At 68.4% G+C, this 47255-nt stretch carries 38 protein-coding genes, 1 tRNA gene and 2 pseudogenes; 14 read left to right on the forward strand and 27 right to left on the reverse strand.

All coding sequences use genetic code 11. The annotated features are described in order from the left end of the window. Window positions 1-618: 618 nt before the first annotated feature. Window positions 619-1479: an MmyB family transcriptional regulator gene (locus JFB92_RS19075; RefSeq protein ID WP_199042517.1), complete on the reverse strand. Its 861-nt coding sequence runs from the start codon at window positions 1477-1479 to the stop codon at window positions 619-621. A gap of 144 nt (window positions 1480-1623) precedes the next feature. On the opposite strand from JFB92_RS19075, the gene JFB92_RS19080 reads away from it, so the two are divergent. Beyond that, window positions 1624-2367 (forward strand): SDR family oxidoreductase, encoded by a 744-nt coding sequence (locus tag JFB92_RS19080; protein ID WP_199042518.1) that lies wholly within the window; start codon window positions 1624-1626, stop codon window positions 2365-2367. Window positions 2368-2438: 71 nt separating this feature from the next. Here the strand turns inward: JFB92_RS19080 and JFB92_RS19085 are convergent, their stop codons facing one another. Both JFB92_RS19085 and JFB92_RS19090 read right to left on the reverse strand, forming a co-directional pair. Further along, window positions 2439-3185 carry an SAM-dependent methyltransferase gene (locus JFB92_RS19085; protein ID WP_199042519.1) on the reverse strand — a complete coding sequence of 249 codons (747 nt, stop codon included), beginning with the start codon at window positions 3183-3185 and terminating at the stop codon, window positions 2439-2441. A gap of 152 nt (window positions 3186-3337) precedes the next feature. Beyond that, on the reverse strand, window positions 3338-3838 hold the full coding sequence (locus tag JFB92_RS19090; RefSeq protein WP_199042520.1) for a TetR/AcrR family transcriptional regulator: 501 nt from the start codon (window positions 3836-3838) through the stop codon (window positions 3338-3340). 105 nt (window positions 3839-3943) lie between these two features. Here JFB92_RS19090 and JFB92_RS19095 point away from each other — a divergent pair, with 105 nt between their 5' ends. After that, a complete protein-coding gene (locus JFB92_RS19095) occupies window positions 3944-4522 on the forward strand; it encodes a hypothetical protein (protein WP_199042522.1) in 579 nt (192 codons plus the stop codon). A gap of 60 nt (window positions 4523-4582) precedes the next feature. Here the strand turns inward: JFB92_RS19095 and JFB92_RS19100 are convergent. The 7 genes from JFB92_RS19100 to JFB92_RS19130 form a co-directional block, all read right to left on the reverse strand. Continuing rightward, window positions 4583-4659 (reverse strand) — tRNA-Thr (locus JFB92_RS19100). A gap of 93 nt (window positions 4660-4752) precedes the next feature. Next, on the reverse strand, window positions 4753-5436 hold the full coding sequence (locus JFB92_RS19105) for a hypothetical protein (protein ID WP_199042525.1): 684 nt from the start codon (window positions 5434-5436) through the stop codon (window positions 4753-4755). After that, window positions 5433-6002, reverse strand: a complete 570-nt coding sequence (locus JFB92_RS19110) for a hypothetical protein (protein WP_199042527.1) — start codon at window positions 6000-6002, stop codon at window positions 5433-5435. Before JFB92_RS19110 ends, JFB92_RS19105 begins: the two co-directional genes overlap by 4 nt. A gap of 338 nt (window positions 6003-6340) precedes the next feature. Beyond that, complete coding sequence (locus JFB92_RS19115) at window positions 6341-7447, reverse strand: FtsX-like permease family protein (RefSeq protein ID WP_199042528.1); 1107 nt, start codon at window positions 7445-7447, stop codon at window positions 6341-6343. Beyond that, window positions 7444-8091 (reverse strand): ABC transporter ATP-binding protein, encoded by a 648-nt coding sequence (locus tag JFB92_RS19120; protein ID WP_199042532.1) that lies wholly within the window; start codon window positions 8089-8091, stop codon window positions 7444-7446. The genes JFB92_RS19115 and JFB92_RS19120 overlap by 4 nt, the downstream gene beginning before the upstream one ends. Continuing rightward, the gene (locus tag JFB92_RS19125; protein WP_199042534.1) at window positions 8088-9152 is read right to left on the reverse strand and encodes a peptidoglycan-binding protein; all 1065 of its coding nucleotides are present in this window, start codon (window positions 9150-9152) and stop codon (window positions 8088-8090) included. The genes JFB92_RS19120 and JFB92_RS19125 overlap by 4 nt, the downstream gene beginning before the upstream one ends. Before the next feature lie 197 nt (window positions 9153-9349). After that, a complete protein-coding gene (locus JFB92_RS19130; protein ID WP_199042536.1) occupies window positions 9350-9859 on the reverse strand; it encodes a hypothetical protein in 510 nt (169 codons plus the stop codon). Window positions 9860-10990: 1131 nt separating this feature from the next. Between JFB92_RS19130 and JFB92_RS25755 the strand changes: the two genes are divergently transcribed. Next, window positions 10991-11389, forward strand: a complete 399-nt coding sequence (locus JFB92_RS25755; protein WP_233163522.1) for a transposase — start codon at window positions 10991-10993, stop codon at window positions 11387-11389. Between the two features lie 122 nt (window positions 11390-11511). Here JFB92_RS25755 and JFB92_RS19140 read toward each other — a convergent pair whose 3' ends face one another. From JFB92_RS19140 to JFB92_RS19155, 4 genes are all read right to left on the reverse strand, one after another. Further along, window positions 11512-14094 carry an Hsp70 family protein gene (locus tag JFB92_RS19140; protein ID WP_199042539.1) on the reverse strand — a complete coding sequence of 861 codons (2583 nt, stop codon included), beginning with the start codon at window positions 14092-14094 and terminating at the stop codon, window positions 11512-11514. Between the two features lie 60 nt (window positions 14095-14154). Then, window positions 14155-15162: a 23S rRNA (guanosine(2251)-2'-O)-methyltransferase RlmB gene (gene rlmB, locus JFB92_RS19145; protein ID WP_199042540.1), complete on the reverse strand. Its 1008-nt coding sequence runs from the start codon at window positions 15160-15162 to the stop codon at window positions 14155-14157. A gap of 27 nt (window positions 15163-15189) precedes the next feature. Continuing rightward, on the reverse strand, window positions 15190-16587 hold the full coding sequence (gene cysS, locus JFB92_RS19150; RefSeq protein ID WP_199042541.1) for a cysteine--tRNA ligase: 1398 nt from the start codon (window positions 16585-16587) through the stop codon (window positions 15190-15192). Between the two features lie 63 nt (window positions 16588-16650). Further along, window positions 16651-18360, reverse strand: a complete 1710-nt coding sequence (locus JFB92_RS19155) for a choice-of-anchor I family protein (RefSeq protein WP_233163529.1) — start codon at window positions 18358-18360, stop codon at window positions 16651-16653. Between the two features lie 348 nt (window positions 18361-18708). Between JFB92_RS19155 and JFB92_RS19160 the strand changes: the two genes are divergently transcribed. Then, window positions 18709-19599, forward strand: a complete 891-nt coding sequence (locus JFB92_RS19160) for an ATP-binding cassette domain-containing protein (protein WP_307789218.1) — start codon at window positions 18709-18711, stop codon at window positions 19597-19599. Further along, on the forward strand, window positions 19592-20377 hold the full coding sequence (locus JFB92_RS19165) for a DUF2705 family protein (protein ID WP_199042551.1): 786 nt from the start codon (window positions 19592-19594) through the stop codon (window positions 20375-20377). The genes JFB92_RS19160 and JFB92_RS19165 overlap by 8 nt, the downstream gene beginning before the upstream one ends. Before the next feature lie 62 nt (window positions 20378-20439). Here the strand turns inward: JFB92_RS19165 and JFB92_RS19170 are convergent, their stop codons facing one another. Further along, the gene (locus tag JFB92_RS19170; protein WP_199042553.1) at window positions 20440-21507 is read right to left on the reverse strand and encodes an aspartate-semialdehyde dehydrogenase; all 1068 of its coding nucleotides are present in this window, start codon (window positions 21505-21507) and stop codon (window positions 20440-20442) included. A gap of 2 nt (window positions 21508-21509) precedes the next feature. Beyond that, complete coding sequence (locus JFB92_RS19175; protein ID WP_199042555.1) at window positions 21510-22775, reverse strand: aspartate kinase; 1266 nt, start codon at window positions 22773-22775, stop codon at window positions 21510-21512. Between the two features lie 196 nt (window positions 22776-22971). Between JFB92_RS19175 and JFB92_RS19180 the strand changes: the two genes are divergently transcribed. The 4 genes from JFB92_RS19180 (at window position 22972) to JFB92_RS19195 (ending at window position 27170) form a co-directional block, all read left to right on the forward strand. Further along, a complete protein-coding gene (locus tag JFB92_RS19180; protein WP_199042557.1) occupies window positions 22972-23721 on the forward strand; it encodes a hypothetical protein in 750 nt (249 codons plus the stop codon). Between the two features lie 113 nt (window positions 23722-23834). After that, entirely contained in the window at window positions 23835-24425 is a 591-nt protein-coding gene (locus JFB92_RS19185) for a nitroreductase family protein (RefSeq protein ID WP_199042559.1), read from the forward strand. 168 nt (window positions 24426-24593) lie between these two features. Continuing rightward, a complete protein-coding gene (leuA, locus tag JFB92_RS19190) occupies window positions 24594-26300 on the forward strand; it encodes a 2-isopropylmalate synthase (RefSeq protein ID WP_233163524.1) in 1707 nt (568 codons plus the stop codon). Between the two features lie 240 nt (window positions 26301-26540). Further along, a complete protein-coding gene (locus JFB92_RS19195) occupies window positions 26541-27170 on the forward strand; it encodes a M23 family metallopeptidase (RefSeq protein ID WP_199042561.1) in 630 nt (209 codons plus the stop codon). A gap of 20 nt (window positions 27171-27190) precedes the next feature. Here JFB92_RS19195 and JFB92_RS19200 read toward each other — a convergent pair whose 3' ends face one another. Together JFB92_RS19200 and JFB92_RS19205 are read right to left on the reverse strand one after the other, a co-directional pair. After that, a complete protein-coding gene (locus tag JFB92_RS19200; protein ID WP_199042563.1) occupies window positions 27191-27883 on the reverse strand; it encodes a hypothetical protein in 693 nt (230 codons plus the stop codon). Window positions 27884-28498: 615 nt separating this feature from the next. After that, the gene (locus JFB92_RS19205; protein WP_199042564.1) at window positions 28499-28924 is read right to left on the reverse strand and encodes a hypothetical protein; all 426 of its coding nucleotides are present in this window, start codon (window positions 28922-28924) and stop codon (window positions 28499-28501) included. Window positions 28925-28998: 74 nt separating this feature from the next. On the opposite strand from JFB92_RS19205, the gene JFB92_RS19210 reads away from it, so the two are divergent. Further along, the gene (locus tag JFB92_RS19210) at window positions 28999-30777 is read left to right on the forward strand and encodes an ABC-F family ATP-binding cassette domain-containing protein (RefSeq protein WP_199042565.1); all 1779 of its coding nucleotides are present in this window, start codon (window positions 28999-29001) and stop codon (window positions 30775-30777) included. Here the strand turns inward: JFB92_RS19210 and JFB92_RS19215 are convergent, their stop codons facing one another. Continuing rightward, complete coding sequence (locus tag JFB92_RS19215; RefSeq protein WP_199042566.1) at window positions 30778-33849, reverse strand: NACHT domain-containing protein; 3072 nt, start codon at window positions 33847-33849, stop codon at window positions 30778-30780. 317 nt (window positions 33850-34166) lie between these two features. On the opposite strand from JFB92_RS19215, the gene JFB92_RS19220 reads away from it, so the two are divergent. Together JFB92_RS19220 and JFB92_RS19225 are read left to right on the forward strand one after the other, a co-directional pair. Next, window positions 34167-35711 (forward strand): S8 family peptidase, encoded by a 1545-nt coding sequence (locus JFB92_RS19220; protein ID WP_199042567.1) that lies wholly within the window; start codon window positions 34167-34169, stop codon window positions 35709-35711. A 183-nt stretch (window positions 35712-35894) separates the two neighbouring features. Next, the gene (locus JFB92_RS19225; protein ID WP_199042568.1) at window positions 35895-37133 is read left to right on the forward strand and encodes a S8 family peptidase; all 1239 of its coding nucleotides are present in this window, start codon (window positions 35895-35897) and stop codon (window positions 37131-37133) included. 52 nt (window positions 37134-37185) lie between these two features. Here the strand turns inward: JFB92_RS19225 and JFB92_RS19230 are convergent, their stop codons facing one another. Next, the gene (locus JFB92_RS19230) at window positions 37186-37761 is read right to left on the reverse strand and encodes a TetR/AcrR family transcriptional regulator (RefSeq protein WP_199042569.1); all 576 of its coding nucleotides are present in this window, start codon (window positions 37759-37761) and stop codon (window positions 37186-37188) included. An 86-nt stretch (window positions 37762-37847) separates the two neighbouring features. Between JFB92_RS19230 and JFB92_RS19235 the strand changes: the two are divergent. Further along, window positions 37848-38684, forward strand: a pseudogene (locus tag JFB92_RS19235) (DMT family transporter); the annotation flags it as partial. Between the two features lie 10 nt (window positions 38685-38694). Here JFB92_RS19235 and JFB92_RS25760 read toward each other — a convergent pair. The 7 genes and pseudogenes from JFB92_RS25760 to JFB92_RS19265 all read right to left on the reverse strand — a co-directional run bounded on the left by JFB92_RS25760 (window position 38695) and on the right by JFB92_RS19265 (window position 46093). Then, on the reverse strand, window positions 38695-39966 hold the full coding sequence (locus JFB92_RS25760; protein WP_372451667.1) for a thymidine phosphorylase: 1272 nt from the start codon (window positions 39964-39966) through the stop codon (window positions 38695-38697). Window positions 39967-39990: 24 nt separating this feature from the next. Further along, window positions 39991-40377, reverse strand: a pseudogene (locus tag JFB92_RS19240) (cytidine deaminase); the annotation flags it as partial. Beyond that, entirely contained in the window at window positions 40374-41645 is a 1272-nt protein-coding gene (locus JFB92_RS19245; protein ID WP_199042573.1) for an ABC transporter permease, read from the reverse strand. The gene JFB92_RS19245 and the pseudogene JFB92_RS19240, both read right to left, overlap by 4 nt. Window positions 41646-41650: 5 nt before the next feature. Continuing rightward, window positions 41651-42934: an ABC transporter permease gene (locus JFB92_RS19250; RefSeq protein ID WP_199042575.1), complete on the reverse strand. Its 1284-nt coding sequence runs from the start codon at window positions 42932-42934 to the stop codon at window positions 41651-41653. Continuing rightward, window positions 42931-44481 (reverse strand): ABC transporter ATP-binding protein, encoded by a 1551-nt coding sequence (locus JFB92_RS19255; protein WP_199042577.1) that lies wholly within the window; start codon window positions 44479-44481, stop codon window positions 42931-42933. The genes JFB92_RS19250 and JFB92_RS19255 overlap by 4 nt, the downstream gene beginning before the upstream one ends. A 24-nt stretch (window positions 44482-44505) precedes the next feature. Beyond that, window positions 44506-45609, reverse strand: coding sequence for a BMP family lipoprotein (locus JFB92_RS19260; RefSeq protein WP_199042579.1), 1104 nt, complete (start codon window positions 45607-45609; stop codon window positions 44506-44508). Window positions 45610-45754: 145 nt separating this feature from the next. After that, window positions 45755-46093 (reverse strand): hypothetical protein, encoded by a 339-nt coding sequence (locus JFB92_RS19265; protein WP_199042581.1) that lies wholly within the window; start codon window positions 46091-46093, stop codon window positions 45755-45757. Between the two features lie 537 nt (window positions 46094-46630). On the opposite strand from JFB92_RS19265, the gene JFB92_RS19270 reads away from it, so the two are divergent. Beyond that, window positions 46631-46843, forward strand: a complete 213-nt coding sequence (locus JFB92_RS19270) for a hypothetical protein (protein WP_199042582.1) — start codon at window positions 46631-46633, stop codon at window positions 46841-46843. Window positions 46844-47255 lie beyond the last annotated feature (412 nt).

Raw genomic sequence — 47255 nt, forward strand, 5'->3', positions numbered from 1 at the left:
TCGCCGGTAGGTGATGATCCGGCCCGAGCGGGAGCGAACCCACGCGAACGGTGTAATGCGACAGTGTGCGACCCGTAAATACCCCTCAGCCACTTCCGTGGATTGGATCACACCCCACCAATTCAGCAGACGAACTCACCCCCACACCGAACGCGAGCAAGCAGGCCGCCGAAGCACTCCGATCCCAGATCGAGGCCGACACCCTTGCGACCAAGGAAAGCGTGGCCACCTCGGCGCGCGGGGAAACTTCGCCACGACGGGAGTGAACAACGGCGATCGGCTGGAGTGGGTAACCAGATCTGCCTAGGACAATATGGATAGCCACTCCCGAGTGATGGTGAAATCGAGATAAGCGCTGTAAACTCACAGCTCAAGAGTCCGCCCCGCGCCAGCGGGGATGAGCCCAGGTCATGGGAGCCGATCTGCCGCAGCTCCTCGTCCGCCCCGCGCCAACGGGGATGAAATCCGGGCAACGACTTCGGCGGCGTATTCGAGTTCAGGGCACCCCGCACCAGCGGGGATCAGGAGTTGCGGCGATGTGCCTCGGCACTGCATCGCCTCTACACGCGGACGTTCGTGGACATTCGAATGACAAGCCCGGACCTTCAAACCGGCAGGTCAGCTCCCCACCGAGGCCACCGGCTCCGTCTGGCGGGCCAAGTCGTCCAGCTTTTCGGCCGCCTCACCGCCTTCCGGGGCCGCCATCCACAGCAGGCGCTGCCTTCCGTCCTCTGTAAACAGATGGTGGCATTCGAGCTCGATCTCCCCGATCGCCGGGTGCACCAGCCGCTTCCGGTCGTAGCGCCGCAGCCCCACGTCCCTCGACTCCCAGAGCCCGGCGAACTCCTCGCTGATCGCCGACAATTCGGCGATCATCTTCTCCACTTCCTCGTCGTCTCCCGCCATCGCGCGCTTCGCCCGCATGGCCCGCAAGTCGGCTACGAACGACCTCGAATGCCGAGGATGGTCGACCGCCGGGTAGATCGCCCTCGCCACAGGGACGGCGAACCACCGGTACAGGACGCTGTCGGTATAGCTAGGTTCTCCGCCGGTCGCCATCTCCCCCAGCAGCAGGTCCGCCATCCGGTTCTGCGCCAGCGGCCGGTGCAGGTCGGTCATGATCCTCGCCGGAGTCCCGTCGAGGCGCCTCAACAGCGCCAGCAGCGACGGATCGGTCTGGCGCAGCGGCGCCTGCGGCGGCGGGGACGTATGGCCCGCCAGATGGAACATATGGTCGCGCTCGTCGCGGTTCAGCCGCAGCGCCCGCGACAGAGCCAGCAGCATCTGCGCGGACGGCTGCGCGCCGCGGCCCCGCTCCAGCTCGATGTAGTAGTCGATCGACACGCTGGCCAGGAAGGCGACCTCCTCGCGTCTGAGTCCGGGGACCCTTCGGCGCGGGTTCTCGGTCAGGCCGACGTCGGAGGGCCGGATCCGGTCGCGCCTCGAGCGCAGGAATGCGGCGAGTTCGGCGGCGTTCATCCGTCAATCATCCCCCGCCGTGGCACGAAGGCACGGCGCTAGAGGGGGGCCGGCAACCCCTGGGTCAACATGACCGCCTCTGACCTCGGTATTCGGGATCAAGATTGTTCCCACATCCGGCATTCGACGAAGGGAATCAATGTAATGAGCTCCGAAACCGGCACTCGCGTCGCGGTCGTCACCGGCGGTTCTCGCGGCATCGGCCGCGGGATCGTGCGGCGTCTCGCCGAGCAAGGACACTCGGTCGTGGTCGGCTATGCCGGGAACGCCGAAGAGGCCGCCGCTGCGGTCAAGGAAGCCGAGGCGGCGGGGTCCGGGGCCCTCGCGTTCCAGGCCGACGTCGCCGATGAGCACGCTGTGGCCGACATGTTCGCCGCCGCCGAGTCGCGCTTCGGCGGGGTCGACGTGGTCGTCAACTCGGCCGCGCGCCTGTCCCTCGCTCCGATCGCCGAGATCGACCTGGACGAACTGGACGCGCTGCACCGCACCAACATCCGCGGCTCATTCGTAGTCGCCCAGCAGGCAGCTCGCCGAGTCAGAGGCGGCGGGTCGATCCTGCTGTTCTCGACCTCGGTGATCGGCGCCTACTTCCCGACCTACGCCGCCTACGCGGCCAGCAAGGGCGCCGTGGAGGCGATGACGATGATCCTGGCCCGCGAGCTGCGCGGCCGCGACATCACCGTCAACGCCGTCTCGCCCGGCCCGACCGCCACCGCGATGATCCTCGACGGCAGGAGCGAGGAGCAGCTCGCCGAACTGGCCGCGGCGAGCCCGCTGGAGCGCTTGGGCCGGCCGACCGACATCGCCGAGGTCGCCGAGTTCCTGACCTCGGAACGCGGGCACTGGGTCAACGGCCAGGTCCTGCGCGCCAACGGCGGCATGGTCTGACACGGTCGAGCGACGGAGGCACCGGCCGCCCTCGGTCCCGCCGGTGGGCCGGGCCCGAGGGCGGCCCCTATTCATCGGGCCATGAGGGCGAACACGCCCCAACCCAGGTATTCGCGCTGGTATCGCACGTGCCTCGACGGGGCGGTGTCGAGTTCGGCGCGCATCTCGGCGGCCAGCTCGTCGTCGGGGTTGGCGTCGAGCCAGCGGCGGATGCTGAGCCACTGGGCCGCCGCGTAGCGGTCCCAGCTGCCCTGGTCGGCCAGGACCATCTCGACCACGTCGTAGCCGAGCTCGCCGAAGCGCTCGACCAGGTCCGGCAGCGGCAGGAAGTCGTCGCGGCTGCTCGCGTGGCAGTGCGCGACGGTCTCCTGGTCGGGCGGGTCGAGGCGCCAGTACGGCTCGCCGATGAGCATCATGCCGCCCGGCCGCAGGCTGCGCGAGAGCAGTTCGGCCGTTCCCGCCAGGCCTTCGCCGATCCAGGTGGCGCCGATGCAGGCCGCCACGTCGACCGGTTCGGCGGCGATGTAGCCGCTCGCGTCGGCGTGGATGAACTCGACCCGCTCGGACACGCCGAGCTCGGCCGCGCGGGCGCGGGCCCCGGCGGTGAAGTCGGAGCTGATGTCGACGCCCGTGCCGGTGTTGCGGTGGTCGCGGGCCCAGGTGCAGAGCATCTCGCCCGAGCCGCTGGCCAGGTCGAGGATGCGGTCTCCCGCCTCGAGCCCGATCGCTTCGCCGAGATCGGCGAGCTTGCGGTGGTCGAACGGGTTATGGATGCGGTGGCCGCTCTCGCGGATGACGAATTTGCGTGGAAGATCCACTCGTGGAAGTCCTTTGCTCGAATGAGGTGATGACGGTGTCGGTGTGGGGCCGGACGTGTCCGGCCGCCGTCGCATTGACCCTCATCAGATGCACCTCGCTCGAGTGGATCGCGTTCGCTTGCGGCTGACGCTACGGCCGCCGGCTGCTCAGGTCAATCGGTTTGCGGCGCGGTCGCGAACCGGCCCTCCTGCCCTGCGAGCCGCTGAATGCTGTCGAGCCAGGCGACCCCATGCATCCGCAGCCACGCGTCGACCGCCTCGGCCCGCGAGGCGCCGTCCATTCGCTCGGCCACGAGGCCGACGGCGGCGTCGATCAGGTCGAGACGGAGCGCCGGGTCCAGCCCGAGGTGCTGGAGGTCGGAGGCGAAGAGGTACTGCAAGTGCCGCGGCCGCTCGGCGGCGTAGGCGGCGTAGCCGCGGGCGAGTTCGGGAACGGTGGCGCCGGACCGCAGCCCGGCCAGCAGCTCGTCGGCGCAGGAGCGGTAGATCTCGGCCAGCAGGCGCTTCCGGTTGCCGAAGTGGCTGTAGACGCACATCGTCGATCGGCCCGCGGCCTCGACCAGCCGGCGCACCGAGAGGTCCCCGGCTCCCTCCCGGTCGATCAGGTCGCGTCCCCCCGCGATCAGCTGTTCGGCGACGGTCGGTGTCGGCACGGTCAACTCCTGGTCTCGTTTCGGGACGGCACTTGACGGCCCCTCGCCTCCAGCATAACAATCGTTATAGATAACAGTTGTTATTCCAACTCCTCGGAGGTTTCCATGTCCGTATCCGCAATCCGCGGCGAACTGCGCACGGCCGCCGTGGCCGGGTGGCTCAGCGCCGCGGTGATCCTGGTCAACGCCGCCGACCATGCCGGCCTGCTGCCGTCCTCGGCGCTCACCCAGCTCGTCGCCCCGCTGGCGCAGATCTTCGCGATCGGCCTGGTGCTGGGCCTGTACGCCGCCGCCCGCCGCGACGGCGGACCGCTCCTCCTGGTCGGCCTGATCGCCAACCTCGCCGCGCTCGCCGCCCTGTCCGGCGTCGAGATCGTGACCAACCTGGTGTTCGCCTACCTGGACTCCGCGCAGATCGACGAACTCCTCGCCGGTCCGCTCAACATCGCACTCGTGTCGATATCGATGCTGTTCATCATTGCGACCCTGGTGTTCGCCGCCGCCCTGTGGCGCAACGCGGGAGCCCCGCGGGTGCCGCTCGTGCTCTACTCGGTCGCGGTCCTGCCCATCGACCTGCGCCCCTTCGTCCCCGAACTGGCGCTGCAACTCTCGCTGGCCCTGCTCGCGACTGCGGTGGCCTGGCTCGCGGTCGCGCTCTGGAAGCGCGCGGCCGAAGCCGCCTGAGGAACCGAGAACAGAAAGCGGCCCGGACCCAGGGGGTCCGGGCCGCTTTCAATGTCCTGCTGGAGCCGGCGACAGGATTCGAACCCGCAACCTACGCATTACAAGTGCGCCGCTCTGCCAATTAAAGCTACGCCGGCGTGACCCCACGATTGTACTGGTCCGACCGAGCGCCCCTGAAATGGCCGAGCTCACGGCTCACAGCACTCTTCGCAGGGCAGAGGGCGCCCGGCTCATTCCTCGGCCGAAGCGAAGCCGAGGTCGTCGAACAGGACCGTGGCGGCGCCGACGCCGTCGAAGGCCAGCGATACCGTCTCGATCTCGGTGGGGTCGAAGGCGGGTTCGGACTGGGCGAAGGCGGTCAGCGGCAGCGAGTAGGTCTGGAGGACCGGTTCGGTCAGGGCGGCCGGATGCATCCAGGCGGCCTTCAAATACTGGCCGTTCACCAGCGTTTGCAGCGGCATGAAGTCGGACAGCGGCACGGCCGCGGTGTCGCCGCCGGAGTCCGTGAGCCTGACGGTCGCCTCGGGGACTGCGTCGGTGTCCTCGGTCGCCGCCAGCGCGTCGAACACCAGCAGGTCGGCTCTGGTCGCCGGGGCTGTTTCGGCGGTGACGGCCGGGTTCTCGGCGCCGGCCTCCCAGGACAGCTCAAAGACCTCGTCCTCACCTGGGCCGCTCCGCAGCGCCAAGGGACGCGGCCCGCCCTCGACCGCTCCGGCGGCGGTGATCGCTGATTCGTCCACGTAGGCCGTCTCGGAGTCGGCGTACTGGTTGACGTACTCGGCCTCGGGAAGGTACGGAGCGGCGGCGCGGTGGTCGCGCAGGATCGCGAGCCGTTCAGTCTCGCCGCTCAGCGTGCCGCGCAGGTACGCCGAGGCGTAGACCTCGGCGATGCGCCGCTGGTCCTCGGCGGTCATGAGCGTTCCGGTGTCCAGGAAGTGTTTGGGAAGGCCGTTGCCCACCTCCCCCACCGGGAGTTGAAGTGGCTGTGATCGGCATGTCCGATGTATAGAGCGGACTTGACGTTCGGTTCGGCTCCGGTGAAATCGATCCGCTCGTACTGGTTCAGTCCACCGAAGGTGTTCACGTCGACGTCGTGGGAGCCCTGGATTACCAGGTAGTTGACATCCTGAAGCCGGACCGGGTCGTCGTCGGGCAGATACTGCCCGTCCGAGGGGGCCAGCGCCAGCAGCGATCGGATGGCGATGCCGTCGTATGCGGCGACCTCGGTGGCAGTCTCGCCGGGGAGGCCGCCTCGCTGGGACAGGTAGGTCGCCACGGCTATGGCCTCGCCGCCGCGCGAGTGTCCGATGAGGCCGATGTTCTCGGTGTCGACCTTGCCCGCGAAGGGGTTCGAGGGGTCGCGGTTCCATTCGTCCCAGACGCGGAGGTGTTCGAGGAGGAGCCAGCCGCGGGCGGTCTCGACCCCTCTCAGACCGCCCGAGCGGTCGAGCGGACACGTGTTGAGGAAGTTCGCGTCCACAGCGGCGACGATGAGGCCCTGCTCAGCCAGTGACTCGCCCAGGTACGCGAATCCGTCAGGTGAGGGAGGCCGTCTAGAACGGGCCTGGGGCGGCCGGGTCGGCGGCGAGCCGGCACGACGGGGCCCGCCTCCGCTGCGGCGCCAGGTGGGCCTTTGGTGGTGGTGGTCGAGAGTCACATCGCGGGTGCGACGAGCAGGACGGAGGCGGTCGCCGCGGCGGCGACGACGCGTCCGCGGCGGCCTTTCCGCGAGGTCGACAGGAGCGCGCCAACGGCGACGCCAAGCGTCGAGCCGCCGACCGCGACCAGGATGACCTTGGCGTAGCGTGATCGACCTCCTCACGGCACTCGCAGTTCATGTAGTGGTTCTCGGCGGGCAGCGTACACTGCTGGCGGCATGGCTGCGGCCATCGCGCACAACGTCCCGAGCGCTGCCACAGCAGAGGTGAAGCCCCAGCCAGGGAACGGTGAGTTGAGCATGGCCGAGATCATGGTTGTGGCGACGCTCGCCGTCACCGCCCCCATTCCTGCAGTGATGCCAACCTGGGCTAGCAATAGTGCGATAATCAGACTCCGTCTCGCGCCTAGAGCTCGGCGGCGGCCGAAGTCCTTACGGCGCATGATGGCCAACGCCAGGATATTGATGCCAATCACCAATGCCGAGACTGCGAGGATTCCCAGGACAGTGGTACGGCCATACTGACCCAGTTCACCGGAGACTGCGCTGCGGACGGCAGCCAGTTCGGCGGAGGTTTCGATCGAGACTGCTTGGAGATCGGCGTCTGATAGGTACTCACGCAGCACTTCGGTTAGAGCCTCAACCTGCCCCGGAGAATCCGCTTGGACTACCAGCAGCGATATTGGCGCGTCTGGGGTTGTACCGGCTAGGGCTTCTTCGGTAGAGGAAGGCACCACCACGATACGGTCCATGAAACCTAGATGTTCAGGTATCGCGATCGAGCCGATCACTTCGAGTTCGAATCCGTCTGCATTTGTCACAGCGCCAACGCCGTCTCGCAGTCTGAGTGTCTCGGATGCTACATCCGAGGCAATCGCGGCATTGGGAACTCCATCGAGCTCGATTAGACGATGTCCCCCCAGTTCCCCAAAGGCAGTGCGGGAGGGTACAGGTTCGCCGTCAGGCACGTGCGCATTGCGCACGTCAGTAACCGGTCCGAAACCAGCCAATGACTCGATGCCGTCGATAGTCACCAACCTGTCCAGCAAACCAGCGGTTAGGGATCTGGTGTCGGAGGAGCGAACAGTAATTGAGCGGGTCCCTGCGGCGTCAATCGCTTCAAGTGCGGCTTCTTCGGCAGCGACGGTTCGTCCGGTCGTCAACAGCACCGCAATGCACATACCGGCCACGACAGCAAAAGTGAGCCCGCTCGCGACCATCTGGCTGCGAGCAGAGGCGGCGGCCTCCCTTAGGATCGCACGTTTCATGAGCTTACCTCCACGATTCGGTCGCATGCAGCAGCGATATCGTGGTTGTGCGTGACGATAATGACCGAGTTACCAGCTGCAGCGTGCTCGCGTAGCACCGAGACCACCAGCCGGGAGGTGTCAGGATCCAGGTTCCCGGTGGGCTCATCGGCCAAGATAATGGCGGGGCGGGCTAGTAGCGCTCGACACAGTGCGATTCGCTGGGCTTGGCCTCCTGAGATCTGACCTGGACGATGGCGTGAGCGCAATCCCACACCGAATCGATCCATCAGTACCTCGGCAGCCGCAAGTGCTTGGGCACGTGGCTGGCCACGGTAGAGGGCGGTCTCAGCAATATTATCGATGACAGTGCGAGTCGGGTCGAGCGCGGCATCTTGGAACACGAACCCGAACTCGGTCGCTCGCAGGTCCGCACGCCGAGCATCAGGGAGGTCCGAGACTGGCTCCCCCTCCAACAGGACCTGGCCAGCTCCAGGCCGGAGCATTAGACCGAGCAAATAGAGCAGGGTGGACTTGCCCGCACCGGACGGGCCTGTGACCGCGACGGTTTCACCAGAATAGAAAGAGGCAGACCACTCAGTGAGGATCGGCTCGCCGGATCTATAGGCGAACGACAACTCCTCGGCCGCGAGGAGAGCGCTCATCCCTCATCTCCGCCAGGGACACGGACACGCTCGCCTGCCTCAACACCGTCGACGACGACAGTGCCCTCAGCCCCTGCCAGGACCTCTACGGGGATAAATTGGCCACTCTCAGAAACGACAAAGGTCTCGCCAGTTGCATCTGTGGTGATCGCGGCAGCTGGCACGGTCACCCCGTTGGTTTCTGGAACGGTGTAGATCGTAGAGGCCAGAAGCGTCGGATCACCGAACTGGATCTCATCACATTCCTCCCCGCAGATCGAATCACCCTCAGCCGCGTCAAGGCTCGCGGTGTAAGCTTCATTTTCACTGACTTGAACATCATTGATAACAGCATGCCAAGTAGCTCCCGAAGCCACGATGTCCACCGACATGCCCGGTTCGATCAACTGTGCCTGCCTCTCAGGCAGCTCAATAGTGAAATCGGGACTGGGAGGGACCAGTTCAACTGCGGTGGCCCCGGGGCCAACCACTGAGCCAATCTCGATATCTTCAGCGAGGGACAATCTGGCCGGAAGCTCAGGCAGAAAGAGGATTGCACCTGCATCAACCGAGCCGGTGATATCGACCCCAAGATCCTCCTGCCACGAACGGACTGCCCAACGCACACGGTAATCGAATATGCCGTCTACCTCATCGTCATAATAGTTCTGGCGAGATAGAAACTGCTGCAATTGGACGACATCTTCGCCTTCATCGCCGTCAGCAAGTGTACGAAAGCTGGGTATATCGCCCTCAGCAACAATGACAGGCTCAAGGTCTACTGTGAATACAATATCCCCTAGATCCACCATGTCACCACCCGAGACCATTATCTCGGTAACTATGCCAGATGCCTGAGTTGAGAATGAATTTATAGCCGACCAACTCGCGGCCACATTGAGCTGCAACGACTGCTCAACTGAACCAATAATGGCCTCGGCGAGGATGTATTGTTCCACCTCAACGTCATCACGATCAGGTCCGGAAAACACTTGCCAGAAAGCCCAACTGCCGCCAACAAAAACCACGAGGGCGGCCAAGACCATTGAAATGGGGTATCTTGAGAAGGATTTCAAGTACATTGGTTCCTGTGTATAAATGATTGCGGCAGAGGCTCCCTCTTACTGACACGTAATGCGGCAACCGCCGATTTTCCTGGTCAAGTACTTCAACGCATCCGGGAATAACGAATAGCCTTGGTATATTAACCTGTAGACACCACGTCAAAAGCTCGGAACGCTTAGCACTAGGATGAACCGTTCAGTTAAAGAGTACGGATTCAGAGCTGTGGTATATCACATTCACTATAAGCTTGATCTAGATCTGAATCTGATCCGGTCAATTTTACTTGCTGCATAGGATCCCATCCAAGGTCAATTGGAACCTGCTGCAATGCCTCGATTGCTGACTCTCTACTAGGGGGATCTTCGACCGCATAGCCAAGGTTTTCAATGCATGTAGCTGCGTCGAGAAATCGATCCCATATCTCTTCGGCTTGCTCCGCAGAAATTGGCTCTCTTGGCAGGTCGTATCCATACTGACTTTCGCATTGGCGCATGTCTTCGTTGTATTGGTCGACCTGTTCGTTGGGTAGTTGCCTAATTGAGATCCTTCCGTCAGAACCAATCTCCACGTCCCATCCCAAATCAGTCAGGCAGTTCTCCATATCCTCAGGCCATTGGCTAGCCGGTGGGGCATATGAATTTTCCTGGGTTGTAGACGAATCTTGCTCAGAGCAACCGCAAAGCAATGTAAGCAGGAGAACAGTAATGCACAAGCCGCGATACATTCAGTTTCCTTCTTGGAATAAGGTTCCGTTCAAGTGTCGCGATCTGGTGGTCGAGCGCTGAGTAATCAAGGCTCTCGACTATACAGCCGTTACTTGAACGAGCTCGACCACCAGGTTTAGCTGTTTAGCGAGTTCTCGGTATGCCTTCATACCGACCATCCGCTAGTGAAACCGACACCCCGTGTAGCCGTCGTGTACATGGCCCGCAGTAACGCTGGCGTTCTGAATTTCAGCGTCATTGGTGCGTGTGGTACGCCATGCCAGTGTGTACGAATGCCAGGTATCAGAATCGGTGAATCTTCCGACGTACCACTGGTGCTTGATGTCTCCGCCGTTATCCACTCCGGTTGCTTCTGAGGCTATTATCGCGTAGTAGCCGTTGCCGGCACAGGTCCGGTCGCCGAGACCCTTGGTATGTACAGCGTGTGCAGGACTCGTTGCGAACAAGACCATGAATACAGTCGCCACGAGAGCGGAAACCGTCCCGTAGAAGCTCCTCCGTTTTCGCACTGAGTTATGCTGTTGATTCGACCGGCGGTACATGGTCAACCTCCCTGTCGTCGGTTGTGTTCGGTGTTTGTCGGGTGCTGCAACACCCGACAAACACTCAGCAATTGTGCCTTATGCGACACTAACAGTGATCCTATTGCGACGCAAGCTCGGACGTCGTGTTTATTGAATCGTTATATTTGCGTGGTTCATCGGTTGCCCTGGGCGGCAACGTATCCTGAGGGCCGGTGGCGCTCGTTCGGCTGTGCATGAACGACTCTCGTCCCTCGTACCCCTCGGACGGGTCGGACGCGAAGTGAGAACTGCTCGAGCCGGTGGTAGCTAAATGACGGAGCGACCGCGTCGCGGCCGGTCTCGGCCTGTCCGGTGCGAAGTACCAGCTCAGGGACATCGTGAGCGCGATTCTCTATGTCAACCGCACCGGCGTGCAGCGGCGGTACCTGCCCCACGACTTCCCGCTTCACCAGACCGTCTACTGGTACCTTGCGGCCTGGAACCGCGACGGCACCGCCGAGCGCCTCCACGGCCTGCTGCGCACCAAGCCCCCTCAGAGCCACGGGCCGCGCGACCCGCCCCAGCTCGGCGATCGCCGACGCCCAGTCCGTGAAGAGCTCCGCGAACGTGCCCGAACACGCTCAGGGGATCGATACGGGCAAGCGGATCAAGGGCCGCAAGCGCCAACATTGTCACCGACATGCTCGGCTCGTCCTGGTCGTGATCGTCACCGCTGCCAGCGCCTCGGACACCGCCGGTGGGCGCGACCTGGTCGACCGCCTCGCCGTCGAGCACCCGAGCGTGGCGGCGCTTCTGGTCGCCAACGGCTACTGCACCACCGTCGCCCAGCACGCCTACGAGTCCGGGATCGACCTCCAGGTCACGCCGAAACCGGGCGGGGCCAAAGGGTTTGAGTCGACACCACGGTGGCCGGTCGAGCGAACCTTCGGATGGTTGATGCGGCACCGGCGCCTGGCTCGCGACTACGAGACCCTGCCCGAGCGGTCAGTCGGCCACATCCACTAGACCATGATCGACCTGAAGAGCCGAAGACCCAGTGGACGGACCGAACCCTCCTGGCTGCCACCACCCAAAACCAACAAATTATCAGTTAGGTGCATCAAACACCCTCTTTGAAGGACCGGGTGTCAGTCCTCTCGGAAACGGTAGATCTGCATGCCCTCTTCGGTGAAGCAGGCCAGGTGGGTGTCCGAGGGCGAACAGTCGTAGGTGGCCAGGCTGTCTCGGAGGGTCTGGCGAACGCCGTCTCGGGCGCCGAGTCCAATTACCGGACCGGAGTCAAGGCCGGAAGAGCCGACCCAGGACAGGGCACTGCCGCCGTCGATTGCAGCGAAAGTCTCGCTCTTCCGCTCGCCGACGATCTCGAAATCCTTGTCGTAGACCTGGGTCACGATGTTCTCGCCTTCGTAGAACTCGGCGAGGTAGCCGTCGCCGACGGCCTCAATGTCGTAGTAGTCCCCGTCGTCGAAGGAGTGGACGACACTGGCTTCGTCGGCATCGAAGACGCTGAAGGTATGGGTGTCGTCGGCCGCGTCAGGGTCGGTTTCGGCGATGCAGACGCGCTGCTCCCCGCACATCTCGATCCAGACGGCGTCGACCTTCTCGTCGGCGCTGGGGTTGCGGACCCGATCAGAGCCGACCGGTTCGAGGTTCGATTCGAAGTCATAGACGTTGATGGTGTACCCGGTCTCGCTCTCGACGGCGACATACATCAGTCCGTTATAGGCGTAGTAGATCGAGTCCGGGGTCTCGACGGGGTCGAACTCGGAGGCATCGCCGGACTCGATGTCGTAGAGGTGGACCGCTCCGTCGTCGGTGACCGACCAGAAGCGGCCGTCACCGATGAGGGGAGCGTATCCGCTGGTCAGGTCGTCTTGGGGCCGGACAGAGCCCCAGTCCGAGATGGACGGCGCTTCATCACCGGAGCCGGTGCTCCAGGAGGCCGTCTCGTCGCCCGATCTGTCGTAGACCAGGATGCTGTCGCCCTCCTGGAACGCTAGATGGTCGCCGTTACGATTGGCGGTGTCGGCGCCGTTCTCGATCTCTTCGAGGATCCTGCCGTTGCTCCAGTCTACGAAAAACCACGTGTAGACGTACTCGCCGGAGGAGTCGTTGTACACCTCCTGCCGGAAGGCAATGAGCTCCTCGGAGACGTAGAAGTTGCCGTCCCAGCCTTCGCCGTCAATGACCAGCTCGTCGTCCCACAGCGCCTGGCCGTCCGTGCCCATGGCCTGGAGATGGAGCTGCTCGGTGTCGAAGCTGCCGGTGGTGTAGGCGAACAGAGCGCGGTCGCCGCGCACCCGGACCTCGTAGAGGCTGCTGCCGACGTTCTCGGGGTCGGCGTAGGCGACCGGGTCGGCGACCGCTTCGAGTTCGGTGAACGGCCGCTGCTTGTACGGGTTGGTGAAGTACAGCCACACCAGGGGCCCGGCGACGGCCAGGAGCGCGAGGACGGCGACCAGGGCGATGATCTTGGCGCGTTTGCGTTTGCGCTGCTGGTCCTGTCCGGGCATCTGGAGGCCGAGGGTGGCGTCCTGCGGCGGGGCGTGCGGCGGGAGGCTGCCGGTGTGGGGGGCGGTCGGCTGCTGCGGGGGCGAGGCGGGCGGGGAGGCCCCGTTCGGCGGGGTGAGCGGGGCCGGGCCGGACACGGCGACGGCGGCGCCTTCGCTGACGGGCAGTTCGGGCTGTTCGAGGACGGCCGGGGCGATGCCGAGTTCTTCGTGGAGGACCTTGGCGACCAGCGGCATGCGGCTGGAGCCGCCGACCAGGAACAGGCCGGCGAGCTGGTCGGGCGCGCGGCCGGTCAGGCCGACCACGCGCTGGGTCTCGCCGACCGCGCGCGACAGCAGGGGCCTGGCGAGCTGGTCGAGTTCGCCGCGGGTGAGGTGGAGGGCTTGTTCGAGGCCGGGGACGGTCACGGGGGCGACCGAGGAGCGCGAGAGCATCTCCTTGGCGCCGCGGACGTCGTCCCAGAGGGTGCGGCGGTTGCGCAGTTCGGAGGCCGAGGTGGGCTGTTCGAGGCGTTTCCACAGCTCGGGGTCCTGCTGTTTGACCGTCTCGCCGACGTGGGAGACGAGCGCGGCGTCGAAGTCGAGGCCGCCGAGGTCGGCCAGGCCGCCGTCGGCCAGGACGGTGAAGGCGCCGTCGGGTGCGCGTTCGACGGCGGCGATGTCGAGGGTGCCGCCGCCGAAGTCGAACACGGCCAGGGCCTGGCCGGGCGCGATCGGGTGGGACAGGCGGGTCGTGTAGTAGTGGGCGGCCGCGACCGGTTCGGTGATGATCTGGACGGGCGCGTACCCGGCCTGGGCGGCGGCGTCGTGGAGGGCGGCTCGGCGCCGCTCGCTCCAGGCGGCCGGGCAGGTCAGGACGGTCCTGGGCAGGCCGCCGACGGCTTCGACGCATTGGCGGGCGACGCGGGTGAGGATGGCGGCGAACGCGGCGGTCACGGGGATCTCGCGGTCGCCGAGCAGGAGGGTGCCGTCGCCGATGCGCTGCTTGGGGTTGGGTTCGAACCTCTCGGGCGCGGTCGGGCCGAGCCGTTCGGCGTCGCGTCCGACGTGGATGGTGCCGGCTTCGTCGAGGAAGACCGCCGAGGGCATGACCGGGGAGCCGTCGAACAGCAGGGGCCTGGTGCGTCCGTCGGGCCACACCACGACCGCGACGGTGTGGGAGGTGCCGAGGTCAACGCTGAGGAGGTATTCGGCCGACATGCTGGTGCTTACTCCGGAGTCTCGGGTTCGGGCGGTGGACCTCAGATTATGGGGCGGGGTCTACTGTCGCTGACGGCGGACCTCGGCGAGGGCGACCGAGGCGGCGACCGAGGCGTTGAGCGACTCGACCTCGGAGGCGATCGGGATGCCGACGCGGTAGTCGCAGTGCTGCGAGACCAGGCGGGAGACGCCCTTGCCTTCGTCGCCGACGACGAGCAGCAGCGGGTCGGACGCGACCGGCAGGTCGAACACGTCGGCCTCGCCCGAGGCGTCGAGGGCGACGGTCATGTATCCGGCTTCCTGGCAGGTCTTGATGGTCTGCACGAGGTTGACGATCTTGGCGACCGGGAGGCGGGCGGCGGCTCCGGCGCTGGTGCGCCAGGCGACGGCGGTGACGCTGGCGGCGCGGCGGGAGGGGATGATGAGGCCGTGGCCGCCGAAGGCGGCCGTGGAGCGGATGATCGCGCCGAGGTTGCGCGGGTCGGTGACGCCGTCGAGGGCGACCAGGAGCGGCGTGTCCCCGGAGGTCTCGGCGGTCTCGAGGAGGTCGTCGAGCCGGGCGTACTCGTACGGTTCGATTTCGAGGCCGATGCCCTGGTGGAGGGCACCGGCGGTGCGCCGGTCGAGGTCGCGGCGGGCCATCTCCTTGACCGGCAGGTCGCGGTTCTGGGCGATGCGGACCGATTCGGCGACGCGGTCGTCGAGGTCGGTGCCGTAGGCGACGTAGAGGGCCGTGGCCGGGACCTTGGCGCGCAGGGCCTCCAGGACGGGGTTGCGGCCGAGGATGAGCTCGGGTTCGTCGTCGCGGCGGTCGCGGCGGGCCTTGGGGCGGCCGATGTTGGTGCTGCGGCCCTCCTCGGCGGCCTTGGCGCGCTCCTTGGACTGCTTCCACTGGGTCTTGCGGGGCTTGTCCTCGCCGGTGTAGGCCTTGTGCCAGGGGCGTTCGTCGGCGCGGAGGGTGCGTCCCTTGCCCGACAGGCCCTTCTTCTGGCCGCCGGTGCCCTTGGACGGTCCGGGCTTGGACGTTTTGCGGCGGTTCGGGTTGCCGCGCCCCTTGCTGCTGCTCAAAGTTTCCCCTACTCGGAAGGTCGGCCGCTATTCGACGGTCCAGACGGGCCCGCGAGGGGTGTCTTTGACGGTCACGCCGGCGCGGGCCAGCTCGTCGCGGATGCGGTCGGCGGCCGCGTAGTCCTTGCGGCCGCGGGCCTCGTTCCGCTGTTCGAGCGCGATCGAGACGAGGGCGTCGACCACGCCGGTCAGCTTGGCGTCGCCCGGGTCGTCCCAGTGCGGGTCGAGCGGGTCGAGGCCGAGCTGGTCGAGCATAGCTCGGACGCCGCCGGCGATGCCCGCGGCGGCGGTGTCGTCGCCGGAGTCGAGGGCGGTGTTGCCTTCGCGGGCCATGTCGTGGATCGCGGCGACGGCGGCGGGTGTGTTGAGGTCGTCGTCCATGGCGTTCACGAAGTCGGAGCAGGCCATGCCGCCGATGGTGGCTTCGAGGCCGAGCTGCTCGGCGGCGCGGTGCACGAAGTTCGACAGCCGCTCCCAGGCGGTCTGCGCCTCGCCGAGGGCGTCCTCGGAGAAGTCGACGGCCGAGCGGTAGTGGACGCTGGAGAGGTAGTAGCGGATGGCCGCGGCGCTGAAGCCCTTCTCGCCGAGCGCGTTCACCGACAGGGTGTTGCCCAGGGACTTGCTCATCTTGGTGCCCGAGAGGTTGAGCATGCCGTTGTGCACCCAGTACTCGGCGAAGTCGAGTCCGGCGCCGCGGGACTGGGCGAGTTCGTTCTCGTGGTGGGGGAACATGATGTCGGTGCCGCCGCCGTGGATGTCGAAGGCGTCGCCGAGGTAGCGGCGGGCCATCGCGGAGCATTCGATGTGCCAGCCGGGGCGGCCGGGACCCCACGGGGAGGTCCAGGTGGCGTCGGCCGGTTCGCCGGGCTTGCGGGCCTTCCAGAGGCCGAAGTCGCGGGAGTCGCGCTTGTCGCCGGTGTCGGGGCTGGAGAGCATGTCCTCGGGCCTGCGGCCGGAGAGGCGGCCGTATTCGGGCCAGGAGGCCACCGAGAACCAGACGTCGCCGCTTTCGGTGGCGTAGGCGTGGCCGCCCGCGATGAGCGCCTGGATCAGGTCGATCATCTGGGTGATGTGGCCGGTGGCGCGCGGTTCGTAGGTGGGGGCCTGGACGCCCAGCGCGGCGTAGCCCTCGGCGAGTTTCCGCTCGTTCTCGTAGGCGATGGCCCACCAGGGGCGGCCCTGCTCGGCGCCGCGGACGAGGATCTTGTCGTCGATGTCGGTGACGTTGCGGACGTAGGTGACGTGGTAGCCCGAGCGGCGCAGCCAGCGGACGAGCAGGTCGTAGGAGACCCCGGAGCGCAGGTGGCCGATGTGGGGCGGGCCCTGGACGGTGAGGCCGCACAGGTACACGCCGACCTCCCCGGCCTTCCGGGGCTGGAAGTCGCGGACGGTTCGGGTTCCGGTGTCGTACAGTCGCAGGCTCACGGAGCAATTCTAACGGCCCGGGGGCTTTCGCCCCCGGGCCGTGTGTTCGTGTCGCGCGGCAGGTCAGGCGCGGCGCCTGCGCATCAGGATGACGGCTCCTCCGACGAGGACGGCCGCGGCGGCGGTGCCGACCAGGAGCCCGGTGGCGCCGGTGCCGGTCTCGGGGAGGGCCTGGTCGCCGTCCCCGTCCCCGTCGCCGTTTCCACCGTCGCCGACCGCTTCACCGGTGATGTCGAACAGCGTGGTGGTCCCGGAGACCTCGTTGGCGACCGCGAGCGCGGGCCGACCGGTCGGGGAGTCGTCGGCGCCGATGAACAGCAGGCCCTCGGGGCCGAGGTCGCCGCCCGAGTCCGGGCCGGGTTCGGCGCTGAAGTCGCGGTTGGTCACATAGGTGACGTAGGTCGCCTCGGCCGGGTCGGTGATGTCGTAGACCATGACGCCGCCGACCCGCTCGAGGCCGATGAACGCGTAGGTGCGCTCGCCGATGGTTCCGATGGCGACGTCCTCGGGCTCGGGGCCCTTGTCGTCGGAGCGCTTGTCGGGGTCGTTGTCGTCGTTGTTGGCGTTGAAGTGGTCGGGGTCGGTCTCGGCGAGGATGTGCTCGAACTCGGAGCCGGAGTCGAAGACCAGGTCGCCGTCGGTGCTCCAGATCGAGAAGGAGCGGCCGCCGAAGGAGTACAGCTCCTCGTAGCAGGACCCGTCCTCGCTCAGGCCGTCGGCGGTGGTGACGTGGAGGCGTCCGAGGTTCTCCTCGGCCTGGAGCTCGTCGATGTCGTAGTCGGCGAAGCGGGGGGCGTCGGCGCACAGTTCGAGGTCGGCGACGCGGGTCTCCTCGGAGTAGCCGTCCCAGTCGCGGCTGTCGCCCTCGTTGGCGGTGACGATGTAGGTCTCGTCGCCGTCCTGGTAGAGGTCGATCCCGTCGGGCTGGTAGATGCCGTAGACCGGCCAGTCGGTGATGTTGACGGCGTCGTCCTTGTTGGACGCGTCGAGCTCGTTGCCCTCGAGCAGGTGGTCCTTGAAGCCGAAGGGGTGGAGCTCGGTGATCTCGGCGGTGTCGAGGTCGAGGGAGGCGAACGCGTTGTTCTCCTGGAGGGAGACGTAGGCGGTGTGCTCGTCGGCGGCGACCACGAACTCGGGTTCGAGGTTGCGCGAGACCGCGTCGGGTTCGGCCAGGTCCTCCTCGGGGCCGAAGACGCGGACGCCTTCGGGCAGTTCCTCGGTGTCCCAGCGGGTGAAGTCGGCGGTGCGGACCTCGCCGGTCGCGGTCTCGACGATGGAGACGGTCCCGGCCGGGTCGATCGAGTAGTCGTCGGCCGGTTCGCCCTCGTCGGCGGTCATGACGTAGGTGCCGCCGGGGGTGTAGTGGAGGCTGTCGGGCTGGGCGCCGACTTGGGCGCTGGAGAGGAGTTCGCCGTCGGCGTCGAAGAAGACGACCCAGCCGGGGTCGGTCTTGACCGGGGCCTCGACGGCGGCGGCCACGATCCCGTCGTGGACGTCGACCGAGTTGATCTCGGTGCCGGAGACGCCGAGGGCGTCGTCGGCGCTGAACCGGTCGAGCAGCTCGGGCTCGGCCGGGTCGGCCACGTCGAGCACGTCGACCGCTCCGAGGTGGGCGTTGACGACGAACAGCCGCTGCGTGGCCGGGTCGTGGGCGGTGATCTCGGAGGCCGACTCGTCGAAGACGCCGGTGCCGTAGGTGCCGAGCGGCTCCAGTTCGATGGGGGGTTCGGTCTCCTGGGCTCCGACTGCCGAGGGCACGGTCAGCGCCGCCATTCCGACGGCCAGAGCGGGTATGAACGATCGCTTGAACACGGGGGCGCAACCTCTTTCGGGGAGGGGACGGACGGGCCCAGTCCAGCCTCGGAAGGGGAAGCGCCGTGGAGCGAGCGGTGAACGGGTCGTGAACTCCCCGTCGCGATACGGCCCGGCGGTCGTACCGCGGTACTACCGGCGCGGGCGGCTCCTACCTGAGGAGGAACGAGAGATCGAACCGCTCGGGGACGCATTTCCGACGCCGCCTACCTAGGCTTGAACCGTGCGCGGCGATACCGTCCGCAAAGGAAAGGGAGCCCGATGATAACCGCGAAAGATCTGTACAAGAGGTACAGAAATACCGTTGCGGTGGACCATCTGTCGTTCGAGGTCCGGCCCGGCGTGGTCACCGGATTCCTGGGGCCGAACGGCTCCGGGAAGTCCACCACGATGCGGCTGATGCTCGGCCTCGACGCCGGCGGCGGCGAGACCCGGTTCGACGGCGAGCGGTTCACCTCGATCCGCCGGCCGATGAACCAGGTCGGCACGCTGCTGGAAGCCAAGCCGTTCCACCCCACCCGCTCCGCCCGGAACCACCTGAAGATGCTCGCCTCGGCCAACGGCATCGACGACGCCCGCGTCGACGAGGTCATGGAACTGGTCGGGCTCGGCCAGGTCAGGCGCAAGAAGCCCAAGGGCTACTCCCTGGGCATGGCCCAGCGCCTCGGCCTGGCCCAGGCCCTGCTGGGCGACCCGCGGATCCTGCTGCTGGACGAGCCGACCAACGGGCTCGACCCGCACGGCATCCACTGGATGCGGGACCTGCTCAAGAACCTGGCCGCCGAGGGCCGGACCATCTTCGTCTCCAGCCACCTGCTCTCGGAGATGCAGCTGATGGCCGACGAGCTGGTCGTCATCGGCAAGGGCAACATGCTCTTCAACGGCGACGTCGACACCTTCGTGCGCGAGTTCACCCAGACGACCGTGGTCGTCCGATCCCCGTCGGCGATCGAGTTCAAGGCCCGCTTGGAACGCGAGGGCGCGACCGTGTCGGTCGAGGACGACGGCGCGCTCGTGGTCTCCGACATGAAGATCGACGAGGTCGGGAGCCTGGCCTTCTCCGAGCAGGTCGAGCTGCACCAGCTGTCCGAGCGCAGCGCCTCGCTCGAGGACGCGTTCATGTCCGCGACCGGTGAGTCCGAGCAGTTCGTGGCCCAGGAGCCGGTCAAGCCCGCGACCGGAGGTGCCCAGAATGCTTGATGCACTCAGATACGAGTGGACGCGGCTGCGAACGCTGCGTTCGACCTACTGGCTGATCGGCTCGGGACTGCTGGCCGCCGCCGCGATCCCGGTGATCTTCGGCTTCGCCGGCTCCGACGAGCCGCTGAACGCCGAGATGACCGCGGTCGGCATCAACGGCGGGGCCTCGTTCGGCATCCCGTTCCTGGCCGTGTTCATGGCTGTGATCGGCATCTTCGCGACCGGCCACGAGTACCGGCACGGCACGATCCAGCCGACCCTGACCGCGCTGCCGCAGCGCTCGCGCCTGATCCTGGCGAAGGTCCTGGTCGTCTCGACGGTCACGCTCGTCGTCACGCTCGCGTCGATGGCGCTCAACGCCGCTGTCCTCCTCGCGTTCTGGGGCGAGGTGCCCAGCCTGCTCGACGACCCGCTGCGTTCTTCGCTGATCGGTTACCCGGTCTACACGCTGATCTACATGCTGATCGGCCTGGGCCTGGGCCTGCTGTTCCGCGGTGTGCCCTCGGCGCTGGTGGTCATCTTCCTGATGCCGCTGATCATCGAGAACGTGATCTCGGGACTGTCGATCATTCCGGCGCTGGACTGGCTGGTGCCGGTGGTCAAGTTCCTGCCGTTCACGGCCGGGATGCTGATGATGTCGATCGGTGGGCTCGACATGGGGCCGGGCGCGCCGGACTACGACTTCTTCGGACGCTTGGGCTCGGGAGTGGTGTTCGGGACCTTCGCGGCCCTGATCCTCGCCTCGGCCTGGACCCTGTTCAAGAAGCGCGACGCCTGAGCCGACCACCAGGAAACAGCGGCCCGGAGCGCATCGCTCCGGGCCGCCTCGGCGTGATGCCGCTACTGCTTCGCTTCGAGTTCCAGCCGGATCAGTTCGGCCGTCTCGATCGAGTTGAGGGCGGCGCCCTTCATGAGGTTGTCGCCGACTACGAAGAACTCCAGGGAGTTCGGGAAGTCGATCGACTGGCGCACGCGCCCGACCTGGGTGCCCGGTTTGCCGACCGAGTCGATCGGCATCGGGAAGACCATGTTGTCGGGGTCGTCGACCAGGTCGACGCCCTCGGCTTCGGCCAGGACGCGGTGGGCCTCGGCCACGGTGACCTCGCTGGAGAACGTGGCGTGGACGGCCTGGGAGTGGCCCACCGCCACCGGGACGCGCACGCAGGTCGAGGCGACCTTGAGGTCGGGCAGGCCGAGGATCTTGCGCGACTCGTTGCGGACCTTGAGCTCCTCGGAGGTCCAGCCCCCGTCGCGCCAGCCGCCGACCTTGGGGACGACGTTGAGCGCCAGCGGCGCCCCGAACGGCGAGTCGTACTCGGTGCCGAGGACGGCGCGCACGTCGTCGGGCTCGGTGCCGATGCGCTCGACCGAGGCGGTCTTGTCGATCTGCGCGTACAGGGCCTCCAGGCCCTCCTTGCCGGAGCCGGACGCGGCCTGGTAAGAGGCCACCGACATCGAGACCAGGCCGAACGCCTTGTCGAGCGCGGCCAGGGTGGGGATGAGCGCCAGCGTGGTGCAGTTGGCGTTGGCGATGATGCCCTTGGGCCGCTCGCTCGCGGCCTCCGGGTTCGCCTCGCGGCACACCAGCGGGACCTCGGGGTCCATGCGGAAGTACGCGGACTTGTCGATCACGACCGCGCCCGCGGCGGCGGCGATCGGCACCCATTCGGCGCTGACCTCGTCGGGCAGGTCGAAGTGGGCGATGTCGACGCCGTCGAAGACGTCCGGGCCGATGGCCTGGACGGTGATCTCCTCGTCCCCGACGGTGAGGACCTTCCCGGCCGAGCGCGGGGAGGCGACCAGGCGGATCTCGCCCCACTTGTCCCGCTCGTCGGCGAGCAGGCGGCGCATGATGGACCCGACGACGCCGGTAGCGCCGACGATGGCCACGTTCAGTTTGCGGCTCATGCTCATCGCCCCGTTCCCGCGTAGACGACGGCCTCTTCGTCGCCGCCGAGTTCGAACCGGTCGTGGACGGCCCGGACCGCGTCGTCGAGTTCGGTGTCGCGGCAGACCACCGAGATGCGGATCTCGGAAGTGGAGATGATCTCGATGTTGACCCCGGCGTCGGCCAGGGCCTGGCAGAAGTTCGACGTCACGCCCGGGTGCGAGCGCATCCCGGCGCCGACCAGGGAGATCTTGCCGATGTTCTCGTCGTAGATGAGCTTGGAGAACCCGACCTCGCCCTGGTGCTTCTTGAGCGCCTCGGTGGCCTTGGGACCGGAGTCCTTGGGCAGGGTGAAGGAGATGTCGGTGTGGCCGTTGCCGGCGGTCGACACGTTCTGGACGATCATGTCGATGTCGATCTCGGCGTCGGCGATCACCTTGAAGATCCTCGCGGCCGAGCCCGGCTTGTCGGGCACGCTGGTGACGGTGATCTTGGCTTCGGAGTCGTCGTGCGCGACGCCGCTGATGAGTGCTTGCTCCACGGGCAGCTCCTCCATGTAACCCGACACGATGGTGCCGGTCTTGTTCGAGTACGACGAGCGGACATGCAGCGGGATGCCGTAGCGGCGGGCGTACTCCACGCTGCGCGGGTGCAGGATCTTGGAACCCGATGCGGCCATCTCGAGCATCTCCTCGAAGGTGATGCGGTCGAGCCTCTTGGCGTCGGGGACGATCCTGGGGTCGGCCGAGTAGACGCCGTCGACGTCGGAGTAGATCTCGCAGACGTCGGCCTCCAGCGCCGCGGCCAGCGCGACCGCGGTGGTGTCCGAGCCGCCGCGGCCGAGCGTCGTGATGTCCTTGGTGTCCTGGCTGACGCCTTGGAAACCGGCCACGATCGTGATGTAGCCCTCGTCGAGCGAGGAGCGGATGCGGCCGGGCGTGACGTCGATGATGCGGGCCTCGCCATGAACGGCCGTGGTCAGCATCCCGGCCTGCGAGCCGGTGAAGGACCGGGCCTGGAGGCCCAGGTCGTTGATGGCCATCGCCAGCAGCGCCATGGAGATGCGCTCGCCGGCGGTGAGGAGCATGTCGAGTTCGCGGGGTTCGGGCACCGGTGAGACCTTGGCGGCCATGTCCAGCAGGTCATCGGTGGTGTCGCCCATCGCGGAGACCACGACGACCACGTCGTCTCCCCGCTTTCGGGTGGCGACTATTCGCTCGGCCACGCGCTTGACACGCTCTGGATTCTCGACCGAAGATCCGCCGTACTTCTGCACGACAAGCGCCACGGGATTCACCTCATGTCTTTTCTTCTCGGGTGCTGTCGTGCCGCCCCCGGGCTGTGCCGATCCATGGCTCGCAAGCTTCGCCAAGAGCGCGGACTCGTGGTCCGCACGCCTCGCCACAAGGGCAGCGACCTTACCTTAGCCGTGAGTACCGGCGTGGCGCCAGGTCATAGTGCTCGATGAGACCCAGAATCGGTCTGTGGCACGGCAGAACTACCTCAAACGCAAGACGAGCATCACAGTGGCCATTATCACGGCCCTGTCCGGATGCGGCACCGCGAGCGTCGTCGACGAGGCCGATCCTCCCCCGAGCCGGGAGTCGGCCCAGGCGGTGATGATCGGCCGCGCCTCCAAGGCCCTGGACGCCTCGTTCACCGCCGAGTACGCCTGGAGCGAGGGCGGGACGGTCACCGTCTGGGCCGCCGAGGACGGCACCTGGCGGGTCGACGTGCCGGGTTGGGCCCACGGCGGTGAGGTGGACGTGTCGGTGGCGTGGACGACCGGGGGATTCTTCCAGTGCGCCGAGGAGCGCTGCGTCAAGCTCGCCGGGATCACCGGCGAGATCCCTGGCGAGTACGACCCGAAGGTGCAGCTCCCGTTCGTCGAATGGCTCCCGCAGCTGCTGGACCGCCAGCTGCCGTTCGTGGTCTCCAAGGACGGCGACTGCTTCACGCTGACGCCGAACCGGGTGGTCATGGACGCCCCGATGCCTCCCGGACAGTGGTGCCTGGACGGCGACGGCACGCTCCTGGGCGTCTCGAATTCGCAGGTCGGGAACCTCGAACTCGAAGGGGAACCGGACGCGGCGGTGGAGACGGTCGAGCTGCCCGGCGAGATCGCCGAGTCTGAGCCGCTGGGTCGCAAGGCGCCCGAACCGGAGACACCGTCGCCGTCGGCCTCGCAATCGTCCACACCGAGCGCATCGCCCGATTCGGGTGACTCTGAGTAAGGAAGGCGACAGGAGAGCCCAGAAACCGGCCCGGTCGTGGCACCATGAAGGTTGGCAAACTGCCAGGGCCCCGAGACATGGGCCTGCTGACCACACCACTTAGGTGATAGCGCATGTATCCATCGACCGACCGGCACGCCGAGACGTCCGTGCCGATCCACCCGCTGCTGGCTAGCCGCCAATCCACCCGCGCCCTCGAGCCCGGGACGGACCTCGACGACGCGCAGATCACGGCACTGCTGGAGGCGGCCCGCTGGTCGCCCAGCGAGGGCAACACCCAGCCGTGGCGGTTCATCGTCGCCAAGCGGGACACCCCGGACTTCAAGCGGATCCTCGACTGCCTGAACTCGGGCAACGCCGAGTGGGCCCAGCACGCCTCGCTGCTGCTGGTGGCCGTCCGCACCGAGACCGACTCCAAGGGCCCGCTCAAGCGAGCGGCCTACGACCTGGGCCAGTCCATGGCCCACCTCACCTTCCAGGCCATGGCCGAGGGACTGACGATCCGGCAGATGGGCGGCTTCGACGACGAGGCCCTCGCCGGGGAGTTCGGCCTCCCGCCGGAGTTCAAACCGACCTCCGTGGCCGCGATCGGCGTCCCGGGCGACCCGGCGGCGCTGCCGGAGGACCTGGCCGGGCCCGACCGCCGCGAGCGGCGGCGCCTGCCACTGGAAGACCTGCTCATAGGCGGTGCCGCGTCCCAATAGCCGGACACCGCTTCCCGACTGGTTGCCGCCGGGTGTAGGCTCGGCGGCAGTCATGCGGTATTCGATGCTCCTTAGCTGCCGCGGCGGGGCCAACTAGGTCGGCTCCCTCGCCGCGGGTTCCGTCATGCCGGCTGGCAAGCGACCACCGCCGTTTCACAGGAGCAACCGTTGACCATTCAGGCCTTCAGCCAGCGCGCCAAGCGCTACCAGCCGTACTTCTCCCAGTTCACCGTCGACCTTCCCGACCGCACCTGGCCGGACCGGGTCATCGGCACCGCGCCGACCTGGTGCGCGGTCGACCTGCGCGACGGGAACCAGGCCCTGATCGACCCGATGACGCCCGAACGCAAGAAGAAGATGTTCCAGCTGCTGGTCGACATGGGTTACAAGGAGATCGAGGTGGGCTTCCCCTCGGCCTCCCAGACCGACTTCGACTTCGTGCGGGAGATCATCGAGCAGGACATGATCCCCGAGGACGTCACCATCCAGGTCCTCACCCAGTGCCGCGAGCACCTGATCGAGCGGACCTTCGAGAGCCTGCGCGGCGCGCGGCAGGCGATCGTGCACTTCTACAACTCGACCTCGACCCTCCAGCGGCGCGTCGTGTTCGGCCTGGACAAGGACGGCATCACCGACATCGCCACGCAGGGCGCGCGGCTGTGCCTGAAGTACGCCGAGGCCATCACCCCCGACACGGCGATCCGCTACGAGTACTCCCCCGAGTCCTACACCGGCACCGAGCTGGAGTACGCCCTGGAGGTGTGCTCGAAGGTCGCCGAGATCATCCGGCCGACCCCGGACTGGCCGCTGATCTTCAACCTGCCCGCGACGGTGGAGATGGCCACCCCGAACGTGTACGCCGACTCGATCGAGTGGATGCACCGCCGCCTGCCGAACCGCCAGAGCATCGTCCTGTCGGTCCACCCGCACAACGACCGCGGCACCGGCGTCGCCGCCACCGAGCTGGCCGTGCAGGCCGGGGCCGACCGGGTCGAGGGCTGCCTGTTCGGCAACGGCGAGCGCACCGGGAACGTGTGCCTGGTGACCCTCGGCATGAACCTGTTCAGCCAGGGCGTCGACCCGAGGATCGACTTCTCGAACATCGACGAGATCAAGCGCGCGGTCGAGTACTGCAACCAGCTGCCGGTCCACGAGCGGCACCCCTACGCCGGGGACCTGGTCTACACGGCGTTCTCCGGCTCCCACCAGGACGCCATCAAGAAGGGCTTCGCGCACCTGGAGAAGGACGCCGAGGCCGCCGGCGCCGAGGTCGACGAGTTCGACTGGGCGGTGCCGTACCTGCCGATCGACCCCAAGGACGTCGGCCGCAACTACGAGGCGGTCATCCGCGTGAACTCCCAGTCCGGCAAGGGCGGGGTCGCGTACGTGATGCAGAGCGAGTACGGCTTCGACCTGCCGCGGCGCATGCAGGTCGAGTTCAGCCAGGCGATCCAGAGGCACACCGACGCCTCCGGCAAGGAGGTCTCGAGCGCGCAGATCCACGAGCTCTTCCGCCGCGAGTACCACCCGGAGTACCAGCCGCGGCGGCGCCTGGTCGTCGAGGACCACGACACGACCTACACCGACGAGACGCTCACCCTGGACGTGAAGATCGTCCTGGACGGGGTGGAGCAGAAGATCTCCGGTGCCGGCAACGGCCCGCTGTCGGCCTTCACCGACGCGCTGTCGCAGGTGGGCGTCGAGGTCGAGGTCCTGGACTACGCCGAGCACGCCCTGTCGGCCGGACAGAACGCCCAAGCCGCCTCCTATGTGGAGTGCGTAATCGGCGGCCGGACCGTATGGGGCGCGGGCGTCCACCCGAACATCGTCCTGGCGACGATGCGAGCGGTGGCCAGCGCCTGCAACCGCGCCTGAACTCTGTCGAGTGAACTGGGGCCCGCGGCGAGTGCCGCGGGCCCGTTCTGGCGTCAGGGCCGCCTTCGGGCGATGTTGCGGCGTCGGTGAGGATGCCGGGGCCGAGCCGGTCGGCGCACTTGAAGTCCGGCCCGGTCCGGAGGGGTTCGCCTTCTCGATACCCCGGATATCGTCCACAATGAATGAACTCCGACGTCGATGGAGCGATCGACCATACGGGGCCCCGCATAGAATTGCCGGATGAAGAAGTCTCGGCTTGTGCTCCTCGGTGTCGGCGTGCTCGCGGCGGGCCTGATCGCGGCGACGGCAGTCATCCCCGGGTTCGGGCCGCGTGCGCTGATCAGCTCGATCTCCGGCGCGTTCGGCGGAGTCACCTGTGACGACACCGTCTGCCCGCCGGACGCGGAGTGGACCCGGCCGATAGACGCCCCGGTTACCTCCCAGTTTCGCAGCGAGGAGCGTCCCAGCCACCACGGCGTCGATATGGCGGCACCGCGCGGCGCCGAGATCTACGCGGCCTCGGCCGGGGTGGTGATCGTCGCCGAGTGCAACGCCTCCCTGGACGGGGAGCCGTACAGCTGCGATGTGGACGGGTCGCCGGAGGTGGGCGGCTGCGGCTGGTACGTCAAGGTCCTGCATGCCGGGGTCTTCGCCACGCTCTATTGCCATATGGAGACTCGGCCGGAGGTGGAGGTGGGAGACGCGGTGGTCACCGGGCAACTGCTGGGTCACGTCGGTTCCAGCGGCAATTCCTCTGAGCCGCACTTGCATTTCGAGACGCAGGTGGGGAACGATGTCGTGCCGCCGAATTCCAACAGTGCGGTCGATCCGATCTTCTTCATGGAGGAACGCGGCGCGCCGCTGCCCTGAGAGCCCGGCTTGAGCGGTCGTCAGTCGCCTCCGCCGCCGTCCCCTCCTCCGGTGTCGCCGCCTCCTCCCGAGCCCCAGTCGTCCAGGAAGCTCTTGCCTTCGCCGAGCGGCACCGGGCGGAGTCGGGACCAGACGACCATGACCAGCACCGCGAGTGCCGCCGTCGTGATCATCGCCGTATTCCGTCCCGGCGCCAGATACGGGCGCTCGGTCTGGGACATCGGATGGACGTCCCAGAGCATCCGCCCGTCGGCGGTTTCTTCGTCAGGCCACAGGCCCGCCGGGTCGCCGGGTTCGAGCGCGATCGCCGAGGTGGTGATGGTCCGGAATCGGTCGATCTCGCCTTCCGGGAGCGTCGGGACCTCCACCCAGAAGTCGCACCGGTACGACAGCCAGAGGGCCACGCCGTTGCGCGAGCACTCATCGACCTCGGCGATCTCGCCGATGTGGACCGGTTCGCCTTCGGGGCCCGAGAACGCGGTGAACCCGACCAAGCCGACGAAGTAGGCGGCCCACCCGGAGAGGACGGCCCAGCCGAACGCCACGGAGAAGACGCGCCAGGCCCGGCGCAGCCGCCCCCGAGGCTTGACGACGGACCGGGACGGTTTGCGGAGTCCGGCGGCGTCGATCGCGATCACGATCGCGGCCGGGACCATCGCCACGAGGGTGACCCCGAGCGCGAACCAGGCGTTCGGCCAGAAGTCGGCGGGCATCGGGCCTCCTGGAGGGGAGTCTCGGGGTTGCTGCGGCGCAGCGTGATAGGTCCCGATGTTAGGCGGGCGGCGCTCACGGAGCGGTGCCGCGAAAGTCCGCACCGGTCGCGGTCGGCGCGGTGTCGGCGGCTTCGGGCCGGGCACGCTCCGAGCGAACGTGTCGGCTCCGCGAGCGACGATTGTAGTCGGGGCCCTGAGATCCTCGTAACCCGGACCGGCCGGACGCGTAAGGACTTAAGGCGAATCCCCTGCGTGTCGGCGACGCCGGGTGGCGAGTGCTTGTGCCATAGTGCCGAAGGTTCCTTGATCGCCACGATCGGGTGAACCGATGCGGTCGGTCCTCGATTTCCGGGGCGCGGCCGGCTCGGCTGGGCGGGCCGTCGATATTCCTGCCAGGCGGCTCGCCCGAACCGGGGTCCGAGCGCGATCCCGGCGGCTCCGTCACGACCAGGCCCGGAGGAAGTCCTCGGGACCGAGCGTCGGGATCGACTCGGCGGTGGAGCCGGTCCGCGAGACCGCCGGTATCGGCGTCGGCTCGTCACCGGTCCGACGACCCGGCCCCTCCAGGCGGTCCACCGCGAGTACACCGCCTGGGGCACGGGCAGGCCCCGGCCGCTAACTATCATCGACGGTAGTCCTCTTCCTGCCGGCGAGGGCGGCGACGACGAGATTCCAGGTGACTCCCGCCAGAACGGCGGTCACCAAGGACCCGTCCACGCCGCCGACGCCGAAGCCGAACATCGCCGCGAACGCGGCCGCCGGTGCCAAGGCGTACCAGCCGAAGACGCGAAGGCGCAGCTTCCAGGCGACGATCACTCCGACGACCACCGCGACCGTCGGGGCCGCGAACAAGCCGATGAAAACGGTCCCGAACCCGGCCCAGGGGTCGTCGGAATTCGATGCCTCACTGGTCGAGGCGGCCAGGAACAGCATGAACACCAACACGATCGTCAACGCCTGCGCCACCGAGACGCCGACCGAGGCGGCCAGCGCCGCCGCGGTGCTCGGCCGCGCAGCGTCCCGTCCGGCTTCTTCGGTCACACTGCGACACTCTATACGCGGACCACCACCCAGCTGCGCCTCGGCGGCGCGGGGCCCGAGTAGTCTTGGTCCACGTGTCTGCGCCCAATCTCGTGAACCTCGAAACCGTCTCCAAGGCCTATCCCGACCAGGTCATCCTCGACTCGGTCTCGCTCGGAGTGTCCGAGGGCCAGCGCGTCGGCGTCGTCGGGCGCAACGGCGACGGCAAGTCGACGCTCCTCAAGCTCATCGGCCGCCGCGACGAGCCCGACTCCGGCCGGGTCATCCACACCGGCGGGACCGCCGTCGCCTCGCTCGGGCAGACCGACTCGCTCGACGACGGCGCCTCGGTCCGCGAGTCGCTGTTCGGGGACGCCGACGCCCACGAATGGGCCTCCTCGGCCCAGGTCCGCGAGGTCCTCGGCGGCCTGTTCGGCGGGCTCGACGCCCCGGGACTGCCCGAGGGCCTCGAATCGAAGGTGGGCGTGCTCTCCGGCGGCGAGCGGCGCCGGGTCGACCTGGCCCGCGTCCTCACCGCGGGCGCCGACCTCCTGCTGCTCGACGAGCCCACCAACCACCTCGACATCGAGGGCATCGCCTGGCTCGCGGCGTACCTGAACGCGGCCAAGTGCGCGATCATCGTCGTCACCCACGACCGGTGGTTCCTCGACGAGATCTGCGACCGCATCTGGGACGTCCAGCGCGGCCAGATCTTCGAGTACGACGGCGGCTACACCGCCTACGTCCTCTCCCGCGCCGAGCGCGAACGCCAGGCCGCCCTCGCCGAGGAGAAGCGCCAGAACCTCATGCGCAAGGAGCTGGCCTGGCTGCGGCGCGGGCCCAAGGCGCGCACCTCGAAGGCCAAGTTCCGGGTGGACGCGGCCAACGAGCTCATCGCCGACGAGCCGCCGCCGAGGGACACCGCCGAACTGGTCTCCTTCGCCACCGCCCGGCTCGGCAAGACCGTCTTCGAGGCCCACGACGTGACCGTCACCGCCGGCGACCAGGTGCTGCTGGAGCACCTGGACTGGATCCTGGGCCCGGGCAAGCGGGTCGGCCTGGTCGGCGTCAACGGCGCCGGGAAGACCTCCCTGCTGCGGGCCCTGGCCGACGCGACCGAGGAGCGCCAGCCCGCGTCCGGGCGTGTCAAGGTCGGCCGCACCGTCAAGCTCGCCTGGCTGACCCAGCACATGGAGGACCTCGACGGGTCCTGGCGGGTGCTCGAGGCGATCGAACGGGTCGCCAAGCGGATCCAGTTGGGCCGCAAGGAAATGTCGGCCGGGCAGCTGGCCGAGCGGCTCGGGTTCTTCGGCGGCCGCCAGCGCACGCACGTGCGCGACCTGTCCGGCGGGCAGCGCCGGCGCCTCCAGATCGCCCGGCTGCTGATGGCCGAGCCGAACGTGCTGTTCCTCGACGAGCCCACCAACGACCTCGACATCGAGACCCTCACGCAGCTCGAGGACCTCCTCGACGACTGGCCGGGCACGATGATCGTGGTCAGCCACGACCGGTACTTCACCGAGCGGGTCGCCGACGAGACCTGGGCGCTCCTGGGCGACCGGCGGCTGCGGATGCTGCCGCGCGGCATCGACGAGTACCTGGAGCGGCGCGCCGAGACCGGGCGGGAACCCGCCGCGGCCCCGGCGAAGGCGAAGACGCCCTCGCAGGCCACGATCGACCGGGCCGCCCAGAAGGAGATGTCCAAGCTGGAGCGGCGCCTGGAGAAGGTCGAGGACCGCATCAAGGCCGTCCACGCCGACATGGCCGAGGCCGCCACCGACCCGGACCGGCTCACCGAGCTGGGCGAGCGACTGTCCGAACTCGAGAGCGAGCGCGACGGCATCGAGGAGCGCTGGATGGAGCTGGCCGAGTAGTCAGCGGACCCGGACGCCGGCGATGCGGCGCCACCAGCGGGCCACCGTCGCGCTCAGGCGGCCCCTGCGACGCACCACCAGCTGCGGGAGCACCGGCTCGGGTGCGGCCCGCTCGCTGAGGCGTTCGCGCACCAGCAGCAGGTACTCCCCGCCCGCCGAGTCCTCGTCGGCCCCGGCGCGGGCCGAGACGACCACCAGCCCGGCGATGGCGCGCCGCAGGTGGTCGATCGCGTCGTCGGCGTCAAGGAGTTGGTGGGCGACCGCGGCGGCGGCGTTGAGCGAGAGGCGGGCGGCCTCGAACTGCTCGTCGTCGTAGCGGGCCTGCCGGTCCAGGATCGGGCCGATCACGCGCTCGCAGTCGCGCAGCAGCGCGATCGCCTTGCCCACCAGGGGTTCGAAGGCGTCATCGACACCGCCTCGGGCCGACAGGGCGCGGGCGGCGGCCCGCACTGCCGGGGCGATCTGGTCGGGGTATACCGGGGCGTCGGTCTCGGCGGCGGCCACCGAGTCGAGGTAGCGCTCCTCGGCCTCGGCGTCGGGCTGGTCCTGGGGCCGCTGGACCGCCTCGCGGGTCCACAGCGACACCAGCACCAGGTAGGCGCGGACGGCCAGCAGCTCGTGCGGGGTGACGCGCTCGGGGAACAGGTCCTGGCGGACCAGGGTCTCCACGAAGGGGTTGGCGCCCAGTCCGGTCAGGTGCTCCTCCCAGTCAAAGGCCGGGTGCCAGCCGCGGAACCCGGAGACGGTGCGGATGCGGACCAGCAGCTGCTGGAAGGACTGGTCGAGGATCTCCCCGGGCGGGCGGTCGGTGTCGGTGGCGCGGGCCAGCCCGAAGGAATGCCGGAACTGCATCGGGTTGCGCAACTGGTCGTCCCTGCGCTGCATGGCGATGTGGATGGCCAGGGCGATCATCCGGTGCCCTCCGGTGTGCTCCCGGTCGGTGTGCAGGGCGGCCAGGATCTGGGCGCGGGAGGCGGTGTAGGTGTGGGCCACGCCGCGGGGGCAGTAGAGCCGGGGACCGGGCTCGGCCGCGACCCACAGGGGGCGGCCGACCGCGGCGGCCGGGACGGCGGTGAAGTACTCGGCCAGCTCGGCGGTGGTCGGGAGCCGGTAGCGGTGGCCGGCCTGGGCGTAGTGGTCGGCCCAGTCGAGGAACTTCTGGACGTAGATCGGCCACATGCCGACCGCGGCCTCGCCGTCCCTGATGCGCCCCGGCGGGTCCAGGCAGTCGTTGAAGCGCAGGTCGGTCAGGAAGCGGGCCCAGACCGCGTAGCGGACCGGGACGACGCACAGGTCGGCCTCGGGTCCGACCGGGATCGACTCGGCGGTGTTGCGGCGCAGCAGCCACTCGTCGACCAGGGCCCGGTCGGCCGAGTCGAGGCCGGACCGGTCCTCCAGGAGCGACCGCAGCGCCTCCTGGAGGCGCGGGTCGATCTCGGCGGCGACGTCCATGCACTGCTCGGCCAGCAGCAGCGAGTCGACGTCCCCGGCCTGGAGGCACGCGGAGACGATCGCGTCGGCCTCGCCCTCGGCGGCCCACAGCAGGATCGTCTCGCGCCACCACACCTGGTCGATGCGGGAGGCCAGGAACGCCGCGTCTCCGGCCTCGCGCAGCGCGGCGGCGGCCAGGTACTCCTGGAGGGTCGAGTGGGCGAACGCGTAGGTCTCGGCGCCGTCCTCGACGAGGATGCCGTTCTCGACCGCCTGGCGCAGGTAGTCCTCGGGGTCGACGCGCCTCGGCGCGCCCTTGAGGCGCTCGGCGAAGACCTCGACGGCCTCGGCGGCGGAGACTCTGCGGGTGCGCTCGCGCATCATGTCGAGCGCCAACGCGCGCAGCGGGGCGACCTTCTGGCGGGCGGTCAGAGCGTCGAAGTGGCTGGGGACGCCGGACTGCTGCCTCCGGCGGTGGATGAGCATCTCGCACATCTCGCGGTAGAGCTCGGCGCGGCCGCCGGGCAGCTGGCCCCGGTAGCGGTCGACGTTGCAGACCATGATCAGCAGCAGCGGGTTGGTGACCAGTTCGCGCAGCTCGCGGCTGTTGCCCATGAGCTTGAGGAGCCGGTCGGCGTCGCGGTCGGCCGCCTCGCGCACGGCCTTGGCCGAATCGCCGGTCTCCTGGCGGCGCATCGCCAGGCACCAGCGGCGCACGAAGTCCTCGACCTGCGGCCAGTCGAAGCGGCGGACCCGGAGCGTGTCCAGGTCGGCCAGAACGGTGTTGTCGTAGCCCTGGCGGCGCGCGGTGACGACGAAGTCGCATTTGGAGTAGTACTCCATCTGGGCCTTGATCCAGCGGGCGACCTCCTGGCGGGCCTCGACTCCGGCCATCTCGTCGAGGCCGTCGAGCAGGACCAGGCAGCGGCCCGATTCGAGGCGCTGGCCGATGCCTCCGGCGACGGCGCGGTGCTTGAGGGAGGGAGTCTCGGCCAGCAGGGAGGCGATGGTGGTCCCGGCCGGGTCGTCGAGGATGGTCTCGACGTGGTCGCGCAGGTAGATCAGGACCGGCAGGTGGCGCCGCCGGAGCCGCTTCGACTGGCAGATCTGGAGGGCGGTGTGGCGCAGCAGGGTCGTCTTGCCCGCTCCGGGTTCGCCGATGACGATCAGGGCCCGGCGGTCGGGGCCGTCGACGCTGTCCAGGAGGGTGCGTCCGCGGTGGTCGGGTTCGGGCAGGCCGGAGGAGCGGGGCCGCACCAGGCCCGCCGAGACGTGGACCTCGGGCAGGCGCATCGCGAAGGGCCCGTGGGTGGCCACCCCGTAGAGCTGGATCTCGGAGGCGTGCTCGGCGAGCTGCTCGACGTAGGCGCGCCGCTGCTTGGCGACCCACAGCCACCGGTAGGGGTCGACCTTGGGGGCGGCCAGTTTGGCCCAGCGGCGGCCGATCTCCTCGCCGACCAGACCGAGGAATCCGACGAGGACCAGCAGGATCGCCGAGCCGGACAGGGCCGGGACGCTGAAGCGCTCGGTCAGGTCCTCCCAGAAGAACGTCAGCAGCAGCACCAGCGGGCCGAGCGTCAGCAGCCCTCCGGAGAAGAACTTGCGGAGCCGTCCACGGCGCCTGGGCTTCTCGGAGGTCATGGGCTTCCCATCGATCGGGGGCCCTGTCGATGGTATTGGATCGCCGCACGGAACGTGAGCCAGCACAATGGACTGTATTTTCGGCGAACGCGCATTGTACCCCGGATCGACCCATTGGCTACCAGTCGGTAACAGGGTCGTAATTCACTGATTCATACCTTGCAGCCAGGGGCTTCACAATTCGATGTGATTTCCATAACCTGAGTCTGAAAGCCCGAAAGGGTCGGTTCCACCGAACCGTCCCCACTGGAACCGTTTTGCGTCGCCCCGTTTCCCCCGCAACGCGGTTCCGGACGACCGAAAGGGAGTACCCCCCTATGCCGAAGATCAGAACCCCCCGTGCTCCGGCCGCCGTGCTGGCCGGAGCCGTAGCGCTCGGCTGGGCCGCGATGGCGCCGGCCGGCGCGAGTGCCGAGGAGACCGCCGGTGTCCTCGGCGCCGACGCCCCCGACGCCATCGCCGGCGAGTACATCGTCGTCATGGAGAGCGAGTTCTCGACGATGTCGAGCGAGTACGACGCCGACATCGTCGAGAGCTACGAGTTCATGAACGGCTATCTGGCCGAAATGGACGCCGCCGAGGCCGAGCGCCTGGCCGCCGACGACGCGGTCGCGTTCGTCGAGCAGAACCAGACCGTCTCGGTCGCCGACGTCCAGCAGGACCCGCCCTCGTGGGGCCTGGACCGCGTCGACCAGCTCGACCTGCCGCTCGACGACGCCTACGAGTACCTCGGCGACGGCTCCGGCGTCCACGCCTACATCATCGACACCGGCATCCTGACCTCGCACAGCGAATTCAGCGGGCGCATCGGCGCCGGATACGACTTCGTGGACGGCGACTCGGACCCGACCGACTGCCAGGGCCACGGCACCCATGTGGCCGGGACCGTCGGCGGCGCGAACTACGGGTTGGCCAAGGAGGTCACCCTCCACGGCGTCCGCGTGCTCGACTGCGGGGGCGGCGGCTCCTACGCCGGCGTCATCTCCGGCATCGAGTGGGTGGCCGACAACCACATCGGCCCGGCCGTGGCGAACATGAGCCTCGGCGGCCCCTACAGCGCCGCGGTCAACGATGCGGTGGACTCGGCGGTCGACGCGGGCGTGACCATGGCGGTCGCGGCCGGCAACGAGGACCAGAACGCCTGCAACGTCTCCCCGGCCTCGGCCGAGGACGCGATCACCGTCGGCGCCACCGACTCCGGCGACGCTCGGGCCTACTTCTCGAACTACGGCTCCTGCGTGGACGTCTTCGCCCCCGGCGTGGACATCACCTCGGCCTGGATCGGCTCGAACTCGGCCACCAACACCATCTCCGGCACCTCGATGGCCGCTCCGCACGTGGCCGGCGCGGTCGCGGTGTACCTGTCGAACAACCCGGGCGCCTCCACGACCGAGGTGGCCGACTGGGTGACCGGCAACGCCGGAGAGGGCCGCGTCTCCGACCCGGCCGGCAGCCCGAACCTGCTGCTCCACACCGGTGAAGGCGACGGCGGAGGAGACCCCGGCGACCCCGGGGACCCGGCCGGCTGCGAGGGCGAGAACAACGACTCGACTCCGCTGCCCGACACCTCCACCACCGAGAGCACCCTGGCGATGGACTGCGACGGCGCCGCCGCCGCCGGCAGCAGCCTGAGCGTGGACATCACCCACACCTGGCGCGGGGACCTGGAGGTCTACCTGGTCGCCCCCGACGGGACCAGCTACCAGGTCAAGGACTCCGGCTGGGACTCCGGTGACGACGTGGTCGAGACCTACACCGTCGACCTGTCCGCCGAGTCGGCCACCGGCACCTGGACGCTGCGCATTGTGGACGTCTACTCCGGCGACTCCGGCACGCTCAACGGCTGGAGCCTCACACTCTGATTCCCTCCGCAGCACAACTGAAGGATGAATAGCGGGCTGGAGCCGACCGCTCACCGAGCGCGAGGCTTCAGCCCGATTGTCCTTTTTGAAGGATTTACGAGTAATGCGGCATACGCTAGGCTCTCGAAACGAGGTTCATTCATGAACCGCACCCCGCATTACAACCGAAGGAGTTCCCTCCGTATGTCAATGGCAGGACGCAACCGCAGGGTCCGCCGCCTCGCCGTCGCCGGACTCGCGGCAGCGGCAGCGGCCGGTTCGCTGGTCGCGGTCAACGCGATCGCGCGCGCCGACCAGGCCGACCCGACCGACCTCATCCTCGGCGCCGACGACCCCGACGCCATCGCCGGGGAGTACCTGGTCGTCCTCGACGAGGCCGCTCCGAGCGCACTGGGCTTGGGCGGCATGGTCGAAGAGGTCGTCGACGAGGTCGCCGGCCCGGTCGAGGTGGTCGACGAGCTCGGCCTCATCGACGGGTTCGTGGCCGAGATGAGCCCCGAGGAGGCCGCCGAGCTGGCCGCCGACGACGCGGTGGCCTATGTCGAGCAGAACCGCACCGTCTCGATCTCGGACGTGCAGCAGGACCCGCCGTCGTGGGGCCTGGACCGGGTCGACCAGTCCGCGCTGCCGCTCGACGACGCCTACGAGTACGAGTACACCGGCGCCGGCACCACCGCGTACATCCTGGACACCGGGATCAACCTGGACCACGAGGAGTTCGCCGGTCGCCTCGCGGAGGGCTACGACGCGATCGACTCCGGCGGCGACGGCGACGACTGCAACGGCCACGGCACCCACGTCGCCGGCACCGTGGGCGGCACCGACTACGGCCTGGCCAAGGACGTCACGCTCGTGCCGGTCCGCGTCCTCAACTGCGAGGGATCGGGCTCCTACGCCGGGATCATCTCCGGCATCGACTGGATCACCGAGAACGCCGCCGGGCCGTCGGTGGCGAACATGAGCCTGGGCGGTCCGTTCAGCCAGGCGCTCAACGACACCGTCGCCGGAGCGGTCGACGCGGGCGTGGCCTTCGCGATCGCCGCGGGCAACGAGGGCCAGGACGCGTGCAACGTCTCCCCGGCCTCGGAGAGGTCCGCGATCACCGTGGGCGCGACCGACGATCGCGACGGCGCCGCCTCGTTCTCCAACTTCGGTGAGTGCGTCGACATCCTCGCCCCGGGCGTGAACATCACCTCGGCCTGGATCGGCGGCGCCGACGCCGCGAGCACCATCTCGGGCACCTCGATGGCCGCCCCGCACGTGGCGGGCGCGGCCGCGCTCTACCTGGAGGCCGACCCCGAGGCCACCCCTGAGGAGGTCGCCGAGGCGCTGGCCTCGAACGCGGTCGAGGGGGCCATCCCCGACCCGGCCGGCAGCCCGAACCTGCTGCTGAACACCGAGTTCCTGGTCGCCGCCGAGTAGCGCGCGAGCATTCCGGGGGTCGCCGCGCGAAAGCGGCGGCCCCCGTTTCGCGTCACAGGCCGAGCAGGCGGGCTGCGGCGCGCTTGGCGAGCGCGGTGGCGTCCTCCAGTTCGCCGACGTCGCCCATCACCACCGCGCCTTCGTGGAGGACCAGCAGCTCGACGGCGAGGTCGGCGCTCCCGGGGAGCCCGGCGGCCTCGACCAGGGCGCGGAACCGGTCCCGCAGCCAGTGCTTCTGGTCGGCGGCGAGCGCCCGCGATGGGTGGTCGGGGCCGGCGTACTCGGCGCGGGCGTTGATCATCGCGCAACCGCGCGTGCCCTCTGCGGCCCGCCACTCCTCGAGGGAGTCGAAGACGGCCAGGGCCGCCTCCCCGGGGCCGGCGGCGGCCTCGATGTGGCGGTCGACGACGGCCCGCCAGCGCCGGTCGCGCGCCCGCAGGTAGGCGGCGACGAGGTTGTCCTTGGAGCCGAAGCGGTCGTAGATGGTCTTCTTGGTCACTCCGGCCTCGGCGGCGATGAGGTCGACACCGACGGTGTGGATGCCGCGGTGGTAGAACAGCTCGCTCGCCGTCTCCAGGATGCGGAGCGCGGCGCGGGTCATGCGCGGTTCGGCGATCTCGACGGTCATGGCGGTCCCTCCCGAAGACTCCACTGGAAGTATACCGCTCGGTTTAGCTAGGTTGATATACCGACCTGTTTACTTTTGGAGGACGCATGACCGCCACCGACCGGCTGTGGGCCGGGGCCTTCGTGGTGCTGTGGAGCTCGGGCTTCATCGGCGCCGAACTGGCCACCGGCCACGCCACGTCCCTGACCGTCCTGAACTGGCGGTTCCTCGTGCTGGCCGTGCCCTCGGCGCTGTGGCTGGCGCACCGGTTCGCCCGCCTGGCCGCCCGGGACGTGGCCGTCCACGCCGCGATCGGACTGCTGGCCCAGGTCGGGTACCTCTACGGCGTGGTCGCCGCGACCGAGCTGGGCGTCTCCCCCGGCACGGCGGCCCTCATCGCGAGCCTGCAGCCGGCGGTCACCGCCGCCGCGGCGTTCCTGGTCCTCGGCGAGCGCGTCCGGGCCGTCCAGATCGGCGGGCTCGCGATCGGCTTCGCCGGGGTCGCGATGGTCGTCTCGGCCGACTACTCCGGATCGCACGCGGCGCTGTGGGCGTTCGCGCTGCCGGTCGGGGCGATGCTGTCGCTGGTGGCCGGGACGATCCTGGAGCGGCGCGCCCGCCCGAAGACGCTCGGCCCGCTCGACGCCCTGGCCGTCCAGTTCCTCACCGCCGCGGCGGCCTTCGCCGCGCTCTCGGCCTCGACCGGGCACTTCGCGCCGACGATGACGGCCGGGTTCTGGGGCGCGATGGCCTGGGTGACGCTCCTGGCCGGCCTGGGCGGCTACGGCACCTACTGGATAGTGGTCCGCCGCAACGGGGCCACGGCCGCAGCCACGCTCCTGTACCTGACGCCCCCGGTGACGATGCTCTGGGCCTGGGCCATGTTCGGCGACCGGATAACCGCCTGGACCTGGGCGGGCCTGGCCGTCACGAGCCTCGGCGTGGCGCTGACCCTCAGGCGAGGCGATCCAGGACCATCGGGCCGCGCTTCGCCGGTTCGGGGCCGACCTGCCACTGGCCCGCGAGGGATTCGGCCGCGGCTTCGAAGCGGTCGGGGGTGTCGGTGTGGAGCCGGAACACCGGGTCTCCGGCCCTCACCTGCTCGCCGACGGTCTTGAGGATCTCGACGCCGGCCCCTGCCTGCACCGGCAGTCCCTGCCTGGTGCGGCCGGCGCCGAGACGCCATGCGGCGACGCCGACAGCGTACGCGTCCACGTCCACTACGTATCCGTCGGTGTCGGCGGTCACGTCCATGGTCTCGCGGGCGACCGGGAGCGCCGCGTCCGGCCAGCCGCCCTGGGCGGCGACCATGCTCCGCCAGGTGTCCATGGCCCGGCCGTCGGCGAGCGCCTCGGCCGGGTCGGCGTCGGTCCGGCCCGCGGCGGCCAGCATCTCGCGGGCCAGCTCGACGGTCAGCTCCACGACGTCGGCCGGTCCTCCCCCGGCCAGGACTTCGAGCGATTCGCGCACTTCCAGGGCGTTGCCCGCGGTGCGCCCCAGCGGGATCGACATGTCGGTCAGCAGCGCGCGGGTGTCGACGCCGTGGTCGGCGCCGAGCCGCACCATGGTCTCGGCCAGGGTCTTGGCGTCGGCGAAGTCCTTCATGAACGCACCCGACCCGACCTTGACGTCCAGGACGATCGCGTCGGCGCCCTCGGCGATCTTCTTGCTCATGATCGAGGAGGCGATCAGCGGGATCGACTCGACGGTGGCGGTGGTGTCGCGCAGCGCGTACAGCTTCTTGTCGGCCGGGGCCAGGTCGCCGGTGGCCGCGCACACGACCGCGCCGACCTCGCGGAGCTGGGCGACCACCCGCTCCTCGGTCAGGTCGACGTCGAAGCCGGGGATGGACTCGAGCTTGTCGAGGGTGCCGCCGGTGTGTCCGAGGCCGCGGCCCGACAACTGCGGGACGGCCACGCCGAAGCAGGCCACCAGCGGCGCCAGCGGCAGAGTGATCTTGTCGCCGACGCCGCCGGTCGAGTGCTTGTCGACGCAGGGCTTGCCGACCCCTGACAGGTCGAGGGTGATGCCCGAGCGGATCATCGCGGCGGTCCAGTCGGCGATCTCGCGGGGCACGGCCCCGTTGAGGAAGATCGCCATCGCCAGGGCCGACATCTGCTCGTCGGCGACCTCGCCGCGGGTGTAAGCGTCGATGACCCAGTCGATCTGGTCGGTCGACAGTTCGAGGCCGTCCCGCTTGGAGCGGATGACGTCGATTGCGGTGATCAATTGCGGTCCCTCAGTTCAATGGTCCAGATGGGCCGGGCCGAACGCGCCCGGCAGCAGCGCCCCGACGGTCGTCGGGGCGCCTTCGGCGTCCACGAGGCAGTCGGGGCCGCCGTGCTCGAACAGGAGCTGGCGGCACCGACCGCACGGGGTGAGGGGTTCGCCCGCGCCGTCGACGCAGGCGATCGCGACGAGCCTGCCGCCGCCGGTGGCGGCCAGGTCGGAGACCATGCCGCACTCGGCGCACAGCGTCAGCCCGTAGGAGGCGTTCTCGACGTTGCAGCCGGCGACGATCCGGCCGTCGTCGACCAGGCCCGCCACGCCCACCGGGTACTCCGAGTAGGGGACGTAGGCCCGGCCCATCATCTCGACGGCCTTGGCGCGCAGCGCGTCCCAGTCGACGTCCGTCATTTGTCCCCCGGGTTGTAGGGCACGCCGTCGGCCGCGGGCGCCTTGGCTCGGCCGATCAGCCCGGCGACCACGACGATGGTGACCGCGTACGGCAGCATCTGGAGGAACTCGCCGGGCACGATCGAGTTCCCGGCCGTGTCCAGGTACCGCGAGACCTGCGTGGTGAAGCCGAATATGAGCGCCCCCGCGAGGACGCCGAGCGGGTTCCACCGGCCCACGATCATGACCGCTAGCGCGACGAAGCCGAGCCCGGCGGTCATGTTCTTGGTGAACGCCAGGCTGTTGGCGATGGTGAAGAACGCCCCGCCGAATCCGGAGATGAGCCCGGCGGCGGTCACGTTCCAGAAGCGCAGCCGGTTCACGTTCACGCCCATCGCGTCGGCGGCGGCCGGGTGCTCGCCGACCGAGCGGGTGCGCAGGCCCCAGCGGGTGCGGAACAGCAGGAACCAGACCAGGGCGACCAGCGCGAGGCCGACGTAGACGAACAGGTTCTGGCGGAACAGGGTCGGGCCGATGATCGGGATCTCGGCCAGCGGACCGAAGTCGAGCACCGGGACCGACGCGGCCACGTTGTAGCCGGGCGTCTTCTTGAGCTGGTCGAACATGAACCCGGTCAGGCCGAGCGCCAGCAGGTTCAGGATGACGCCGACGACGACCTGGTTGACCTGGTACTTGGTGGCCATGAGGGCCAGCAGCAGCGTCGAGAGCGACCCGGCGAGCATCGCACCGACGATGCCGATGTAGACGTTGCCCGAGATCGAGGCGACCAGGACGCCGGAGAAGGCGCCCATGAGGAACTGACCCTCGATGCCGATGTTGATCACGCCGGAGCGCTCGCAGACCACGCCCGAGAGCGCCCCGAAGATGTAGGGCATCGACAGGAACAAGGCCCCGGCGAGGATCGCCTCGACGCGGAAGACCACGCCTTCGGGCGACATCGCCCACAGCAGCAGCCCGAGCGCGAAGCAGGTGACGGCCACGGCCAGGACGGTCTTGTGGAAGCGCCGCTGGATCCCGTAGACCATGAGCGCGCCGCCGAGGGCGGTCAGGACGCCGAGGACGGCGACCGCGAAGGACGCGGGCAGCGCCCACTCGGCGCCGGGCGAGGTCTGGTCGAGCCGGAACAGGACTTCCCGGCCGCCGAGCTGCGTGAGGGCGCCGACAGTCATGAGCGCGCCGAGGACGGCCAGGGACCACCCGTGGATCGGTTTGCGGGCGACGGCACTCTCGTCGAGCAGGGCGGGGGCTGTCGCGGTGTCCACTGCCATGGGGCTCACCAGCCTTTCGCTTCGAGGGTGACCAGGCCGCCGCGCGGAGTGCGCAGCCGCAGGATCGCCTTGACCAGGGCGGGAGCGGCGATGAACAGCACGATCGTCGCCTGCAGGAGCGTCGAGATGTCGACCGGCACATCCGGCTGGGCGGACAGGGCGCCGGCCTTGAGCGCGCCGAACAGCAGCGCCGAGACGACGATCCCGGCCGGGTTGGCGCGGCCGAGCAGGGCGACGGTGATGCCGTCGAAGCCGTATTCGAGGACGGTCGCGGTGTTGACGCCGCCCGAGCCGGTGCCGAGGGCCAGGGCCGCTCCGGCGAGCCCGGCGAGGGCCCCGGCCGCGCCCATGGTGGTCGCGTAGGTGCGGCCGACGCTCATGCCCGCGGTGGCGGAGGCGGGCCCGTTGAAGCCGACTGCGCGGATGCGGTAGCCGAAGGTGGACTTGGTCAGCAGCCACCACACGCCGACGGCCACGGCGACGCCGACGACGATCGCGAGGTTGACCCGCAGCGACGGGTTGAGCCAGCCGAGCAGGGCCGGCAGCTCCGCGGAGTCCCGGACCGGTTTGGACACCAGTTCCGAGCGGGTCTCGGAGTGGATGAACTTCGTGCTCAGCGCCCACACCAGGAACAGCGCGGCGATGTTGTTGAGCATGATCGAGGAGATGACCTCGTGCGCTCCCGTGGTGGCCTTGAGGACGCCGGGGACGGCGCCGAAGAGCCCTCCGGCGACGGCTCCGGCGAGGATGGCCAGCGGGATGTGGACGATGGCCGGCACGTTCAGGCTGAAGCCGATGACGAGGGCCCCGAGCATCCCGAAGATCATCTGGCCCTGGGCGCCGATGTTGAACAGCCCGGCGCGGAAGGCCAGGCCCACGGCGAGACCGGTGAAGATCAGCGGGGTGGCGTTGGTGAGCGTCTCCGACAGCGGCCGCAGCAGGTCCCCGAAGTCGGCGTTCCCGGCCTGGAACCGCTCGAGGGTGTTGAAGTTGAGGATCGCTCCCTGGAACAGGTCCATGTAGGAGCTGTAGATGAGGTTCCAGGAGCCGCCGAGCGCGTCGGAGGGCCTGGCGAAGAAGTAGCCGTAGGAGCTTCGGACCTGTTCGTCGGAGACGATGAGCAGGACCGCGCCGATGGCGAACGCCAGCAGCAGCGAGTAGACGGTGACCATGACCGAGTTGGCCTCGATCAGGTAGCGGCCGAAGAGCCTCGCAAAGGAGGGCTTGGATTCGGGCGGCTCGGGGGATTCGGGCTGTTCGGCGGTGGCCGTTGTGTTCTCGGTGGTCACCGGTCGCCTCCGTCGTTCTCGGCGTGGTCGGCCTCGGTCGCGGCGTCGGCGTCCGCGCCGACCATGAGGCGGCCGATGACCTCGCGCGGCGTGTCGGGGTCGACCTCGCCGACGATCTTCCCGTTGTAGATGACGGCGATGCGGTCGGCCAGGGCGTAGATCTCGTCGAGTTCGGAGGAGATCAGCAGGACGCCGGTGCCGGTGTCGCGCTCGGTGATCAGCCGGGAGTGGATGAACTCGGTGGCGCCGACGTCGACGCCGCGGGTCGGCTGCGCGGCGACCAGGACCCGGCGGGGCCGGGAGAACTCGCGGGCGATGATGACCTTCTGCTGGTTGCCGCCGGACAGGGACGCGACGAGCTCGGTCGGGGACTGGGTGCGGATGTCGAACTCGGCGATGGAGTCGACCGCGCGCTTGCGGACGGCGGCGGCGTCGACGACGCCGCGCTTGGAGTAGGGCCGGTCGCGGTACTGGTTGAGGATGATGTTCTCGGCGACGGTGAACTCGGTGATGACGCCGTCGCGGGCCCGGTCCTCGGGGATGTATCCCAGGCCCTGCTCGATGCGTTCGGCCGGGGGCTCGTGCGTGGCGTCGCGCCCGTCGAGGCGGACCCGCCCGGAGGCGGGCTTCATCAGGCCGAGCACGGCGCGGGCCAGTTCGGTCTGGCCGTTGCCCTCGACGCCGGCCAGGCCGACGATCTCGCCGGAGTGGACGGTCAGGTCGAGGCCGTCGACGATCTTGAAGCCCTGGTCGTCGACGACGGTGAGGCCCTCGATCTCCAGGCGCGGCTCGCCCGGTTCGGCGGCGGTCTTGTCGACCTCCAGCGAGATGGCGCGGCCGACCATCGCCGAGGCCATCTCGGCGGTGGAGGCCGTCGGTGGCAGCTCGGCGACGACCTTGCCGCGCCGGATCACGGTGACGGTGTCGGCGACGGACTGGACCTCTTTGAGCTTGTGGCTGATGAAGAGGATCGAGGTGCCCGAGTCGGCCAGCGAGCGCATGATCTCCAGCAGCTCGGTGATCTCGGCCGGGGTCAGGACCGCGGTCGGCTCGTCGAGGATGAGCAGCTCGGTCTTGGGCCCCGAGAGCGCCTTGACGATCTCGACGCGCTGCTGGACGCCGACCGGGAGGTTCTCCACGATCGCGTCGGGGTCGAGGGCCAGGCCGTACCGCTCGGAGACCTCGCGGACGGCCTCTCGCGCGTCCCGGATCGAGAGCACGCCCGCTCCTCGGGTGTGCTCCCGACCCAGTTGCACGTTGTCGGCGACACTGAAGGGCCCGACGAGTTTGAAGTGCTGGTGGACCATGCCGATCCCGGCGGCGATCGCGTCGCCGGGACCGGAGAACTCGACGGGTTCGCCGTCGACGAGGATCTGCCCGGCGGTGGGCCGGAGGATCCCGTAGAGCATGTTCATCAGCGTTGACTTGCCCGCGCCGTTCTCACCGAGGATCGCGTGGATCTGACCGGGTTCCACGGTGAGATCGATGTCGTCGTCGGCGGTGAACGAGCCGAACTTCTTCGTCAGGCCCCGCAGTTCGAGCTGCAATTCTCGTCCTCTTGTCGGTTCTGGCTACTCGGCCGCGGGCGAGGCCGGGGACTCGACGGTGACCTCGCCGTCGATGATGGCCTGCTTGAGGTCCTCGACTTCGGTCTTGGTCTCATCGGAGACGGCGTCCTCGAAGTCGTGGTACGGCGCGATGCCGACCCCGTCGTTGGCGAGGGTGCCGACGTAGGAGCCGGTGACGTCGCCGTCGTAGGCGGCGAGGACCGAGTCGGTGACGGCCGCGGCCAGGCCCTTCTCGGCGCTGGTGATGAGCACGTCGCCGAATTCGGTGGACTCGTAGCCGTCGGTGTCGACCCAGATCGCGTTGACGCCGTCGGCCTCGGAGGCGGCGGTCAGCGCGCCGATGCCGGCGGGGCCGGCGACCGGGAAGATGATGTCGGCGCCCTGCGAGATGAAGGTCTCGGAGGTGGACTTGCCGCCGGCGGTGTCCTCGAAGTCGTTGAGGAAGGTGCCGTCCTGGGCCTCCTCGTCCCAGCCGAGGAGTTCGACGTCGGTGCCCTTGGCCTCGTTGTGGTAGGCGATGCCCTCGGCGAAGCCGTCCATGAAGATGGTGACCGGCGGGATCTTCATGCCGCCCCAGGTGGCGACGGTGCCCGACTCGGTCTGGGCGGCGGCCACGTAACCGGCCAGGAACGCGGACTGCGCGGTGTCGAACTGGATCGAGTAGACGTTCTCGACCTCGCTGAACCCGTCGACGGTCGCGAACGGGATGTCCGGGTTCTCGCCTGCGACGGTGTTGACGTTCTCGGTCATGAGGCCGCCGACGCCCACGATGAAGTCGCAGCCGTCGTCGACGGCCGAGCGCAGGTTCGGGTCGTAGTCGGTGTCGGCCGAGGACTCCTTGTACTCGACCTCGATGTCGGAGTTCTCCTCCGCGGCGTCGAGCATGCCCTGCCAGGACGACTCGTTGAAGGACTTGTCGTCGACACCGCCGGAGTCGGTGATCATGCAGGCCAGGAACGACGCGTCGGCGTTGTTGCCGCCGTCGGAGTCGGAGTCGTCCTCATCGGGAGCGGCCCCGCAGGCGGAGAGTGCGAATACGCCGGTGGCGGCGACGCCTGCCACGGCGAGTCTGTACTGTTTGACGGCCAACTTGGTCTCCTTAGACATCAGAGGTACTCCCATAGCGCCTAATCTTGGCCGCAGCGGAACCGCTTTGACAGCCATCTTGACGGATTCGTTACCGAAACATCCTATGACTGAGACCGCCGCGAACTGGTGTTTCGGGCTCTATACGCCGCGGTTGCGGCTCCGGCTACCAGAAGACGGCCACTCCGGCGGTCACCAGGACCATGCCGCCGATCGCCCAGAAGTGCCCGGCGGCGACGGTCCGGCGCTTCTTCCACCACGGGATCACGATCATCACCGCCAGCAGCAGCGCCAGGAGGAACTTGGTCCCGAGCTTGGCGTGGTTCGCATCCCCTCCGGCCAGGCCGTAGAGCACGATCCCGGTGGCGAGCTGGGTCGCGATGCCGTACAGCATCGCCAGGTTGATGTTGAACCGCCGCGACAGCAGCGCGGTGAGCCAGCCCCCGAACACCGCGGCGAAACCGAGCAGGTGCAGGTAACGAAGCGACAACTCCACGAACTCCATGTCCGGGAGTATTTCAGAGCCCAGTCGGGGGCCGGGCGGGGCCGCCGCCCCGGCCCGGTGCGCCACCCGATTCGGGCGCACCGCCGCCGATCGATCCGAGAGGCGGCCGCAGGCTGCCGCTGGAACGATCCCTCTGTCAGATCATGGACAAGTAGCGTTCCGATCTCGATTCAAGTTTATAGATATCAGTGTCTAGTAATTGATCAAGCATCATCAGCAGCACGTCTGCCGCATATGTACGCGCTGATCAGACATTGATCTTGCGTCCCAATGCATCATGCGCCAATGCCCGGAACGTGACAATACGGTCCCCGACTTGGCCGAGTCATTCCCCCAGAATTCAGGCAGTGGACCGCTTGGCGCGCACAGCGGTTCACCGGCAACTTCACACCGAGAGGAAAAGTACCTTGCGAACGCGCAAACTCACCGCGGGCCTCGCGATCGCGTTCGTCGCCGGGGACCGCCGCCCCAGCTCGAGCGCGGTCGGCGTCCCTCCACGCCGAATACCGCGACCACATCGAGGAGGCCGGATACGCGGTGTGGGAGCTCAACGAGTACGGCACGCTGCCGGTCGGCGTGTTCTGGTCGCAGATCTACAACCCGGACTCCGGAGTGGAGTACGACCACGAGTGGACCAGCGGCCTGCCGGATCCCCCTTCGGGCCTGCCCGAGGACTTCGAGGGCCGCAAGGCGTTCGAGATCGGGATGGCCGAGACGCTCGAACGCGCTCAGGACGCGCTGGAGGGCTGAGTCCGGACCACGCGTTCAGATCATCGAGCCGTGAACCACATTCGATGGAGAAACACATTTCGAAAGAAACGACATTGCCTCACCAAAGGCAATAGTGACCGATTCCGACCTTGCAGGTCGGTGCAGCTGAGTCCCGCGCGCGTGTCGATGATTGCCTGAACAGCACAGATCCGCTTCCGCAGAATGGAAGCGCATCTGTGCTTCCCGTACAAGTAAATGGCCTGTGGGCCGCCTCGCCGCAAAAGACCGAAACCCGTTCCCGTCCCCGAATCCGGTGCTCCGGCACGAGGAACCGGCGCCCCGCGGCACCGGTCCGGCAGCGACTGGATCATCGACACCGGCCCCTTCGGGACCCCCTGCTGGCTGATCCCGACCTCTCCCCCGAGCTGGCGGGAGCCAAGAAACCCGCGCA

This window comes from Glycomyces salinus (assembly GCF_016428645.1).
Lineage (GTDB): Bacteria > Actinomycetota > Actinomycetes > Mycobacteriales > Micromonosporaceae > Glycomyces > Glycomyces salinus.

What these genes read in the sequence shown, in the direction of transcription:
- JFB92_RS19075 (WP_199042517.1), bottom strand. Translation starts at nt 1,479, where the DNA reads ATGAACGCCGCCGAACTCGCCGCATTCCTGCGCTCGAGGCGCGACCGG.
- JFB92_RS19080 (WP_199042518.1), top strand. Translation starts at nt 1,624, where the DNA reads ATGAGCTCCGAAACCGGCACTCGCGTCGCGGTCGTCACCGGCGGTTCT.
- JFB92_RS19095 (WP_199042522.1), top strand. Translation starts at nt 3,944, where the DNA reads ATGTCCGTATCCGCAATCCGCGGCGAACTGCGCACGGCCGCCGTGGCC.
- JFB92_RS19105 (WP_199042525.1), bottom strand. Translation starts at nt 5,436, where the DNA reads ATGACCGCCGAGGACCAGCGGCGCATCGCCGAGGTCTACGCCTCGGCG.
- JFB92_RS19115 (WP_199042528.1), bottom strand. Translation starts at nt 7,447, where the DNA reads ATGAAACGTGCGATCCTAAGGGAGGCCGCCGCCTCTGCTCGCAGCCAG.
- JFB92_RS19120 (WP_199042532.1), bottom strand. Translation starts at nt 8,091, where the DNA reads ATGAGCGCTCTCCTCGCGGCCGAGGAGTTGTCGTTCGCCTATAGATCC.
- JFB92_RS19125 (WP_199042534.1), bottom strand. Translation starts at nt 9,152, where the DNA reads ATGTACTTGAAATCCTTCTCAAGATACCCCATTTCAATGGTCTTGGCC.
- JFB92_RS19130 (WP_199042536.1), bottom strand. Translation starts at nt 9,859, where the DNA reads ATGTATCGCGGCTTGTGCATTACTGTTCTCCTGCTTACATTGCTTTGC.
- JFB92_RS19140 (WP_199042539.1), bottom strand. Translation starts at nt 14,094, where the DNA reads ATGTCGGCCGAATACCTCCTCAGCGTTGACCTCGGCACCTCCCACACC.
- JFB92_RS19155 (WP_233163529.1), bottom strand. Translation starts at nt 18,360, where the DNA reads ATGGCGGCGCTGACCGTGCCCTCGGCAGTCGGAGCCCAGGAGACCGAA.
- JFB92_RS19165 (WP_199042551.1), top strand. Translation starts at nt 19,592, where the DNA reads ATGCTTGATGCACTCAGATACGAGTGGACGCGGCTGCGAACGCTGCGT.
- JFB92_RS19170 (WP_199042553.1), bottom strand. Translation starts at nt 21,507, where the DNA reads ATGAGCCGCAAACTGAACGTGGCCATCGTCGGCGCTACCGGCGTCGTC.
- JFB92_RS19185 (WP_199042559.1), top strand. Translation starts at nt 23,835, where the DNA reads ATGTATCCATCGACCGACCGGCACGCCGAGACGTCCGTGCCGATCCAC.
- JFB92_RS19195 (WP_199042561.1), top strand. Translation starts at nt 26,541, where the DNA reads ATGAAGAAGTCTCGGCTTGTGCTCCTCGGTGTCGGCGTGCTCGCGGCG.
- JFB92_RS19200 (WP_199042563.1), bottom strand. Translation starts at nt 27,883, where the DNA reads ATGCCCGCCGACTTCTGGCCGAACGCCTGGTTCGCGCTCGGGGTCACC.
- JFB92_RS19215 (WP_199042566.1), bottom strand. Translation starts at nt 33,849, where the DNA reads ATGACCTCCGAGAAGCCCAGGCGCCGTGGACGGCTCCGCAAGTTCTTC.
- JFB92_RS19220 (WP_199042567.1), top strand. Translation starts at nt 34,167, where the DNA reads ATGCCGAAGATCAGAACCCCCCGTGCTCCGGCCGCCGTGCTGGCCGGA.
- JFB92_RS19225 (WP_199042568.1), top strand. Translation starts at nt 35,895, where the DNA reads ATGTCAATGGCAGGACGCAACCGCAGGGTCCGCCGCCTCGCCGTCGCC.
- JFB92_RS19230 (WP_199042569.1), bottom strand. Translation starts at nt 37,761, where the DNA reads ATGACCGTCGAGATCGCCGAACCGCGCATGACCCGCGCCGCGCTCCGC.
- JFB92_RS19245 (WP_199042573.1), bottom strand. Translation starts at nt 41,645, where the DNA reads ATGGCAGTGGACACCGCGACAGCCCCCGCCCTGCTCGACGAGAGTGCC.
- JFB92_RS19260 (WP_199042579.1), bottom strand. Translation starts at nt 45,609, where the DNA reads ATGTCTAAGGAGACCAAGTTGGCCGTCAAACAGTACAGACTCGCCGTG.
- JFB92_RS19265 (WP_199042581.1), bottom strand. Translation starts at nt 46,093, where the DNA reads ATGGAGTTCGTGGAGTTGTCGCTTCGTTACCTGCACCTGCTCGGTTTC.